General features: G+C 39.3%; 54 protein-coding genes and 1 riboswitch (1 of these 55 only partly in view). Of the genes, 7 read left to right on the top strand and 47 right to left on the bottom strand.

Annotation, left to right across the window (positions count from 1 at the left end; genetic code table 11):
* Positions 1-38 precede the first annotated feature (38 nt).
* From QSJ81_RS17615 to QSJ81_RS17590, 6 genes are all read right to left on the bottom strand, one after another.
* Positions 39-755 carry a hypothetical protein gene (locus tag QSJ81_RS17615; RefSeq protein WP_285718657.1) on the bottom strand — a complete coding sequence of 239 codons (717 nt, stop codon included), beginning with the start codon at positions 753-755 and terminating at the stop codon, positions 39-41.
* A 12-nt stretch (positions 756-767) separates the two neighbouring features.
* On the bottom strand, positions 768-1655 hold the full coding sequence (locus QSJ81_RS17610; RefSeq protein ID WP_285718656.1) for an ABC transporter ATP-binding protein: 888 nt from the start codon (positions 1653-1655) through the stop codon (positions 768-770).
* 120 nt (positions 1656-1775) lie between these two features.
* Positions 1776-2705, bottom strand: coding sequence for a cysteine synthase A (gene cysK, locus QSJ81_RS17605; RefSeq protein ID WP_285718655.1), 930 nt, complete (start codon positions 2703-2705; stop codon positions 1776-1778).
* A 37-nt stretch (positions 2706-2742) separates the two neighbouring features.
* Positions 2743-4257, bottom strand: coding sequence for a nitrogenase component 1 (locus QSJ81_RS17600; protein WP_285718654.1), 1515 nt, complete (start codon positions 4255-4257; stop codon positions 2743-2745).
* Between the two features lie 13 nt (positions 4258-4270).
* Positions 4271-5611 carry a nitrogenase component 1 gene (locus tag QSJ81_RS17595; RefSeq protein WP_285718653.1) on the bottom strand — a complete coding sequence of 447 codons (1341 nt, stop codon included), beginning with the start codon at positions 5609-5611 and terminating at the stop codon, positions 4271-4273.
* Between the two features lie 21 nt (positions 5612-5632).
* On the bottom strand, positions 5633-6712 hold the full coding sequence (locus QSJ81_RS17590; RefSeq protein WP_285718652.1) for a uroporphyrinogen decarboxylase family protein: 1080 nt from the start codon (positions 6710-6712) through the stop codon (positions 5633-5635).
* A gap of 596 nt (positions 6713-7308) precedes the next feature.
* On the opposite strand from QSJ81_RS17590, the gene QSJ81_RS17585 reads away from it, so the two are divergent.
* From QSJ81_RS17585 to QSJ81_RS17570, 4 genes are all read left to right on the top strand, one after another.
* Positions 7309-7512: a hypothetical protein gene (locus QSJ81_RS17585; RefSeq protein ID WP_285718651.1), complete on the top strand. Its 204-nt coding sequence runs from the start codon at positions 7309-7311 to the stop codon at positions 7510-7512.
* Positions 7513-7870: 358 nt separating this feature from the next.
* On the top strand, positions 7871-8278 hold the full coding sequence (locus QSJ81_RS17580) for a DUF4418 family protein (RefSeq protein ID WP_285718650.1): 408 nt from the start codon (positions 7871-7873) through the stop codon (positions 8276-8278).
* Positions 8275-9474 (top strand): FtsX-like permease family protein, encoded by a 1200-nt coding sequence (locus QSJ81_RS17575; RefSeq protein WP_285718649.1) that lies wholly within the window; start codon positions 8275-8277, stop codon positions 9472-9474. The genes QSJ81_RS17580 and QSJ81_RS17575 overlap by 4 nt, the downstream gene beginning before the upstream one ends.
* A 13-nt stretch (positions 9475-9487) precedes the next feature.
* Positions 9488-10153, top strand: a complete 666-nt coding sequence (locus QSJ81_RS17570) for an ABC transporter ATP-binding protein (RefSeq protein WP_285718648.1) — start codon at positions 9488-9490, stop codon at positions 10151-10153.
* A 304-nt stretch (positions 10154-10457) separates the two neighbouring features.
* On the opposite strand, the gene nifB is transcribed toward QSJ81_RS17570, so the two are convergent.
* The 30 genes from nifB to QSJ81_RS17420 form a co-directional block, all read right to left on the bottom strand.
* Positions 10458-11726, bottom strand: a complete 1269-nt coding sequence (nifB, locus tag QSJ81_RS17565) for a nitrogenase cofactor biosynthesis protein NifB (RefSeq protein WP_285718647.1) — start codon at positions 11724-11726, stop codon at positions 10458-10460.
* 129 nt (positions 11727-11855) lie between these two features.
* Positions 11856-12731, bottom strand: a complete 876-nt coding sequence (nifH, locus tag QSJ81_RS17560; RefSeq protein ID WP_285718646.1) for a nitrogenase iron protein — start codon at positions 12729-12731, stop codon at positions 11856-11858.
* Positions 12732-12930: 199 nt separating this feature from the next.
* Positions 12931-13368, bottom strand: coding sequence for a cupin domain-containing protein (locus QSJ81_RS17555; RefSeq protein ID WP_285718645.1), 438 nt, complete (start codon positions 13366-13368; stop codon positions 12931-12933).
* Positions 13368-14183, bottom strand: coding sequence for an alpha/beta hydrolase (locus QSJ81_RS17550; RefSeq protein WP_285718644.1), 816 nt, complete (start codon positions 14181-14183; stop codon positions 13368-13370). The genes QSJ81_RS17555 and QSJ81_RS17550 overlap by 1 nt, the downstream gene beginning before the upstream one ends.
* A gap of 172 nt (positions 14184-14355) precedes the next feature.
* Positions 14356-15486, bottom strand: a complete 1131-nt coding sequence (locus QSJ81_RS17545; RefSeq protein ID WP_285718643.1) for a RuBisCO large subunit C-terminal-like domain-containing protein — start codon at positions 15484-15486, stop codon at positions 14356-14358.
* Positions 15487-15807: 321 nt separating this feature from the next.
* Entirely contained in the window at positions 15808-16392 is a 585-nt protein-coding gene (locus QSJ81_RS17540) for a DMSO/selenate family reductase complex B subunit (protein WP_285718642.1), read from the bottom strand.
* 3 nt (positions 16393-16395) lie between these two features.
* Positions 16396-18654 (bottom strand): DMSO/selenate family reductase complex A subunit, encoded by a 2259-nt coding sequence (locus QSJ81_RS17535; protein WP_285718879.1) that lies wholly within the window; start codon positions 18652-18654, stop codon positions 16396-16398.
* Between the two features lie 127 nt (positions 18655-18781).
* Positions 18782-20248: a nitrogenase component 1 gene (locus tag QSJ81_RS17530; protein WP_285718641.1), complete on the bottom strand. Its 1467-nt coding sequence runs from the start codon at positions 20246-20248 to the stop codon at positions 18782-18784.
* 57 nt (positions 20249-20305) lie between these two features.
* Positions 20306-21622, bottom strand: coding sequence for a nitrogenase component 1 (locus QSJ81_RS17525; protein ID WP_285718640.1), 1317 nt, complete (start codon positions 21620-21622; stop codon positions 20306-20308).
* Between the two features lie 199 nt (positions 21623-21821).
* Positions 21822-22844, bottom strand: coding sequence for an ABC transporter substrate-binding protein (locus QSJ81_RS17520; RefSeq protein WP_038671802.1), 1023 nt, complete (start codon positions 22842-22844; stop codon positions 21822-21824).
* A gap of 18 nt (positions 22845-22862) precedes the next feature.
* Positions 22863-23708 (bottom strand): ABC transporter permease, encoded by an 846-nt coding sequence (locus tag QSJ81_RS17515; RefSeq protein WP_285718639.1) that lies wholly within the window; start codon positions 23706-23708, stop codon positions 22863-22865.
* 5 nt (positions 23709-23713) lie between these two features.
* A complete protein-coding gene (locus QSJ81_RS17510) occupies positions 23714-24496 on the bottom strand; it encodes an ABC transporter permease (RefSeq protein WP_285718638.1) in 783 nt (260 codons plus the stop codon).
* Between the two features lie 296 nt (positions 24497-24792).
* Entirely contained in the window at positions 24793-25668 is an 876-nt protein-coding gene (nifH, locus tag QSJ81_RS17505) for a nitrogenase iron protein (protein WP_285718637.1), read from the bottom strand.
* A 172-nt stretch (positions 25669-25840) separates the two neighbouring features.
* On the bottom strand, positions 25841-26032 hold the full coding sequence (locus QSJ81_RS17500) for a DUF1858 domain-containing protein (RefSeq protein ID WP_038671810.1): 192 nt from the start codon (positions 26030-26032) through the stop codon (positions 25841-25843).
* 288 nt (positions 26033-26320) lie between these two features.
* Entirely contained in the window at positions 26321-27076 is a 756-nt protein-coding gene (locus QSJ81_RS17495; RefSeq protein WP_285718636.1) for an amino acid ABC transporter ATP-binding protein, read from the bottom strand.
* On the bottom strand, positions 27073-27789 hold the full coding sequence (locus QSJ81_RS17490) for an amino acid ABC transporter permease (RefSeq protein WP_285718635.1): 717 nt from the start codon (positions 27787-27789) through the stop codon (positions 27073-27075). Before QSJ81_RS17490 ends, QSJ81_RS17495 begins: the two co-directional genes overlap by 4 nt.
* Complete coding sequence (locus QSJ81_RS17485; RefSeq protein WP_285718634.1) at positions 27786-28994, bottom strand: M20 metallopeptidase family protein; 1209 nt, start codon at positions 28992-28994, stop codon at positions 27786-27788. The genes QSJ81_RS17490 and QSJ81_RS17485 overlap by 4 nt, the downstream gene beginning before the upstream one ends.
* The gene (locus QSJ81_RS17480) at positions 28991-29701 is read right to left on the bottom strand and encodes an amino acid ABC transporter permease (protein WP_285718633.1); all 711 of its coding nucleotides are present in this window, start codon (positions 29699-29701) and stop codon (positions 28991-28993) included. The genes QSJ81_RS17485 and QSJ81_RS17480 overlap by 4 nt, the downstream gene beginning before the upstream one ends.
* An 18-nt stretch (positions 29702-29719) precedes the next feature.
* Complete coding sequence (locus tag QSJ81_RS17475) at positions 29720-30568, bottom strand: transporter substrate-binding domain-containing protein (protein WP_285718632.1); 849 nt, start codon at positions 30566-30568, stop codon at positions 29720-29722.
* 373 nt (positions 30569-30941) lie between these two features.
* On the bottom strand, positions 30942-32234 hold the full coding sequence (locus tag QSJ81_RS17470; RefSeq protein ID WP_285718631.1) for an O-acetylhomoserine aminocarboxypropyltransferase/cysteine synthase family protein: 1293 nt from the start codon (positions 32232-32234) through the stop codon (positions 30942-30944).
* 30 nt (positions 32235-32264) lie between these two features.
* Positions 32265-33617: a nitrogenase component 1 gene (locus QSJ81_RS17465; RefSeq protein WP_285718630.1), complete on the bottom strand. Its 1353-nt coding sequence runs from the start codon at positions 33615-33617 to the stop codon at positions 32265-32267.
* Positions 33610-35148: a nitrogenase component 1 gene (locus tag QSJ81_RS17460; protein ID WP_285718629.1), complete on the bottom strand. Its 1539-nt coding sequence runs from the start codon at positions 35146-35148 to the stop codon at positions 33610-33612. Before QSJ81_RS17460 ends, QSJ81_RS17465 begins: the two co-directional genes overlap by 8 nt.
* A 143-nt stretch (positions 35149-35291) precedes the next feature.
* Positions 35292-36608, bottom strand: coding sequence for a nitrogenase component 1 (locus QSJ81_RS17455; protein WP_285718628.1), 1317 nt, complete (start codon positions 36606-36608; stop codon positions 35292-35294).
* Positions 36592-38073, bottom strand: a complete 1482-nt coding sequence (locus tag QSJ81_RS17450) for a nitrogenase component 1 (protein WP_285718627.1) — start codon at positions 38071-38073, stop codon at positions 36592-36594. The genes QSJ81_RS17455 and QSJ81_RS17450 overlap by 17 nt, the downstream gene beginning before the upstream one ends.
* Positions 38074-38160: 87 nt before the next feature.
* Positions 38161-39003 (bottom strand): MetQ/NlpA family ABC transporter substrate-binding protein, encoded by an 843-nt coding sequence (locus QSJ81_RS17445; RefSeq protein WP_285718626.1) that lies wholly within the window; start codon positions 39001-39003, stop codon positions 38161-38163.
* Between the two features lie 25 nt (positions 39004-39028).
* The gene (locus QSJ81_RS17440) at positions 39029-39697 is read right to left on the bottom strand and encodes a methionine ABC transporter permease (RefSeq protein WP_285718625.1); all 669 of its coding nucleotides are present in this window, start codon (positions 39695-39697) and stop codon (positions 39029-39031) included.
* On the bottom strand, positions 39694-40473 hold the full coding sequence (locus tag QSJ81_RS17435; protein ID WP_038671847.1) for a methionine ABC transporter ATP-binding protein: 780 nt from the start codon (positions 40471-40473) through the stop codon (positions 39694-39696). Before QSJ81_RS17435 ends, QSJ81_RS17440 begins: the two co-directional genes overlap by 4 nt.
* A 166-nt stretch (positions 40474-40639) precedes the next feature.
* On the bottom strand, positions 40640-41119 hold the full coding sequence (tsaA, locus tag QSJ81_RS17430) for a tRNA (N6-threonylcarbamoyladenosine(37)-N6)-methyltransferase TrmO (protein WP_285718624.1): 480 nt from the start codon (positions 41117-41119) through the stop codon (positions 40640-40642).
* Between the two features lie 121 nt (positions 41120-41240).
* Positions 41241-41636 carry a NifB/NifX family molybdenum-iron cluster-binding protein gene (locus tag QSJ81_RS17425; RefSeq protein ID WP_285718623.1) on the bottom strand — a complete coding sequence of 132 codons (396 nt, stop codon included), beginning with the start codon at positions 41634-41636 and terminating at the stop codon, positions 41241-41243.
* A 167-nt stretch (positions 41637-41803) separates the two neighbouring features.
* Positions 41804-43036 carry an MFS transporter gene (locus tag QSJ81_RS17420; RefSeq protein WP_285718622.1) on the bottom strand — a complete coding sequence of 411 codons (1233 nt, stop codon included), beginning with the start codon at positions 43034-43036 and terminating at the stop codon, positions 41804-41806.
* Between the two features lie 257 nt (positions 43037-43293).
* A riboswitch (SAM riboswitch) is annotated at positions 43294-43394 on the top strand.
* A 124-nt stretch (positions 43395-43518) separates the two neighbouring features.
* Here QSJ81_RS17420 and metA point away from each other — a divergent pair.
* Positions 43519-44436, top strand: a complete 918-nt coding sequence (metA, locus tag QSJ81_RS17415; protein ID WP_285718621.1) for a homoserine O-acetyltransferase MetA — start codon at positions 43519-43521, stop codon at positions 44434-44436.
* Positions 44437-44615: 179 nt separating this feature from the next.
* Here metA and QSJ81_RS17410 read toward each other — a convergent pair whose 3' ends face one another.
* Complete coding sequence (locus tag QSJ81_RS17410; protein WP_285718620.1) at positions 44616-44891, bottom strand: hypothetical protein; 276 nt, start codon at positions 44889-44891, stop codon at positions 44616-44618.
* Positions 44892-45018: 127 nt separating this feature from the next.
* Positions 45019-46359, bottom strand: a complete 1341-nt coding sequence (locus QSJ81_RS17405) for a YeiH family protein (RefSeq protein WP_285718619.1) — start codon at positions 46357-46359, stop codon at positions 45019-45021.
* 467 nt (positions 46360-46826) lie between these two features.
* On the opposite strand from QSJ81_RS17405, the gene QSJ81_RS17400 reads away from it, so the two are divergent.
* Together QSJ81_RS17400 and QSJ81_RS17395 are read left to right on the top strand one after the other, a co-directional pair.
* The gene (locus QSJ81_RS17400; RefSeq protein ID WP_285718618.1) at positions 46827-47561 is read left to right on the top strand and encodes a DUF1638 domain-containing protein; all 735 of its coding nucleotides are present in this window, start codon (positions 46827-46829) and stop codon (positions 47559-47561) included.
* Between the two features lie 245 nt (positions 47562-47806).
* Positions 47807-48475, top strand: coding sequence for a cobalamin B12-binding domain-containing protein (locus QSJ81_RS17395; RefSeq protein WP_285718617.1), 669 nt, complete (start codon positions 47807-47809; stop codon positions 48473-48475).
* Between the two features lie 258 nt (positions 48476-48733).
* Here the strand turns inward: QSJ81_RS17395 and QSJ81_RS17390 are convergent, their stop codons facing one another.
* The 9 genes from QSJ81_RS17390 to QSJ81_RS17350 all read right to left on the bottom strand — a co-directional run.
* Positions 48734-49153 carry a DUF2292 domain-containing protein gene (locus QSJ81_RS17390; protein ID WP_285718616.1) on the bottom strand — a complete coding sequence of 140 codons (420 nt, stop codon included), beginning with the start codon at positions 49151-49153 and terminating at the stop codon, positions 48734-48736.
* Positions 49154-49263: 110 nt separating this feature from the next.
* A complete protein-coding gene (locus QSJ81_RS17385; protein WP_285718615.1) occupies positions 49264-50607 on the bottom strand; it encodes a nitrogenase component 1 in 1344 nt (447 codons plus the stop codon).
* Positions 50604-52094, bottom strand: coding sequence for a nitrogenase component 1 (locus QSJ81_RS17380; protein WP_285718614.1), 1491 nt, complete (start codon positions 52092-52094; stop codon positions 50604-50606). Before QSJ81_RS17380 ends, QSJ81_RS17385 begins: the two co-directional genes overlap by 4 nt.
* Positions 52095-53096, bottom strand: coding sequence for an ABC transporter substrate-binding protein (locus tag QSJ81_RS17375; protein ID WP_285718613.1), 1002 nt, complete (start codon positions 53094-53096; stop codon positions 52095-52097). It lies immediately after the preceding gene.
* Between the two features lie 47 nt (positions 53097-53143).
* Positions 53144-53953, bottom strand: coding sequence for an ABC transporter ATP-binding protein (locus tag QSJ81_RS17370; RefSeq protein WP_285718612.1), 810 nt, complete (start codon positions 53951-53953; stop codon positions 53144-53146).
* Positions 53947-54966 (bottom strand): ABC transporter permease, encoded by a 1020-nt coding sequence (locus QSJ81_RS17365; protein ID WP_285718611.1) that lies wholly within the window; start codon positions 54964-54966, stop codon positions 53947-53949. The genes QSJ81_RS17370 and QSJ81_RS17365 overlap by 7 nt, the downstream gene beginning before the upstream one ends.
* 82 nt (positions 54967-55048) lie before the next feature.
* On the bottom strand, positions 55049-55345 hold the full coding sequence (locus QSJ81_RS17360) for a DUF2325 domain-containing protein (protein ID WP_285718610.1): 297 nt from the start codon (positions 55343-55345) through the stop codon (positions 55049-55051).
* A gap of 326 nt (positions 55346-55671) precedes the next feature.
* Positions 55672-56739, bottom strand: a complete 1068-nt coding sequence (locus QSJ81_RS17355) for a uroporphyrinogen decarboxylase family protein (protein ID WP_285718609.1) — start codon at positions 56737-56739, stop codon at positions 55672-55674.
* A 25-nt stretch (positions 56740-56764) separates the two neighbouring features.
* Positions 56765-57671, bottom strand: the 3' portion of a protein-coding gene (locus tag QSJ81_RS17350; RefSeq protein WP_285718608.1) for an ASKHA domain-containing protein. 728 nt of this gene lie beyond the right edge of the window; the window shows 907 of its 1635 coding nt (coding positions 729-1635); its start codon lies beyond the right edge, outside the window; its stop codon occupies positions 56765-56767.

Raw genomic sequence — 57671 nt, 5'->3', positions numbered from 1 at the left:
TCCATTAAACCACTTTAACAATGAGTATATTTTTCCCTTCAAGATAATCCTTGACTTGTTACAAGCTTAATATGTGTCGTCTCCTGATATGGATTTTCACTGACAGCAACACCAAACAAAAAATTGGTTGCCTTAACGATAAATCTTGCAACTTCGGCAATATTTTCCGTTATCTGCGTCGATCCATAGGAACGACACATTGAAACACTACTTTGCTTACCCAAACCGATTGTTATCATTCTCATTAATCCACTCTTATAATCACTAGATCCCCCCCCATGTAATTTCCTCCGATTGACGACTATGATACCATCAGCCTCATAGGCATAACGATCAATAAACACGGGTATTCCTTGGGGAGTCTCACCAATGAGGATCGTTTCCATTGTTAAATAGATAGGAGCACCTATAGCCCTTTCTGTAATTCCTATAGTTTCTAAAGCAAGCCTTTGTTCATCAGCTGAAAGCCGCTGACCACCACTGATTGCCGGTACGATAAAAGGTTCTGCTCCCACTGATCGCAGTCTAGCAATTAACACTTTCAGCATTTCAACTAGGTTACTCATTCCTTGATTTGTGACAGCCACTGCAATCTTGTGCCCGGGAATAATTTTCATCAAAACTTCTAAAGCATCAATTTCGAAAATTAGCTCTGCTCTCACATCTAGCGAATGTTTGTTTTCTCGTAATTGTTTCCCCTTAAACAAAGGAGGCAAAGCAATCATACGAGGAAGATTATTTTTATTGGCACTCATAAGCTATTTCTCCTATAACGCTGCCGACGTCGATATGGCTTCCGCTATATTCTGATCTGAAAGCTCTTTTTCCGCCAGAACAGTTGGTTGGTTTTGCAGAAGCTCCCAAATCTTATGCCGTACCCACCCAAAGTCAGCAGATGAACGAATACCATCCCGGGGACGCGGTAGATTGATGCTGACAATTTCCTTGATCCTTCCAGGATTGGTAGACATGACCGCCACCCGATCTGCTAAAAATACTGCTTCATCAATGCCATGAGTAACAAATACAATTGTTTTTTTTGTTTTTTCCCAAATACGCAATAATTCTTCCTGTAAAACTTCTCGAGTCTGGGCATCGACGGCTGCAAAAGGTTCATCCATCAATAAAACTTCTGGATCATAAGCCAAGGCTCTAGCAATGGCCACGCGTTGTTTCATCCCTCCAGAGAGTTCATGGGGATACCGATCTTCAAAATTGTGTAATCCAACCAATTCAATATACTTCTGACTAATTTCTGCTCTTTGCTTTTGGGGAACTTTCTTTATCTCTAGACCAAATTCAACATTTTTCCGCACTGTCCGCCAGGGAAAAAGTGCATACCCTTGTAATACAATTCCTCTATCTAACGCTGGCCCAGTAATAAGCTTATTGTCAATAAATATTTCTCCCGAACTCGGCTTTGCAAGTCCAGCAATCATATCTAAAAAAGTTGATTTTCCACAACCACTTGGTCCAACAATAGCTAAAAACTCACCTTTATTTACCGTGAGATCTAATTGTTTAATAGCCTGAAATTCAGTGGGTTTATCATCAGATTTTCTTTTGATTTGATATATACGATTGATATTACGGGCTACAATTTTTGCTGTTTTTTCCTCAACCTGGGCCACAGGCACCTCTCCCTCTCTCGACATATACCTCAGCTCCCTAAAGATAATTTTAAAAGGTCAAGTCCCCTCCTTAAGGGAACTTGACCTCTAGTTTCCTAGTCAGACAAGTTATTCGTTCTAATTTTAATAGCTTTGTTTTTTTAATTAGCTTTCTTGAAAAAGCACAGTACTAAGATACCTTTCCCCCGTATCTGGCAATATGGTCACAATTAATTTCCCTTCATTTTCTTTACGTTTAGCAATCTGGAGAGCCGCAAATGTTGCCGCGCCAGAAGAAATTCCCACTAATATACCTTCTTCTTTTGCGAGAAGCCTAGCAGTGTCTAAGGCTTCATCATTCTTGACTTTATAAATTTCATCAACAATGGGAAGGTTTAATACTTTAGGAACAAATCCTGCTCCAATCCCTTGAATTTTATGCGGTCCTGGCTGACCTCCAGAAAGAACAGGGGAATCAAAAGGCTCTACAGCAACTACCTGAATCGTCGGTTTACGTTTTTTAAGTACTTCACCAACACCCGTAATAGTACCACCAGTACCTACACCACCGATGATAATATCGACTTTACCATCCGTGTCTTTCCATATTTCTTCGGCAGTAATTGCCCGATGAATCTCTGGATTGGCTGGATTGTTAAATTGCTGCGGAATAAAAGAATTTGGAGTTTGCGCTGCTAATTCTTCCGCTTTACGTATTGCTCCCTTCATCCCTTCACTACCTGGACTCAAGACTAATTCTGCCCCATATGCTTTCAATAAGTTACGCCGTTCAATACTCATAGTATCAGGCATTGTTAATATCAATCGATAACCTTTCGCTGCAGCGATGAAAGCCAGGGCAATTCCGGTATTACCACTCGTCGGCTCAATAATGACCGTATCTTCTTTAATAAGTCCTTTTTCTTCAGCATCTTTAATCATACTAAAACCAATACGATCTTTTATACTGCCGCCAGGATTAAAAGATTCTAATTTAACGACAACGTCAGCTTTCGCTCCTTGGGAGACTTTGTTAATTCTAAGTAGTGGTGTACCACCGATTAATTCTGTAATATTATTGGAAATTTTTGACATACAATTCACTCCTCTTATTTTTTACTTATGCTTTACACTAACCATTTCCCTCATCAATATAAGAAAAAGCATCCTTCTCATACCAGTTTTTAAAGTAGGGAAGTTTAGTATTTTCACCTAAATTGCGATTAAAAGAAAGATTTTTCAAAACCCTTGCTAAGCGCCGAGCAAATTCAAAGACACCTGTATAACCTAAAAAAATATTACTTTGGTGAAATATTGGCAAAACAGGAATCCCTTGTTTTCCTGCCCAGCCATTGCCACCAACATGGCCCACATATAAGTCAGGTTTCAAGTTAGCAATTAAATTTGCTTGTTCAAAAGGCTGCCCAGTCGCTACATTGAAAGGAACTCTATCTCCCTCTCTGACTTCATCTAGCATTTCATCAGCAAACTGATCATAATGATAAGCGCGCATTCCTACAACTTCGAGTCCAAGGTAGGTGAGAAGTTCAGCATTGGCAACCACGCGAATTTCACCACCGCCAATCATTACCCTTTTGCCTTTAAACAGTTTTCGATAAGGTACCAATGCTTCTTCTAGTAGTTTGGTCTCTTGTGCAATAAACCGCTCTGCCGCTTCTTCAATGCCAAAGAATTTAGCAATATCCAAAATCCAACGATTTGTATATTTTACACCAATTGGAATCGTGCGAAGAATATAGGGAATATTATACTTTGTTTTTAAATGTTCCACGAAATAATCATCATGAGTGGCACAAATACTCACATTTAATGACGCCTCAGTGGCTTTGAGAAAATCCTCAGGATGAGCATAACAAGGCAAGATGTTTAATTTCAGCTCCAGAGCCTTGAGTAATCTCACCAATTCATACTCGTCAATACGGCTCATAGAGGAAACATTGAGCACATTTACTGTCCGACTAATACGATATTTTTCCTGTAATTCTTCAAGTTGATTTTTATTATCTTGCTTAGATTTCACATCTGCATCCAAATCTGGTATCAGATTCCTTAAGATTCCATGATAAACTGCATCATAAGCACTCGCCATAATTTTCGTTTTGAAGCCTTCGCAATGTACAGGTACTATTTTAGCTTGAATTTCACCTTGCATTCCTTCAACAACGCTATCAATGTCATCGCCGATAATGGCTGGTACGCAGCTATTTACAATAATAATAGCGCTTGGCCGAAATTCTTTTTCAGCATACAAAATAGCATCTCGTAAATTATTTTCACCACCGTTGATTACTTCTGATTCACCCATATTGGTATTAACCCATAACAATCCTCGTGCATTACTGTCACGCAATTGTTGAAAGTTCTTATTAATTCCAGCAACGGATAAATTAGCTCCACCGCAACCAAGAGGACCATGTACAATCACCACGGCATCACGAATCGTATTCAATATAGCTAAACTTAAATTTAACTGGCAACCTTGTGTTTGGGAGAATGTCCTCTTGATCCCATTAAGGCATCCCTTTTTTGATTGGTCCACCAAGTTGTTGCATGATCCGCCATATGCATTACAGGCTCTTAAACGATCTTCACGTACTGGAGGTGCTTTATCTTTTATATAATCCATTTCATCCTCTCTCCTATCTGCTTCCTACTAATAACCCAAAAATATCTTCCACTAAACTTAATGCTCCGCGGTAACCCACATAGGCTCTGTCGAGTACAACCCTATTGGATAGTGGATAGGATACACCTAAATGTGGTGCCCCTATAGATGTAGCAAAATCCCTATCTAAACTACTTCCCAAAACAAATGCAGGGCTAAAGCTATCGAAATATCGATCATTATTATTTTTCTGCCACGAAGCATTAAAATGCTTGCTCACATTTGACGTATCGGTATCAAATACAAGTTTAGGACGAATACCAGAAGTAAAGTCTTGAAATCTTGTTTCGACCAGCTGCTTCTCTTCATCCGTAAGGACATCGGTAATTATTACGAGCTCTGGTAACCATCCCAAATCATCAGCCAAAAATCTAGCAATTGCCGGAGCATAATTGACATCAGCCACAACTACACTATATCGTTGAAAATCCAAATCATTATAAACATCAGCCAATCGTTCTATATAGCTATAATAACAAGCCTTTTCCTCTGTTATAACCTTCTCAATGATAGTCTCTTTCGTTCCTAAGGCTTCGCCTACTGTACGCAAGAATCTTTCAGTTCCAGCTGCGCCGATAGGTAAGGGTGCAATCACATAAGGCACTCCATGGATTTCTTCGAATATTTTGGCAGGTTCAATCCCGTATACATCCGATACAACGATATTCAAACTAGCAGCACCAGCATATTTAAGATTATCTAGTGTTTCTCCTTCGCCAAAAAAGGTATTAACCTCATAACCAATTTTTTCAAGAAGCGCTTTCAATATATTCAAATTCCCTTTCCAAAATACATCCTGAATAGGGACAAGGCCAAATAAATTAACAACATTCTTTTTCTTCACTGGATTCTTTTCAACAAAGTCAGTGAATAGTTTACTTAGAACAATATCGTACCCTTTATACGAATTGCCTTTAAATCCACCTGTCTCCGCTCCCAAAACTGGCTTGCCCTCTTGGTGAAACCGATTTGCTACCGCCACTGCATCATCACCAATAATATCTACCATACATCCAGTAACTACAAAATATAAGTCACCATCAACAACTTCAAGTGTGGTAGCAATTTGTTCCGTTAATCGCTCTTCACCACCAAATACAATATCTTTTTCATAGATATTAGAACTTGGCAATGCCAATCCAGCACAATAGCCACTGCCCAAATAACCAGATGCACCATGCAAGGCATTGGCAATATTACCACCGCACCCAGCTGCAGCATGGATAATCGGTATTACTCTTGGCAAGACTTTCAAAGTTGCTATTGCGCCCCCAAGAGTGCACAAATAGCGTGGCCGCTCTATAAATTTGCTCATATAATCTTCCTCCGTGTACTATTAATTGAATTTTTCAGGATCAAATGGATATCTCCCAAACTCTCTGGCGACTTGAAACATAGCATGAATATTTTCAACAGGAGCGCACATAGGAAGACCACAACCTAGAGCTAAAATGTAGCCTTTAGGATTGTCATAGGCCTTACGCAGGCACCCTTTAGCATCACGGATGACATCATCAGGTGTTCCTAGATACATTGTCGCTGTAGGTTTGACATTGCCTAATAGGGCTACCCGGTGACCAACTTCTTGTTTGGCAACTGCCAAATCGATGGTATCATCTAAACTAAGAATTCCCGCCCCAGTATCAGCCATTGACTTCCAGATTTTTCTTGTATTGCCACAAATGTGCAGAGTTGGGGCACTCCCACTTAACTCTTTAATAGATTGAATCAAGCCGCGTAAATAGGGAAATGCAAATTCATCAAACTGTTTAGGTCCTATTAGAGTCGCCGACGCAGTAGGATCAGCAACACTAAATCTAACTCCTAATTTTGCAGCTTCTCTTACATAAGCGAGAGTGCTGTCTACAGCAAATTTTAGCAACCGATGAACAAATTCAGGATTATGATAAAGATCACGAAGAAATTGGTCTGTTCCTCGAATGTTAGCCGCTGTAGTAAAAGGTCCTGCAAGATTGGTAACCACAGGAACATCATCGCCTATCCCCTCAACCATGAGTTCTAAAGCCTTTAAATGTATGGGAAGACGACCTTTGCTCCAAGGATCAGGAATTTCTAGTCTTTCAAAATCGCCATACTCCTTGAGAACAAAATCTGTAATATATGGCGTATTCTCCTCTTTGGGATAAAAAACCGTAGACCCTACCGCTTCTGCAATACCAGGTAAACCAGGGCCAGTTCCCACAGACTCCACACCAAATATTCGGTAGGCTTCAAATTGAGTTTGCGCCGTATGTTCTGCTGAATAATAGCATTGCCAGTGATTAATTCCAGCCAACTTGCCCGCTTGGTTGCTCACTTGAATACTACACGGTACCCGATCAAAAGGTTTTCCGGTTAACACAGCTTTCATTCGTTCTTTGGGCTTCATTTCATCACGGAAAACTCTAGTGCCCACACTCTTTCCCTCACTTTCCGGCAATATTTATCATTTAATAAACAAAAAAGGCAAAGATTGATCCTTCTATTAGGATCCGTCTTTGCCTTCAGTACGTATTACTGATCAGTCAAATTTATTATGGATTTGTCGATAGCCATTTTTACAGTCCTCAAGTATTGAATACCTGCCAGATACTGTATAACTAAATAAAAAAGGCTAAAGTATATCCAAAAGGACACTACTTTAGCCTTCAGTTTTTCTGATCAGCCCCAAAAATATGTTATAAACACTGCACTTTTTCTTTAGTATAATTCATTTTACTAATTTGTCAATACACTTTCTCACCCTAATTTAAAAATAAAATTATAAGTTGTAAATACAAAACTGTTACAAACTGATTGCTTAAATTCACTGATCTTATAAATCTATCATTTTGCTAAAAATATATTTACAATTCCAACTCTAAATGCTATCATCTTTATCAAATACTAAAATAAGTGTGCGCTTACACAACTAAATCAGTACTGGCTGGTTAGAAAAAACTAAAGGCCGAGTCTATCCTACGGGATAAACTCGGCTTTTTCGTTTTAATTCATTTAAGGGAGGTGGCATCATTGGTTAGAAGACTATTGATATTCGGAGTCTTGTTACTTTCACTCTTATCGGCTGGACTGGTTTCAGCAGCTCATGATGAGAAAGAATGTATAAATCAAGAAACAGAAACGATTCAGAATAAGAGTAATTCTGATAAGACTGATATAACACATAAAAAAGATAAGTGTTGCGATAAAGATAACAAAGAAAACGAAGAGAATTAAGAAAAGACTTGGCTTGTGCCAAGTCCTCGGACGCAGGCAGAAGCCTTAGTCGTTCTTACTTGGAATCAAGAAAGTATTATACTTTCTGATTCCGTAAAATAACTATAAAAGGATGATAAACAATGACACTTAATCGATTTCTAGTTCTGTCTTTTTTTATTTTTTCCTTGGGGATTGTCATTTTGTACAATGGACTTAACAGGGTTCCTTTGAGACAAATTGATTCTAATACACCCCATAAATACGGGCACTCTTCACTACTTCAGAGTGAAGCCGTAGCCAATAAGACAACTACCGCCGCGGCGACTGCTTTGTGTCTTAAGAATATAGATATTATACAGAAAAGGAGTTCATCATCATGAATCATTATAAAATATTATCATGGATTGCTCTTTTTATTAGCATTTCACTGTTACTTTTACCTAAATATGTACCAATTTGCACAGGACATACAGGTGATGGCAATCCTATGCAATGCCATTATACATACCAGGCTGAATTTATCATTACATTAGTTGCTATAATACTTTCTGCCAGTCTGTTAGTGCTACGCACTACTGAGGCCCGATTACTTACTAGCTTTGTTGTCTTCTTACTTGGAATTATCGTTATCATCCTACCCCAGCCATGGGTTATCGGCATCTGCGAAAATGGTGCTTGCTTAAAGACCACCTTTTTTACGACAATCGGCGGTAGTATACTTGCTATAATAGGCCTCGTACTCCTTTTATTAACCCATAAAACACAATCGGAGGAGGTTATATGACCTTTCTAATTTGGAAAAATCTCTTGCATCGTAAACTGCAAAGCTTTGCTATCCTATTTTCCATCGCTACCGGGGTTGCCATTATTTTATGCGTTTGGGCTCTTTATAACGGAGTGTCTTTTGGTATGGATATTTCAAAACAACGTATGGGAGCTGATATTGTCATTATACCTGGCGGCGCAACCATAGAACCTAGCCTCGTATTATTTGGTGGAGCGGTGGCCAATACCTACATGCCCCAAAAAAACGTTGACGCCATTCGTTCAATTCCTGGAGTTCACAAAGCAACCCCTCAATTCTTCACCCATAGTTTAACAGCAGACTGCCATGACATTGGAACGAATAACCGTATGATTGGCTATGATCCAACCAGTGACTGGATCGTCGGGCCATGGCTAAAAAAACTACAAAAAACAGATCTCAAAGACAATGAGGTCATTCTCGGAGCGAAAGTACCTACTTGGACGCAAAATAAAATTATGATCCTTGGGACTTGGTATGATATTGTAACTGTCGCAGAAGAAACTGGAACAACTCTAGATTATTCACTCTTTGTCAGTATGGCTGAAGCACGCCGTGTTGTTAATAAAACTCCTGCACTAAAATCAATATGGGAAAAACAAGGACCGCCTGCTGAACTTATTTCCACAGTGTTAGTGCAAGTCGATGAATCAGCTAATATCATGGATATCGTGACAAAGATTCAACAAGTTGATTATGTGCAAACCATTGTGGCAGCAGATGTTAAGAAACGTATCAATGACCAGTTTACAGTTCTCATTGGTTTACTAGGGGGCATTGGCTTACTGGTGGTCTTGCTTTCTTTATTTCAACTCTTTTCACGTTTTTATACTTTAACTGTTGATAGGCAAGCAGAATGGGGACTTTACCTAGCACTTGGGGCTTCTAGTCAAGAGATATCTTCTATTATCGTGGGAGAAGCAGTAATCCTCGCTTTTGCGGGATCGTTAGCTGGTCTTATTTTAGGTGGTGGGTTATATAAGCTAAGTTTAATACTACTCCAGTCCTACCAATCCTTTCCCTTTGTTGAGCCAGCTTGGCACTTCTTCGCTATTGCCTCTCTCTTATTAATAGGAATTTTTTCTGCCCTAGGAGCTCTGGCCGCTTGGCTACCTGCTTACCGGGGTAGTCAAGTCGACCCAAGTACCGTCATGACACATGGTGAATTTAATTAATGTGGAGGGAAAAATGAGCAACTTAATTGAACTACAAAATATTAGTAAAAGTTATGGCGAGGATATCATTTTCTCAAACTTATCTCTCTCTGTAAAAAAAGGTACAGCGTTAGCCATTGTTGGCGATTCGGGTGGTGGAAAAACTACCCTTTTATCAGTAATGGGATTGCTGCAAAATACTACGTCAGGTAGGAGACTCGTTGATAATATTGATGTGGGTTCTTTAACTAAACAAGAACAAGCCAAAATGCGAGGTAAATATTTTGGTTTTGTTTTTCAAAGGGCCCGTTTGATCAACTCCCTCACAACTCTTGAAAATGTAATGATACCTGCCTGGCTAACCCAAAAAGATAGCAATTTAAAAAACAGAGCACTGGAATTATTAACCCACTTTAACATGGAACATCGTTTACATCACAAACCTGAGCAACTTAGTCTAGGGCAATTGCGTCGCATTTCCCTTGCCAGAGCCTTATTATTGAATCCCCCCATCTTATTGGCTGATGAACCAACCAACGACTTAGACCCAGCCTTGGCCAAAAGTGTTGCCGATTGTTTGTTACAAGCACGCAATACTGGAACCAGTGTCGTAATCATTACCCATGACCCTGCTTTGGCAGCCCAGGCTGATGAAGTCTTCAGTCTACAGAACGGACAACTAAACCGAGTTCAACACTAAGAGTACATACTTATAAGAAAAGACTTGGCTTGTGCCAAGTCCTCGGACGCGGGCAGAAGCCTTAGTCGTTCTTACTTGGAATCAAGAAAGTGTTATACTTTCTGATTCCGCAAAAAGCAAAGGTTAAAGAGCGATAATTAACGCTTTTCAACCTTTGCTTTTTTTCTGAATAACAGTTGCTCCATCTTAATCAACGTAGAATAAATTCAATTTCACTATATACTTACCCAGGATACTATTGTAATCGTCGCGCTGATTAATAAACTCTGAAAAAATAAAATTACTACCTCCTCAATATTAGGTCTCATAATAACACCTTATTTGTCAATTGATTCACTGTGTAAGATAAACCATTCTCTACAGTATCACAGTACTCTACACTGTAAATTCCTTTTGCCCCTAATTGTAGTTTTGCATGATACCCAATACGCATTGTTAAAACAGCATCGCAATCTTGTACAGATAGAATTGTACCCTCTCTTTTTGATTCGTCATTATCACACTCTTCCATACCCTGACAATATTGTTCTACTGCTCGTTTTTCTAATACCTGAAAGTCATGACCATCACCTTGATAAATAATAAATTCAGCAGCATGGCCAAAATGCTGATCAACAAGTTTGCCATACTTAGATGTGACAGCAATTTTATATTGTTTTTCCTCTACCTTGGGTGTCCTTATCTTTGGTGTTTGTCGGTTGCATATACGAAATTCTTGTGAACGATCTTCCCCCAAAAGTCCAATAGCATCCGCTCGGCATTGCTTACAATGCCTCATTTGCTGAATATCGAGTTGGCAAGTATTCCTAAGATCATTAATATCTTTCATACTGGTTTGAGGGAATTCTTCAAAAGCACTACCTGGAGCAGGAATCAACGGCATAATATTGGTAATAAAGGCACCAAGTTCTTTTACTTTCTTCACTACCTCAGGTATATGATGGTCGTTGATACCTTTTATCATCACAATATTAACCTTGACTAGTACTCCACGTTGGGCTAGGTATTCGATACCTGCCAATTGATTTCTCGAAAGTAACTCTGCTGCCGCAGATCCCTCATAAATTTTCCCTTTATAAGAAACAAATTTATAAATTTTTGCTCCGATTTCAGCATCTAGTGCATTGACGGTCACTGTCACATGATGAACCCCTAGGGCAATAATTTCACTTGCATATTCTGACAACATCAGCCCGTTCGTTGATAAACAGAATGTGACATCTGCGTTAGTTTCTTTTATTTTTTCAATTGTCGCCTTAGTATATTCCCAATTTGCCAAAGCATCACCTGGGCCAGCAATACCAACTACAGTTAGCTGGTCAATCTCTCTTTTTACCCAAACAAATTTTTCTTTGGCCAAATCTGGTGTTAAAACCTCGCTAGTTACGCCAGGCCTACTTTCGTTGACACAATCAAATTTCCGATTACAATAATTGCACTGTATATTACAATTAGGCGCTACTGGCAAATGGATGCGCGCATATTTATTGTGTGCATCAGCGGAATAACAAGGATGTTTTTTTGTTTTCTCTAAGATCTGATCACTTATCAAATTAGGGGAAGGGTTAGTCATTTTTCATCTCTCCTTCTGTACTAACAGTACTCCTAGGTAAGAACCTAATGTCATCTTATGAAATGAAGGCTACAGAAATAGTTACTTTTCTGCAGCCTTCAACTAATATGATCAGCTTATGGTTCTTTATTATATTCCTTCTGCTTTACTGCGTACCTCGCCTGTTTCCATAGCCAATAACTGATCAGCCCATTTAGCAGCCCAATCTCTTAGCTCGCTAATTTCTAAGGGTGACGGAACTTTTGATTCTGTAGTTTCTATCACTTTTTTCGCAAGACTTTGATATACTTTAGCCTGTTCTGAATTAGGTGCCGCTTCTATCGTTGTTTTGCCTTGTAGCTCAGATTGGGTTACAGTAACTGAACGAGGAACATATTCCACAACACGGGTCTTAGTTCTAGCAACAAAATCATCGATGATATCTTTTGCATAAGAAGCATTGATGGAATTAGCAATTAAACCACCTAGCAACGCACCACCTGAATTAGAGTATTTCTGAATTCCTTTAAATAAATTATTAGCAGCATACATCGCCATAAAGTCTGCCGATGATACTGTAAATACATGTTCAGCAATGCCTTCACGTATAGGAACAGCAAAGCCACCGCATACTACATCTCCCAAAACATCATAAATAATTACATCTAAATCTAATTCTTCATACACTTTTAATTGTTTTAATAATTGTACTGCAGTAATAATCCCCCTGCCAGCGCAGCCAACTCCGGGAGCTGGCCCACCAGCTTCTACACAATACACTCCATTAAATCCTTGAAAAATTACATCTTGGGCATTTACCTTATTTTTTTCTCTTAACGTATCAAGCACTGTCGGAATATAAGTACCATCTCGCAAAGTATTTGTAGAATCAGCTTTAGGATCACAACCAAACTGCATAACTTTATAGCCCATCGTAGATAGTGCTGCACTAATATTAGAGGTAGTGGTTGATTTACCAATTCCCCCTTTTCCATAAATAGCAATTTGTTTAATTCTTTTACTCACAATGATTCCTCCTCATTTTTTAAAACAAAAAAGGTCAGAAAAACAATCCCGAGGGAAAGTTTTTCTGACCTTTGGCTTATTCCAATCAGTCATACCACTATATAATCTTTTATATATTATACTTAAAATTGACTAAAGATGCAAGTACCTTATTGCTTTTCGTTTTTGCTCAGTCCTCTGGCACATATATATCAATAAATTAGTTCTTTATGAATGCAGCAACTTTTGGATCTTTCCTTAATTCCGCAAGGTCATCTTCAGTAGGTAGTTGTACCTTGTCACGCTCCACATTAACCAAACATAAAAATCCCAAGGGGAATTCCCCATTTGCTTGAAACTGATGCCATGTCTTGGGCGGTATCGTAATTACATCATTTTCTCCAATAGAGTAAATGTTCTCTCCTAAAAGAACCTGGCCAGCACCGCGCAGGATCATAACCAAGTGAACATGTTCATGTCGTTCTAATGATGAGTAACCGCCGGGCTGTACCTCAAAGTAACGAAGTTGGCAAGTTAGATCCCCCAGCCCATCAAATAAAACCTGACGACTAATATTTTTAAAATTTGTACCAGTTTCTTTATAGGCCAAAGGGGACACATTTTCCCACTTGTAATCCCCAGAATATTTCACAATCATTATGCTTTTCCCCTTTCTTGTGTTGTCGTCATGGCCCGCGGCAATTGGTTAGCCAGCCAATTACCTATTATCTGCTGCAATTCTTGCTGCTGCCCAGCGGCAACGTGATCAAAATCAGTTATGGCCAGTTCTTTCTGCCCCCTATAGGCAGCATGTATAAGTTGAGTCCCCACCAAAGGTACTACATTATCCGCCGTGCCGTGAATAAATAACATTGGCTGCTTTGTATCTACTAAGTTGTCAGTGGGACTGTACGTATTCGTAACCAAATCCTCTACAAACTGAGGATTTAACGTAAAGGCACGTCCATAAAAATTCTTTATACTCTCGCCCCGTAAAGCCTGCTGCCACAAATCTTGCCCTAAGATAATATCTCGGAAGTTTTCTACTACCTGTGTTACCGGTGCAAAAACAATACGTGCAGTAATCCTTCTATCATCAGCCGGATGGGTTAATACAACCAGTCCGCCAAGGCTGTGTCCGTATAATAAAATCGGGGATTGTTTAAAGTCAGACTGCTCATGAACCCACGTTACTATACTTTCTAGATCCTGCCGCCAACCAACTACACTAGTATCCTTTGCAAAGTCGCCTTCACTATCGCCCGATCCAGCATAATCAAAACGTACAACGCCATAACCAAGCTGTTCTATAAAGTCAGCTAAATTTTTTGTTAACTGATTTGCACCGATTTTATCGCCAGTAAATCCATGGCAAAATACAAAGACTGGGGTTCCTTCCGTAAAACCAGCTGGCGTGTGAACCATGACGGATAAACGCTTATTTCTACTACTCACCCATGTATGCTCTTTCATACCTATCACCTACTTCTACTAAAATAAGGATATTTAAACCACAAAGACACAAAGATTTTTTACAAAGGTTTTAATTATATATTTTTTTGCGTTCCCCTTTGTGCGACGCATAGCGGCATTGTGTCTTTGTGGTTCGCAAAACTCTTATCGTCAATAATCTATTCCTATCCAACTATACTTTTTCTACTAAATCCAAAAAGTATCGGCAGTTTTTCACTAAATCCGGCCCTTGCTTAAAGAGCCCACCACCCATTAGAAAGGCGACATCCTTACCATATACATCTAATAGTTCTGGAATACGTTCTATTGTCATGCCGCCCCCCGGACTAGGAAAAATCGATTTTAAGTGTCCCATAACTTCTTCCGTACCGCGAACAATAGCGCGACATTCGTCAATGCTAAAGGAAAAACGCCCGCCAAAGTTCGGATAAATCACGGCATCCGCCCCGGCCAAACGGCTGATTTGCCCATAAAGAGCATAATGAGAAAAGCCAAAGCCATGTGCAGCACTTGTTATATAACTGCCTTGAAACGCAGGATGGCTAATGATAGGCAAAGCCAAACTATCTTCATCTGACAGCCAGCGCATCGTATCAAGCCCTATCAATGCAGGTGAGGCCAATAACCCGCCGACTCCAGCCTGCTTGGCAAATTGGGATCTGGATAAGATTTCATTAGCAGGAGCAGTTATATTTGGCACGTAGATACTGTTGCGCCCCGTTTCACGATTGGCCCTATGAACAGCTTCGCTACACAAGGTAACACGTTCTTCGAAAGGCGCAAAGGTTTGATTACTAAGGCCGTGATCGTCTTTAATAATATCAATGCCGCCTAATGCACATCGGTAAACGATATCAGCCAGTTGCACGGAGTTGAGCCCCATAGGTTTAATAGCGGCAAACAGCAGTGGACGGTCGAAAACCCCAAGCACCTGACGCAGCCCTTCACGTCCAAAGCGCGGCCCCTTAAATACATTAAGCAGACTATCTGGTAAAATCAATTGATCCACCAGAATACCTGGTTTAATGCTGATATTGCCAAATACTACATTTAGCAATTGTGTTAGTTCATTTGCAGCTAGTTCAATCGCATAATTTATAACTACCCGGTGACCTTGGTTGCTCTTAAGCGGCGCAAAGGATTCAATGCGTCCCACTACTTCATTTTTTATAAAACCTGGCGCCAAAAGTTCATAGGGATATTCAATTGTCTGTTCGACGCAAATATCTTGGGCCTTAGCGTATGCTTCTTTATCATTCCCTGTTACATGATAAATTACCGAAAAACGTTCTCCAGAAGTCATAGGTTAGACACTCCTTACTTCATTGTAATCCTTTTATCAGGTGGGACTTTAATTCTTACTAAATCACCATCGTAGGTGAACGGCCTAGAAAAAGCAAAAAGGCTAAGAATATTCTCATCGAATGTTCTTAGCCTTTAGTTTTCTAATCAGCTATTATCTATATTTTTCTGAAAAGCAATAATTAAAATTTATGCTAACATTTTATGCTTAGCATGTCAATATCTAGCCCTAGATTTATCAAGAAATAAAGCCCATCATCATCAGATCATTGATATTTATATCTCTAAGATTCACGCTTTAACCATCCATGATAATGAAATACTACCTATTTATAATAGCGTGACGATGGGGCGTGATGACTAAAGCTGGCTGGGTAATATCGCCATCAGGCATTCCCTTAGTTCTATTAACTTTCCCATGCTTTTCACGTAAAGTGTCGAGTGGGCCATAGTCTAATACCCGCATTGGACATGCCGAAACACAAACTGGTGGCTTACCTTCTGCCAATAAGTCACGGCAAAAATCACATTTATCTATTTTTTTAGTTTTAGAATTATACTGGAGTGCATTATAAGGGCAGCTTCTAGTGCATTTTAGGCAACCTATGCACAATTCTTGGTCAATATAAACAATACCATCCTCTAGCCGCTTTTGGATTGCTCCAACTGGGCAGCTGATAGCACAAACTGGATTGATACAGTGATTGCAACTGATAGACAGCCAAAAGGCATAAACCTCAGGAATAACTGCAAAACCCTTTTCTTGATAACCCCCACCAACAATTTCCGATACTTTACGAAAAAGTTGTCCTACCTCTAAATCATTCTTATCTTTACAAGCAATTTGGCAGGTCATACAACCAGTACAATGTTTTTGTTCAAAATAGAATGCGAGTTGCTTGCCCATGTATTATACCTCTCCTGCTTCATGCTTTTTAATTTGTACTAAATTAGTGTGCTGGGCATTACCAAAGGCTAATGGCGTTGGATGGTACTTTGTCAAAGAATTTATACAACCGCGCTCATCAACCCCTTGCTCATTTGGTGCCCACCAAGCGCCTTGCGGTATAGATACTACCCCCGGCATGATGCGTGGTGTAACTTTTGCAGTTAGCACAATTGTACCACGATCATTGAAAACTTTTACTTTATCGCCATTATTTAGACCACGTTTCGCTGCATCCTTAGTATTTATCGACACTTGTTGTACTTCCGTTTCTTCCATCCAATCTGAATTATCCAGCGTAGAATGTACACGGCGTTTAGAGTGAGGTCCGATACATTGCAGCGGATACTTTTCCCGCAGAGGATCTTCTGGTCCCTCCCATGCTGTAACGTATTTCGGTACTGCTGGAATTTCTCGCGGCTGGTTCATCTCCCATAAACGGGTTGAAAAAATTTCAATTTTTCCAGATGGTGTCGGAAAGGGATTATTTTTCGGGTCTTCGATCTGTTTCTTAAAAGCAATCGCTGATTCTGGATGTTGCCAATGGTAAACACCTTTTTCCTTAAATTCTTCATAGGTCGGAAAACCAGGATTTTTCTTGGCAGTTTCTTCAACTAAATAACGCATCCACTGTTCCAGAGTCTTACCTTCAGTAAATTTCTCCTTAAGCCCTAAGCGTTCTGCTAAATCAGTGATCCAGTCATACCCATTACGACATTCAAAAACAGTGTCAACGGCTTTGCTTGTATAGAGAGCATAATCGCCGAATACCCATGGTGTAGTAATATCATCACGCTCTAGCATATTATCTGCTGGCAAAAGAATATCGGCAAACTTAGCACTCGATGTAAGAAATTGATCATTAACAACAATCAGTTCAACTAAATTTTCATCTGCTAATAATTTAGCCGTACCATTCGTATCAGCATGCTGATTAATTAAACAATTTCCTGCTAAGTTAAAAATGAGTTTAATGTTTGAAGATAATTGTTTGACACCTTTGACGCTTAGATCGGCCCCCATGCCTTTACCTCGTTGAATAGCATCAGGCCAACTAAATACAGAAATTTGCGCTTTACAAGGATTAGAGGCTGGAATAGAGGCTACAAAGTTAGCTCTGGCTTGCCTACCATTACCTGATGCCCAGCCACCTTTGACACCAACATTTCCGGTTAGAGCCGCCAATACGGTACCACTACGCACTACCTGCTCGCCATAAGCATGACGCTGAGGACCACAACCTTGAATCAACGCACCAGGACGATTCGTTGCATATTCTCGCGCAAGTTGAATAATCGTCTCTACTGGTATACCTGTAATCCGTTCCGCCCAAGTAGGAGTTTTGGGTGTATTGTCTTCACTTTCACCTAGAATATAACTTTTATAGGACTGACCTGCTGGAATTCCTGGTGGCATATGTTCTTCGTCAAAACCTAGACAGTAAGTATCAATAAAATTTTTGTCATGGATATTTTCTGTAATCATTACATAAGCCATTGCATCTAGAAGTGCACTGTCCGTCGTTGGGCGGATCGGTATCCATTGATCCGCAAGGGCGGCGGCGGTATTCGAATAGATGGGGTCAATACTGACAATTTTTGCTCCAGCTGCTTTGGCTAATTTAAGGTAATAGGCTGTATTGGTTCCCCACACTACATCTGCCGGATTCCAGCCAAGCAAAATAATTAGCTTGGAATTAACCCAATCTTCTCTGCTATTGCCCGTCTGAGTTGTACCAAAGGTAAAAGGAGTAGCCATTGACGAACATGCCGAGCTATAGCTCCCATAATAGGACAGGAATCCTCCATCTAAACCCATTAAGCGTTCCATCCAGGTACATTCAGCTACCTTGCCCACATTACCTGTACCATAATTCAAATAAATGGCTTCGGGACCATATTGCTGACGAATGCGTTTCGTATGACTCGCAATACTATCTAGTGCTTCGTCCCAGGAAATACGTTCGAATTTCCCTTCACCTCGTTTACCCACTCGTTTCATGGGATATTTCAATCGATCGGGATGATAAAGTCGTTCTCGATACCCGCGGCATCGCATACATCCCCGCAATTGGGGCATTTTTTCTGTATCTGGATGTTCATTATCCGTAGTTATGCGCACGACTTTCCCATCCCGAACATGGGCTTTATTCAAGCATCTTCCACCGCAATTATGCGTACCTGAGATAGGCACAATCTTTATATCGGACTCCGTCTTTTTCATCACTGTTGAACTAGGCTTCTTATCTAATGGTATTTGAGGCTTGGGCATTTATCATTTTTCCTTTCAAAAGCACTATGGAATATATCAAAATTCTGTCACATTTTTTCATCTAGATAAGATTCGAGCATTAGACCACATCCTCCTGCAAAAATGTAAAGCTATCCTGTTCTAACCACCAATTCGTATAAGGAAGTTTTACATGCAACGCCAGATTCTTCGCTAAATTGCGGTTAGTTAATACATCAATAAGTCTGTGACCGAAATCAACTAATCCTTGGTATCCGTAGGCACTAAATTCATCAGCAATCATAATGGAAGGTATCCCTAATTTTGTTGCCCATACTGTTGTGCCACCATGACGACCGATATACAAATCGGGTTTAAGTCGATTTAATAAATTAATAACCTCAAAATTCTGTTGGTCGGCCACACTGACAGGGATGTCGGTTTCAGCACTCAATAAAAATTGTGAAGCCTCAGGACTAACGCCGTTGTCATGCTGTGGATCAAAATGCCAAGTAGATCCCCAAATCACTTCGACACCGAGTTCTTGCAGCGTCCTAATATAATTATGACCAAAACTTGGTCCCATACCAACAACTGCTTTATACCCCTTTAACTTTCCTCTTACCTCAGCCAAATCAACAGCAACTTTTTCTTTTTCTTCACTGATATAGGCTTCCACTTCAACTTCCTTACCTGTCGCTACTCCGAGCCCTCGCAGCCAACTATCCATACCAGCAATACCATGAGGCTGCAAGGTTTGAATATAAGGAACACCGTATTGCTCTTCAAGGGCATTCCCTAAGTAGCTACCTAAGGTTCCGCAAATACTAATTGTTGCAGCAGACTCCGAGATTTTCGACAACTGTTCGATGGTGCTAAAGGGCACAATAAATACTGGTTCCAATCCAAAACGAGCCAGAGTCGTAGTGATCTCTTTGCGCGCACTACCAGTAAAGTTAATCATATTTACTTTGTTATTTTTTTGCTTTGGTGGTTTGACAATTGCAGTCACGATCGCATGCAAGGCAGCGTCAAAGCCAGAAGCCCACACCTTAGAGCGAAAACCTTCGCAAAAAACAGGAGCAAGAGGCACTGGTATTTCCTCCTGCAGTTCATCCAATACACTCTTCACATCTTCACCAATGATGCCCGATACACAAGAAGTCGTCACAAAAATTGCTTTGGGATTAAATCGTCTGTAAGCTTCTCTCACAGCAACCTTCAGTTTGTCCACAGCACCAAACACCGTATCTTCCTCAACCATATTGGTATTAATAATATTGACATTGGTGTGTTTCCAATCCCTAATCTTTTCTCCCCATTTTCGATTCGTATTCGCAGCAATGGTATCTGCCGCACAACCTACTGGTCCATGGATAACAATTGCCGCATCTAAAATTGCAGAAAGATAAAATTGAGCGCAACCAGAGCTACAAGCACTGGCTTGACTAAAACATCGCTCTTTATTTTTCAAGGAGCCACATGATCCTTGTGCTACTAAATCACGTATGGTGCCTTGATATCCAGTAATCGATCCTAGTCTATTTTCTCTTGTCGGTGCTTCAGAACTCTGTAAATTTATCGCCATGGTTAAAAATCCTCCCTTCATTAATCCAATTGATAAAATACATTTCATGAAATATTTCTATTGAAAATCTTCCAACACGATTGAATAAATATCTTCAACCAACCGTAATGCACCGTCATATCCTACATAAGAGCGGTTTAGTACCAACCGATCACTTACTGGCATGGATACTGACAATTGGTAACCATTAATTTCTTCTGCCAAAACCTTCTCCCATGCGCTACCAATGAGTAATGGCCTGCCACGAAGCTTGATTTTGCGAATATCTTCATGTACTGCCCCGCCGTCATTATCAAATACAATATTCGCTGTGATACCATCTGCAAAGTTTTTAAACTCGGCTTCGATATCAGCTTGGTATACTTCTGTTACTCCATCAGTTATATATTGTGTTTCAGGTAGTAATCCCAAATCGTTGATTAAAAATTTGGAGATTCCCAGAGAATAGAAACTATCGGCAATCGTGATAAAACGCCTTGGTAACAATCTTGTTTCAAGAAGTACGTCTGCTGAACGTTCTATGTAATAATAATAGTCAGCTTCATACTTACTAATGACCTTCTCAATTTTTTCTTCATCGACACCTGCATATTTACCCACATTTCGAAGAAATTTATTGGTCTCCGTAGGTCCAATGGGTAAAACGGGATAATGTAAATAAGGTGTTCCAAATTTTCCTTCTAAATGCTTAACATTTTTTAGACCGACCCAAGGAGAGATTAATAGATTAAACTGGGCCTTAGGAACTTTCGCCAGAGCATCAAGACCATGACCTGGTCCAAAAATAACATTAGGTTTGAGTCCTAGCTCAGCAATCAGAGATCCTAATTCTTTAAGATTACCTACCCAAAAGGGATCATGAAAGGGTACAACTGACCAAATATTCACAAGACCTGGTTCCACTGTTTCACCAGGCTGTAAATACTGATCGATGATGGCATCAAGCACCAATTCATGCCCGAATAAATTGGTCCCTTTAAACCCACCTGTTTCAACAAAGACCACAGCCTTCCCCTGCTCCTGAAAACGATGAGCCACTTCGCCAACATCATCACCTACAATATCTGAAGTGCAACCAGTCAAAATAACAAAAAGATCAGCATCGATCACCTCTAGAGAATTTTTAACGATATTTCGAAGTCGCTCGTCACCACCAAATATGACTTCTTTTTCTCCGATATTAGTGCAAGGCACTGAATGTCCCCCCACATAACCAGAACCTTGGCATCCATTTTGAAAACCTAAAGCTCCCCACAACTTTTGCCCGCAGCCTGGCCCTGCATGAAGTATGGGGACTGCCCGATCAATTGCTAGCACCGATTGTAATGCTCCTAGAGAGCATACATGTCTAACTTGTTCAACATATTGTGACATTAGACCACCTCTTCCTCTCAAACTTCTTATATATATGAACTAGATATCCTTAAAGGCAATCTTCAGAAATGGGATATAGGGTTGAGCAGCGTTACTTAGTAAACAAGCAATCCCTATATCCCATTTTTGACAGTGCGTTATATGTGGTTGACTACACTGACCAATAGATCATTTGATCGATCTGCCAATAATCTGGAATTCACTCAAAGGCATGGGTTATAATGTCGGAAGCCTTTATTTTTCCTTTAGGAATTACATTTGAGTTTTCCAAGTCTTGTATCCATGGTTCAATTTCGGATTCATTTATTTTAGTATCGGAAGCGTAATAATGTACAGCATTAACTGGTACTTTAATCCAGTCTTCCGTCATTTTTCGGGACTCTTCCGGATTATCATTAGCCCATTTTTGAGCTTTGGTAATGGCTCGCGCAAATTTTTTGATTGTATCAGGATGTTTATCTATAAATTCATCGGTGAAGAAATAAAATCCTAAACCACCTGCTACGCCAACACCAGCATCTAAGCTATCTGCAATTTTGACAGCACCCGACTCTTCCATGCCTTTATAATATGGTGGATGTACACCTGCTACCGTTATAAGGCCTTGCTTTAATGCTTGAATTGCTTGAATATCAGGCATGGAAACCCACTCAATTTTATTTCTAGGAAATCCTTGATGATCTGCAATATTATTTCCGAGGAAATCTGCGCATATATTATTCGTGATCGTAGAAAATTTAAGTTGACCAGATAGTTTGTTCAAATCGGCAAAGGAATGAACATCTGGTGTAACTGCAGGATTTACATACCAAAACATATGACGTAGTCTTGGATTTTGATCTGGTGTTGGATCAATACCATTTTTCACCACACCCTTAATTTTTGCTCCTCCAGCAATGGCTACAGTGAGAGTATTCGGGTGAGCACTACCCACATCATTATTGCCATTAAGAACAGATGGGAGTTGTTGAGCAGGCTGCGTATCCCCCGTATAAACAACCTTAAGTCCTTCTTCTGCAAAAAATCCCTTCTGATCTGCAACAATCCAAGGCGTGGAAGCGCAATCAGTCTTCGACCAGGTTTTTATAGGGTATAACCCATCATCCTTTGTACCACTGCTAGCGGGTTTATTACCAAGCTGGGCACCATAGACTACTGATCCCACTACGACAAGGGCAACGATTCCTAATAAAATTTTCTTCACAATCTTCTTGTCAGCCATAATATACACTCTCCTTTTTTAATATTCAGCAGGATTTTCTTTCCAGCTTATGAATTTGCGTTCGAGTATAACAAACAGATAATTCATGAACAATCCTAAGGCAGATATGGTAATTGTAGCCGCAAACAAAATTGGAATTTGATAGTTAGTTTGTGCATTCCATATCAACCAACCTAGACCACTACTTGCACCAATCATTTCAGCGGCGATGAGCATAAAAAACGCTACACTTGAACTGGTTTTAAGACCATGAAAGATGTTCGGCGAAGCAGCTGGCAATATAACTTTGAAAAATAATGTTCTTCCTCCTACCCCCATGGAACGCGCCGACTTAATTAACAACTCATCGACATTTTTAATTCCTGTGATGGTGTTTAGCAAAATTGGCCACAAGCATACCCAAAAAATCATGGATATCTTAGATACCTCACCAATACCAAACAAGAGAATAAAGATCGGGAAAAGAGAAAATGGATTTACTTCCCCAAGTAGCCGTAGCACTGGAGTGAGAATACGTTCAAAAAGTTTAAACCATCCTCCTAGAAAAAAACCTAAAGGAATGGCAATCACAGCTGCACACACAAAACCAAAAACAGCCCTCCCTAAACTGACTCCAATATGTTTTATTAAAATACCACTTACTAGCAGCTCCCAAAGAGTACTTACGATAATTGTCGGTGGTGAAATAAAGGTTTGAGGGACCCAGCCCACTCTAGGCGCTATTTCCCAAATTCCAATAAAAATAATAATTGATAGACTATCATAAACGATTGCAGTTATTTTTTTTAGTAGCGTTCCTACTTTATCTTGCTCACTATGCTTTCCCGACCTTTTCTCTACTACTTTTTGCAATGCTGTTTCCATTTTTATCACCCCCTCTCAGAACTTTGCTTCCAATCCAATAGATTATCTTCCAGCAAGTAAAGCAGATAATTGATTGTCATTCCTAATAAAGCAATGGTCATCGTCGCCGCAAATAACCGGGGCATAATATTATTTACCGCTGAGTTCTGAACCAGCCATCCAAGACCAGCGCTAGCGCCAATCATTTCAGCTGCAATTAGCATTAGAAATGCATGCGATGCGCCCGTTCGTATCCCTGTAAAAATAACCGGGGCTGCTCCTGGTAAAATCACTTTGCTAAAGATGGTAAATTTATCAGCACCAATTGACCGTGCACTTTTAATATAAAGAGGATCGACATTCTGAACACCAACAATGGTAGTAAAAAGTACTGGCCAAATTGTGGACCAAAAGATAATGCTTACCTTGGCAACTTCACCAATTCCAAAAAACAGGATAAAGATTGGGAAGAGGGAAAAAGCGTTAATTTGTCCGAATACTCGCAGTAGTGGCCTTAGTTGTCTTGATAACGCTGGGAAAACACCACCTAAAATAAAACCAGCAGGCACTGCAACGGCAATTGCCAGCACGAATCCAATAAAACTCCTCTGTAAGCTTGCGGCAATATGAATGAACAAACTACCATCCGCTGCAAGTTTTCCAACCGCTAAAAGTACTTGGGACAGTGGCGGAATAAATTGACCGTCGACGATTCCAAGGCGTGGTGCTATTTCCCATAGTAGAAAGAAAATTACAATTCCTGAAACATCGATTATTTTATCCACTAGACTATTTACATGATCTTTCATTTTCTTTTTTCTCCCTTTCTCTATAATATAAAATTGCCGACTGATTCACTGCATACCGTTAGCCATTTCCTATCTATCACACTGTAGATATCCGTTGGAATCGTAGCGTATTTTCACTCACAGTACCTATCTCATTTTTCACCTCGCCTTCCTGTAACAGCTTTTTAGGATTATCATAATCGCTATAAAACTGCTAAATAACTTCAATGTATCCACTCTGTAAAAAAAGGAAGGCTCACAGAAATAGTTACTTTTCTGCAGCCTTCACTTTAACTTGATCAGCCTCTTTTCCTCTATTAAATTCCCGATGCTTTGCCACGCACTTCGCCTGTTTCTATTGCCAACAAGTGATCCGCCCACGAGGCAGCCCACGCTCGCAATTCGCTTATTTGCAATGGTGCAGGAACTTTTGATTCCGTAGTTTCTATCACCTTTTTCGCAAGGCTTTGGTACACTTTCGCTTGCTCCGAATTTGATGACGCTTCTATCGTGGTTTTTCCTTGCAGCTCAGCTTGGGTTACAGTGACGGAACGGGGAACATATTCCACAACGCGCGTCTTGGTTCTAGCAACAAAATCATCAATGATATCTTTCGAGTAGGGAGTATTGATGGAATTCGCAATCAAGCCACCTAACAGCGCACCACCTGAATTAGAATATTTTTGAATGCCTTTAAACAAATTGTTCGCGGCATAAACAGCCATAAAATCGGCGGATGACACTGTAAAAACATGCTCAGCAATACCTTCACGTATGGGAACGGCAAAACCACCGCATACTACGTCTCCTAAAACATCGTAAATGATTACATCTAAATCTAATTCTTCATATACGTTTAACTGTTTTAACAATTGGACCGCAGTAATGATCCCCCTACCAGCACAACCAACTCCTGGAGCCGGTCCACCAGCTTCCACACAATAAACTCCATTGAAACCTTGAAAAATCACATCTTGGGCATTTACCTTGTTTTTTTCTCGCAGTGTATCGAGCACTGTAGGAATATAAGTTCCATCCCGCAAAGTATTGGTGGAATCGGCTTTAGGATCGCAACCAAACTGCATCACTTTATAACCCATTGTTGATAACGCTGCACTAATATTAGAGGTCGTGGTGGATTTACCAATTCCCCCTTTTCCATAAATAGCAATTTGTTTAATTTTTTTACTCATTTTTTTATTCCTCCTACTCTTTATAAGAACAAAAAAGACTAGAGTGATATTTCCATAGAAATATCATTCTAGCCTTTGGTCTTTCATCCAACCAGCTATATTATTTAATTTACTTTGGCACAATGGCTTCATTCCCTTTAAAAGCATATTAAAAACGGGAATTAAGATTCATCTACACAACCTTGTTAAGATCAACAATCAAGGCATCAACATTGATACCATGAGCCGTTGCTCCTTGCTCAATATTTTCAAAACGGGCAGCAGAGCAACCAAAACATCCCATACCATAGTTGCGAAATATCCCCACTGTTTGCGGATGGATTTCAACAACTTCGCTAATACTCATTTCTTTAGTAATTTTCATTTTTATCTCCCCTTATAGTTTAAAATAAAAGGGCAGATTTTTTTCAATGTGAAAAAAATCTGCCTCTGGTTTTTCCAGTCAACAAGTTACCAATATTATTTTAGTTAGTAATTTGATTTATGTTTTAGATTATAAACTTCAAATCGGTTCCTGTCAATCTTATTTTTGCCGTTATAATACCTGTAATGTTTTCTGCCAGCACGTATTTCTTTTATTAGAATTACGCCTGTTCAAATACAATCGCAGAACATCAATTGACAAGAAATTTCAAGCAACTAAATTTATACTTCAGATATTATATTCAGTAAATGCAATGTAACGTGATAAAAATTGTTTCGTACGATCTTCTTTCGGATTACTTAGTATTTCTAGTGGTAGTCCTTGCTCTACGATGACGCCATTATCCATGAAAATGATATGATCGGCAACCTCACGAGCAAAGTTAATTTCGTGTGTAACTACCACTAAGATACAATTGACTTCTTGAGTTACTTTTTTCATTACTTCCAGGACTTCACCTACTAATTCTGGATCAAGTGCTGAAGTTGGTTCATCAAATAGGATCACATCAGGATTAAGGGCGAGTGCACGTGCTATACCAATCCGTTGCTGCTGACCACCTGATAATTCAGAGGGATAAGAATTAGCTTTATTGAGCAGTCCAACCTTTTCTAAAAAATATAAGGCTTTTTCTTTCGCCTCAGTTTTCGGCATTTTTTTTACAACAGTCAAACCTTCCATAATGTTCTCTAAAGCAGTTTTATTTTTAAACAAATTATACATTTGAAAAACCATAGCCGTACGTTGACGCATCTTATGAATATCGCCTTTTGATGCCTTTTCGACATCAATATGGAGATCGTCTAAAATGATTTCTCCACGATCCGCTTTCTCAAGAAAGTTTACCGAACGTAGTAGTGTTGTTTTACCAGAGCCACTTGATCCTATAATAACCGTTACAGAGCCAGTGGGTATCGTGCAATTAATACCTTTTAATACTTCATTGTCACCAAATGCTTTATGGATATTTCTAAATTCAATCATATAGTGGCTCCTTTCTTGAAGAATCCTATTTTTCGTTCTGCCATTAAAGAGAGTTTTTCAAATCCAATACTTATAATCCAATAAATCATAGCCACAACTAAGTAAGTTTCTAAATAGCGATAATTTTCGGCACAAGCAATTTTCGCTCCACCTAAAAGTTCGACTACTGTTATGGTAAAGACAACGGATGTGCTTTTAATCAAGCCCAGAAATTGATTTGCGAGGAGCGGCATAGCAAATACTGCCGCCTGTCTAAATAGGATTCGATAAAACCCTTGAAACCAAGTCATTCCAATTGATAACGCTGCTTCCATTTGCCCTTTATCGACAGAGAGTAATGCGGATCTAAAGATTTCTGATAAATACGCTCCCGTGTGTACAGTAAGCCCAATAATTGCAAATACCATTGGCGGTATATGTTGATAGCCAGTATCGATACCTGTTTTCTCAGTAAATGCCATCAGTAGTAGGGGTAAACCAAAATACACTAGATACAGCATCACCATTGTGGGTATTGCTCTGCCAATCAGCAAATAGACATTAGAAATTTGTTTCAAAATCGGTATATTTCTAAATTGTACGACTGCGCTGGCCAGACCAATTAAGCTTGCCAAAAGCATGCTAATGACTGCCAAAAACAAAGTAATCGGTACAAATTTTAGCATTTCAAGAAAAGTATCAAACATAAAAGAAAACTCTAATATATCGTTCATACAGACGCCCTGCCTTTTTGCAAAAATGCAATAGCCGCAGCCGCCATAACCCTTACTCCATTTTTCAATACTTCATCAGCAGCTTTGAATTTTGGGCTATGGGCTGGTTCTACACTTTCTAGTGGATTATCACTAACACCAATACGAAAAAACACGGATGGTACTTCTTTAGAAAAACGATAAAAGTTTTCTGAACCATTATTAGGAAATTTAGCAATTAAAACATTATCTAGGCCGATTAAATTTGCGGTTGCAGCAACAAACTCTTTTGTCAATTCTGGATCATTATAAACAGCTCCTGATCCTATTCTAAATGATGCGATTCCCTTCACGCCGGTAATACATTCTTGTGCCGTGAGAATATTATTTATATGTTCATGAATTTCTGGATGTAATTTATTATTTTGAGTTCTAATTGTCCCTATTAAAACTACTTCTTTTGGTATGATATTGCCACGTGTACCACCATGAATACTACCAACAGTAATCACTGCTGGTTCAATATGATTTATTTTTCTACTTGGAATGGATTGCAGCTCCATAATTAATTTTGCGGCTGCCAAAATAATATCGTCTGTTTGATGGGGTGCAGAAGCATGACCACCACGACCGGTTAGCGTAATGGTAAATTGACTGGCAGCCAACATCACTTCTTCCGCTTTCACTTGAATTTGTCCGACTTTAACATCCTCAGACACATGAGCTGCTAAAAAGGCTGTTACTTTCGGATTTTCCAAAACACCAAAATCTAGTATTTCCTGAGCACCACCACCGATTTCTTCAGCAGGTTGAAATACTAATTTAACAGTACCCGAGAAATGATCCTTTAACTGGGACAATACATACCCTGTACCCAAAAGATTTACCGTGTGAATATCATGTCCGCATGCATGCATGACACCCTGAGTTTTTGATGCATAATCCAGATCCGTATTCTCATCAATTGGCAAGGCATCCATATCTGCTCTTATACCAATGGCATGATTACCTTCAATATTCCCTTTAATTTCAGCGATGATGGCCGTACTATTTGGCAATCTTACATACTGTATTTCCCATGTGGAAAGCATTTTTTCCACTAATTCTGCTGTTTTGTATTCCTCATTACTCAGTTCAGGATTTTCATGTATTGTATGACGAAGGAAAACTAATTCATTATATATTTCTTCTACGATTGCAGGTATTCTTTCAGTCAAGTTTTTCATAATGAATCTCCTCCCATACCAATTGATACATTACTCATTTTTTTCTCTAAAAATGTTGATAATGCACTGAGTAGGAATACTAAAATAACATAAATGATGGCAACATCAATATACAGTTCTAAACTCCGATGACTGTTGGCTCCCATCAAATCAGCTTTACGCATCATATCAATCACTCCCACATTAAATACCAAAGATGTTCCTTTTAATGTTGAAATAACCGTATTACAAATTGCAGGAATGGCCATACTAAAAGCTTGTGGCAGTATAATCCTTGTATAAGCTTGAATGGTTCCCATACCAATGGCATAAGCCGCCTCTAACTGTCCTTTATCAACAGCTAGAATCCCGCTGCGAATGATTTCTCCAATATAGGCTCCAACATGTAGTGAAAAAACAATAAATACATAAAACAATGCTGGAATCTCACGAATTCCTTGATAACCAAGTTTTTGCAAAAGTTCTGGTAGTCCAAAGTAAACTAAGAATAATTGTACTAAAAAGGGCGTTCCTCGGATAAAAGAAATATAAACTGCAGCGATTTTATCCAAGACTACTATTTTATTAATACGAATCAATGCAACAACACTTCCTAAAATAATGCCTATCATTGTTGCAACAAAGGTAATCAATATTGTCGTATGTACATAGGACAATATAATCGGAAAAGACTTAATGAGATAACCTACGTCAAAATAACCTCCCAAGGTAAAACCCCTTTCGATTTATTTAGGAACAACGGTATAGTCTGCACCTAAAAATTGATCCGATATTTTCTTCAGTGTGCCATCAGCTTTCATTTCTTTCACCGTAGCATCAATTCTATCTGCTAATTTTTGTGAATCAGCATCTTTTCTTAAAATGAAATAAGTAGGGACACTGGAAATAACACTGCCAACACTTTTAAGATCAAGACCTAAGGTTTTCTTTGCTTCTCGTACTGCTACTTCATAGTCGGCACCCGCATCCGCACGGTTGGTAGCAACTAAGTTAAAAGATTCAGCGGAACCTTTATCAGTATAGATTAAATTAATTTTAGGCTCAGCCGTTTCATTAAACTTCTTAATTACTCTAGCAACTTCACTCGTAGGCGTTAGAATCATTGTTTTACCTTTCAAATCATCAAGAGTATTAATATCATTTCGATCACCTTTGACTGTAATTTTCGTGCTAGTATAATTGTTCACTTCTTGTGTAAAGGTATATTTAGCAGCACGTTCATCATTACGTCCCATTTGGTTGGCAATAATATCAACTTGGTTTGATGTCAGACTGACAAAAGCACTTTCAATACTCATGGTTTTAAATTCAAACTTTATATCTTTATTTCTTTTTTGGACTTCTTTTAAAATTTCAATATCATAGCCAGTTAATTCACCTTTATCATCCATATAAGTAAATGGTTTAAAAGTTCCTCTAGTTGCTACATAATAAGTCTTAACGTTCTCATTTGATGTTACTGTTTGCTTATCGTTACTATTTGAGCCACAACCTGCAATAATTGCTACCCCTGTAAGTAATAGAAACGCTAAAAACAACTGAAGTAGACCTCTTTTTTTTATTAATGTTTTCATAATGTTCATTCTCCTTTTAAATATGATTTTTCATTTATTTGTTGTTTTACCCTCTCTTCGAGGATTTTGGAATATAAAAAAGGCCGGAAACATCCCATTGGATGTTTTCCAGCCTTCAATTATATGATCAGCTTTTACAACAAATTTCTTCAAACATCTTAAATTTTATTGCAATAAGAATAACATTTTTCTTTATATACTGTCAATATATTATTATGAAATTAAGAGGCTTCGAATTTTTTTTTATTATTCGAAGCCTCTATTTTTTACGGAATCAGAAAGTATAGCACTTTCTTGATTCCAAGTAAGAACGACTAAGGCTTCTGCCTGCGTCCGAGGACTTGGCACAAGCCAAGTCTTTTCTTATATTTTTTTACTTTTGGCTTGCTTCCAATGCTTCTTCAAGATAATAAAGTAAATCATCAATATCTTCTAACCCAATTGATAAACGTACAAGGTCTTCAGTAATACCACAAGACAATTGCTGCGCAGGTGATAATTGTTGATGAGTCGTACTTGCTGGATGGATCACAAGGGACTTGGCATCGCCAACATTTGCCAAATGAGAAAACAAGCCTAAATTATTGATAAATTTCGTCCCAGCTTTTAGCCCACCATGAATGCCAAAGGTAAGAATTGCTCCCGCCCCTTTGGGGAAATATTTCTGCCCTAATTCATAATACTTACTACTCTTGAGTCCAGGATAATTTACCCAGCTGACAAATTTATGTTGCTCTAAAAATTCTGCGACTTTTTGTGTATTTCTAACATGTCGATCTAACCGCACCGAAAGTGTTTCTAATCCCTGCAAAAATAAGAATGAATTAAATGGTGTGATAACCGCTCCTATATCACGTAATAATGTGACACGTGCTCTAAAAATATAAGCAGCATTTCCAAATTTTTCGGTAAAAGATAAGCCATGGTAACTAGGATCAGCTTCCACCAATCCAGGAAATTTACCATTATCCCAATTAAAATTACCTGAATCAACAATGATGCCGCCAATAGAAGTTCCGTGACCACCAATAAATTTGGTAGCAGAGTGGACAACAATATCCGCCCCCCACTCAATGGGCCTATTTAAATAGGGTGTCGCGAAAGTACTATCAACAATTAAAGGAATGTCATTTTCATGGGCCACTTTAGCTACATTCTCTATATCTAAAATATCAATCCTTGGATTGCCAATAACTTCTGCATAAAGAGCTTTTGTTTTAGAAGTAATCGCCTTACGAAAATTCTCAGGATCGTCTGGGTTTACAAAATGAACCTCTATGCCAAGTTTAGGTAAAGTGTGATGGAATAAATTATAAGTGCCACCATAAATTGCTGATGATGAGACAATTTCATCTCCAGACTGGGCAATATTCAGTATTGAATAAGTAATGGCCGCCTGGCCCGATGCAACTGCCAAAGCACCTACGCCACCTTCTAATGCAGCGACCCGTTCTTCAAAAGCTGTCTGTGTAGGATTCATCATTCTGGTATATGCATTGCCAAATTCTTCAAGAGCAAAGATTCTGGCAGCTCGTTCTGTATCCCCTAATACAAAGGATGTACTCTGATAAATAGGTACTGCTCTAGCCCCAGTTTCCCTATCTGGTATTTGTCCTGCATGCAAAGCCACTGTGTCAAATCCATGTTTTCTTTCTTTTTCACTCATTTTAATTTCTCCTTTCTATTTGTTTTTTTACTAAGCACTAGCACTTACTGTAGTTGTATATATTTTTTCGAGTAAAGTAAGGGCACCCCGATATCCCACATAGGACCTAGAAAGAACCAATTCATAGGATGCTGGAAATCCGACTTCCACAATTGCTCCCTTTAACTCTTTGGCAAGATCTCGCTCCCAAGTAGTGCCAAATATGATAGGAGCCTTGTGACCGAAGTTTGTTTGCCTAATTTTTTGATGGATAATGTAACTATCTTCTTCAAATTCAACATCTGTGGCTACATCCTCAGCGATCTTTCGATACTCTTCTCGAATGTTTTCCCGATATTCTTCTGGTGGATTCTCCGTGATAATTTGTTTTCCTGGAATAATACCCAACTGATTCACTAAAAATTTAGTTAACGCAAGATTGTAGGCACTATCACCAACAACGGCAAATTTTGCCGGCAATCCCCACCAATATTCCGCATAGAAATCGGAGAAGCTTTCTAGATAATGATAATAAGTCTCCTCCTCTTGCCGAATAAAATCTTCAACTGGAGCATGATCCAGCCCTGCAAAAGCTGCTACTTTACGCAAAAAGCTACTGGTTTCTTGCGCTCCAATAGGAATTACAGGTACATGCAGGTACGGTTGCCCATATTTACTTTCTAAATGCTCAGCTGTTTGAAGACCTAACCAAGGAGAAAGAACTAAATTAAATTGAGCCTTAGGGATTTTTTCCCATTCAGATACGCCTTTCGATTCATAGCCAAACAATATGTTTACCGTAAGACCAATCCCTTCTAATATACGCTTGATTTCCGTGAGATCACCACGCCAAAAGGTATTATGGTATGGTAATAGGGACCAAAGGTTGACAGTCCCCTGCTGCCGTGGCCCATCATACTCTCCTACATATTGATCAATAATAGCGCGCGTCACCAGTTCGTGACCGGTAAAATTATTACCTTTAAAACCACCTGTTTCAGCATAAACAATAGGGACACCTTGCTCTTGAAATTCTTTAACCACAGTTCCTACATCATCCCCTACCAAATCTGAAATGCAGCCTGTCAAAACAACAAATAAATCTGTATCTAGAATCTTAATAGAAGCCTTGATTAATTCTCGCAATCGCCCTTCACCTCCGAATACCACATCTAATTCTCTAGAGTTCGTACTCGGCACCACTGCACCACCACCATATCCTCCTCCCTGAAAGCCATTATAAAAAGCAACATTCATAAACTGTTTGTCTGCACAACCAGGACCGCAATGGACAATAGGAATAACACGGGGGATAGCCGAGGCGCTATGCATAGCCGCAATGGAGCAAACATAACGTATTTGCTGAATAGAATTGGTATTTTTTGCAACTTCAATTTCAGGCATGTTTTTTCCCCTCCGTATACAATGGACTTCCTTCCTTTGCCAAAATAAATGGATCTTCCTGATCCAGCCACCATTGTTTATAAGGCAGCTTAGTGTGTGATGCTAAATCTTGATGAAATTTCTTATGTGCCAAAATATCAAGTATCGATTCGCCTAGATTAATGATTCCCTGATATCCCAAGGAATGATGCTCATCGCCAAGGGGCGCAGCCGGAATTCCCATACGAGAAGCTAGGGGCGCAAGACCATTGTGGCGAATTAGAATAAAATCGGGATTCACTCTTTTGAGTAAACTATAAAATTGGTGTTGCTGACGATTGCTCACAGTAAAATGTGAAACATCCCCATAGTTATCAACTACATGAGCAAGGGAGTCTTGCCTAGGATCTTGACTGTCATAAATTGGATCGTGATGGAATACAAGTGAGCCATTCACTTCGACTCCTAATTCTCGAAGTACAGCAATCAATCCATGGGCATAAGCAGAACCCGTTGCAACATAGCCCTTTTTTCCCTTAAGAAGGGTACGCAATTCTGCTAGACGGGGGGCAATCCTTGCATGCTCTTTGGCAATATAAGCTTCTGCCTTTTCCTCCCTGTGGGTAACTCGTGCCAATTCTCGAAACCAAGCATCTGTCCCTGCAAAACCATAAGGCAGAGGTGCCTTAATTTCTGGAACACCAAATTCTTGTTCTAAGCCTGCCGCCATATAGGAAGAAAGGGTATAGCAAAACCCAACAGTAGCTGCCGCTTCAGAAAGTTGTTCTAGATCTTCTACGGTTGCCAGATCAACTACATAGTTAACTCTAAGTCCTAGTTCAGCAAGCATCGGAGTGAAAATATCAGAACCCCATAAGTTAATCACATTGACCAGATCTTCTTGCTTTTTAGGATTTTTACGTACGACTTGCCTTATGATACCGTGCTGGGTTGCATCGAAGCCAGTACTCCAGTGTTTGGACTTAAAGCCTTCGCAATGGAGAGGAATGACAGGTATCTTAAGCTCAGTTTCCATCTGACTTGCTGTACCATCCACATCATCACCAATAATTCCAGTAGCGCAAGAGGTGGCAATAAAAATAGCTTTCGGATGATAACGTTCCCATGCATCTCGAATGGACTGTTCTAATTTGGCAACGCCCCCATAGACCATATCTTCTTCTTGTAGATTCGTGCAAATCACATGCTGGTTTTCTACTGGTAAATTGCGCCCCGCCAAACCATTGCGATAGATGGAATTATAGATGACTTGGCCTGCACCGCAGCCAATCGGTGAATGCTGAATCAGTACTGCGTTGCGAATATGACCAGCTTGGCATTCTACCATTTGCTCACTGCAAACAGATCCTTGCGTGAATGGCCCCTCAATCTCGCAAAGTTTACGCGACTTTTCTCCACAAGTCGTTTCACAACTACCACGTGCATAAGCTGATTCCTTAGAAAGATCCGACGCCTTTCCATCCCAGGAAATAATGGTGCCAAGACGTTGTTCACGACTTTCAACCACTGGAGTATTAAAATTAATCTTCATACTAGTCACTCCTTATAAGTCTTTATATACTTTCTGATTCCGTATAAAAAGAGACCAAGCCTTAATCCTCTAATGAGAGGTGTAAGACTGGTCTCTAGTTTATCTACTAGCCAACCGCTTTTAATTACATTGGATTTATTTTATTATCGGTAGGTATCGAGTACTTTACCGTAAATATCCTCTATAACCCTAAGGCCACCATTATAACCAGCATATCCGCAATTCAAAATAAGCCTATAAGCAACAGGAACACTGACAATTAAAAGATCAGCCCCAATTTCCGTAGCTAGATCTCGTTCCCAGGCACTCCCTAGGATCAGCCCTCTGCTTTTATGCTCATCTTTTCTAATTTCTTCTTGAATGGCACCAGCATCAATAGAAAAACTAACCTTAGCGGAACGGAATTCGGAAATTTTCTCGAACTGTTCGTGAATAGCCCCTTGAAATACTTCCGGTGTATCATCAATAATAAACTGTTTCGTTGGCAGAATACCAAGTTCGTTCAGTAAATATTTGGAGAAACCAATGGCGTAAGAAGCATCTAAAATAGTATAAAAACGACGTGGAAGACCATATCTAAATTCCAACATAAAATCAGCCATTCTTTCAATATGCATATAAAACTTTTCTTCTTCTTTTTTAATGAAGGCTTCTGCATAATCTACGTCAAGAGCACCGAAGGCCACCACTTGCCTAAGAAACTTTGTTGTTTCTAGACCACCAATTGGTAAATACGAAAAATGAGTATAAGGAGTATCATATTTATTTTTTAAATGCTCAGCAATCTCAAGGCCCGCCCAGGCACTAACAACAATGTTGAACTCGGCTTGAGGGATTGTTTTCCACTCTTCAATTCCTTGAGACTCTGCCCCAAATAGAATATTGACGGTAAGGCCGATTCCTTCCAATATCCGTTTAATTTCTTCTAAATTTCCATTCCAAAAAGCATCTTGATAAGGGATGGTAGCAAATACATTGACTAACCTCTTAATTTTATGGCTTCCTACTTTAAATTTATCTACATATTGATCAATAATTCCTTTGACTACCGTTTCATGACTTACATAATTATTACTTTTAAAACCACCTGTTTCAACATAGACAATAGGCTTATCTTGTTCTTGATAGCGGCTCGTCACTTGTGCGACATCATCGCCAATAATATCAGAGGTACACCCAGTCAGTACGACATAAAGATCTGCGTCGATTACTTGAAAGGCTCCCTCAATAACAGTTCCTAATTTTGATTCTCCACCAAACACAATCTCTGATTCACTTGCGTTGGTACAAGGTACCGTGTTGCCACCTGCATAACCTTCACCTTGTCCTAGAAGCCTATTGATTTTGTCACCGCAACCTGGTCCTGAATGCAAAATAGGAACGGCTCTCTTTATGGCAATTATCGACTGTTGTGCGCCTAAAGCGCAAGAATAGCGAGGCTGTTCAATAAGTTTTGACATTTAGGTCACTCCTTAGAAAAGAAAATGGATCTTGATCTAGCCACCATTTGGTATAAGGCATTGTACTGTGTTTTGCCAAATTAATTACAAATTCTTTGTTATCAAGAGTCTCCAGAATCCTTTCCCCGTAATTTAGAATGCCCTGATAACCAAAGCTTAACTGCTCATCCCCAACTAATAGAGTAGGAATTCCTAGTTTTGCACCCCAAAGAGTCATACCACCGTGTCTTGCAATCATAATATCTGGCTTTATTTTGTTTAATACATTAACTAATTCATAGGCTTGTTTATTACAAACATTATAATTAGGAATATCACCATAGGTGTTTACCGCATGAGCTAAGGCATCAGAAGTGGTCGTACCATTATCATAAATTGGATCATGATGAAAAATTGCAGCACCTTGCACTTCTAGCCCTAATTCCCGCAGTAGAGCAATTAAAGCGTGACCATGTGCAGCTCCCGCTGTTAAATAGGCTTTTTTCCCTTGAATTTGCTCCCGATATTCTTGTAATTTGGGTAATATCCGTTCATGTTCTTTGACAATCAAAGCCTCAATCTGCTCTTGCCGATCCAAAACTCGCCCTAGCTCCCTCATCCATTGATCGGTTCCTGCTATACCATAGGCTGGTGGAGATTTGATTTCTGGCACGCCATAAACCTGTTCTAGAGCAGCACCGATATAAGTGCCAAGAGTTGGACAAATTTGAATGGTTGCTACCGCTTCCGAAATATATTTCAACTGTGCTGTAGTCGAAAATGGAATGATATAATCGGCTTCATATCCTAACGGATTCAATATTTCATCAAAAATGTGGCTACCCCAAAAATTAACGATATTCACCTTATTCGACTTTTTTTCTGGGGGTTTTACGAGTTTTCTAATGATGGAATGATAGGCCGCATCAAAACCGGTCGTCCAAATTTTCGATTTAAACCCTTCACAGAAACACGAGATAATAGGAATGCCAAGTTCTTCCGTTAAATCATTGGCAACGCCCTCCACATCATCACCGATAATTCCTGAAGCACAAGATGTTGTAATAAAAATTGCATTAGGATGTATTCTTTCATAAGCGGTACGAATGGTATTTGCAAGTTTTTGTGTCGCCCCAAAAATAGTATCCTGTTCCTCAATATTCGTATTAAAATAGCGCCCAATCACTGGAGGCAAGTTTCTTTCCATTTGACCTACTCGGTATACAAAATTAAACGTAAAAAAATCTCCTGCACACCCCACTGGAGCATGATTGACAACAATGGCATCTTGTATCATAGACAGCTGACAAAAAGCATTGCCAGAACTGCACCCCATACATTGGCTAAAACTTCTTTCACTCTCTTTTAGCGTACCAGCTCGAGCGCATCCAACTAACTCTCCAGCAGTGCCTGCAAACCCTGTAATCGACCCCAGACGTGATTCTCGAGTTTGGACCTCTGAAGCATTAAGATTAATTTTACTCATCCTTACCTCCCTCGCTTAACACATTAATTTTATGATTTTTTAAAAGGCTGGTCAGAATTAAAACCTGCCCAGCCTTTACTTTTATAATTAAAATGCAGGAACTACAGCCACTCCATACTTATCCTGGATGAATTTCTTCACATCAGGAGAAGTTAGTATTTCTCCTATTTTCTTAATTTCTGGCCTACTTTCCTCACCTTTTCTTACAAATAAATCATTTGCATAAGGTGAATTCGCATCTTCTCTAAAGAGTGCCGTTTTAGGATCTATTTTTGCTTCAAGAATGAAATTAGTATTGATAATTGCACCATCAACATCAGGTAGTGAACGGGTTAGTTGTGCGGAGTCAACTTCAACAAATTTCAGTTTTTTCGGATTTTCTACAATGTCTCTAGGAGTCGCCGCAAAATTAGCAATCCCTTCTTTTAATTTAATCAAACCCTGGGATTGTAATAAGACTAGAGATCGATACTCATTGGAGGGATTGTTAGGAATAGCGATGGTAGCACCTTCTTTCAGCTCATCTTTGCTTTTTATTTTTTGTGAATATAAGCCAATGGGTTCTACATGCACTTTCGCAGCTACAACAAAATTATACCCCTTTTCTTTTGCTACAGATTCATAGTAAGGAACGTGTTGAAAATAATTAGCATCAATTGCTTTTGTTTGCAATGCAGGATTTAATTGCGCCTCATCATCCAGCACAACCACTTCAAGATTGATCCCTTCCTGCTTCAATTTAGGTTTTATAAAATTTAAAATTTCCGCATGTGGCACTACTGCTGCTCCCACTTTTACAGTTACTTCTGATTTACTAGTACTTGCTGGGGCGCTTTCCTTTTTAGATGAGCATCCAGTAAATAAACCGGCAACCATGATAATACTGATAACTCCAATGATAATTTTAAAGAGAATACTTTTTTTCAACATACAAATCACCCTTTTTCCTATATTTTTAATCAAATTTATACCTTTTCCCATTAATATAGTTAGCTAAAAAATCACCACCAAACTGCACACCTTGCACTAGAATAATCAAGGTTATGACAGTAGCAATCATAATATCATCTCGATATCTCATATATCCAAACCGTATGGCAAGGCTCCCCAAACCTCCTGCCCCAATTGCCCCAGCAACTGCCGTCATACCTATAATTCCTACCACTGCAATGGTCAACCCGCGGATGAGAGAAGGCAGAGCTTCAGGAATAAGTACTTTTGTAATGATCGTTAAAGGGTTAGCGCCAATGGCCGTCGCCGCTTCGATTTTACCAAAACTAACCTCCTTAAGGCAGTTCTCAATAATTCTAGCAATGAATGGTGCGGCTCCAATGGCTAAGGGTACAACTGCTGCCGTAGCCCCCAGGGTCGTTCCCACAATAAACCTAGCTAAAGGAAGTAAAACAACAATAAGAATAATGGTTGGAAATGAACGTACTATATTGATAATTGTCCCCAAAGCTTTATTGATTTTGGGGGCTTCCAACACATTGCCTTTTTCTGTAGCTACTAATATAATTCCAAGTGGCAATCCAATCGCGAAGGCAATGAGAGTAGAAAGGGTTACCATGTAAACTGTTTCACCAAGACCAGTGAGTAGTAGCTCTAATACATCGTCGTTCAAATCCCACCACCTTCCTTATATACACGCTTTGCTTCAAACCCCTGCAAAATGCTAATAAATCGTTTCGCCGTATCACTCTCAGGATTTAAGAAGAATTTTTCAACTGGGCCATTTTCAACAATTCTTCCCTGCTCGATAACAGCCATATTGTTGCAAATATGTTTCAATACATCAAGTTCGTGGGTAATTAGGACAATTGTTAAACCCAATTTCTTATTGATATCTTTTAGAAGTTCCAATATGGAATAGGTTGTTTGGGGATCAAGAGCAGACGTCGCTTCATCACTAAGTAGCACATCTGGCTTATTGGAAAGAGCCCTAGCAATACCAACTCTTTGCTTTTGTCCTCCACTTAATTGCAAGGGGTATGCTTTGGCTTTATCTGCCAAACCAACTAACTCAAGAATTTCTTCCACCCGATGCCTGATTTGCTTCTTAGGATATCCGGAAACCTTCAAAGGAAAGGCAACATTTTCAAAAACATTTTTTGCATCAAGTAAATTAAATTGCTGAAAAATCATACCTATTTTTCTTCTAGCCAACTTTAAATGCTGTTTGTTCATAGCTGTAATGTCTTGCCCTGCTATGATAACCTTACCTGAATCAGGTTCTTCAAGGCGATTTAAACATCTAATTAAAGTTGATTTACCAGCTCCACTAAAACCGATAATGCCAAAAATATCGCCTTTTTCAACTTGCAAATTTATATTACGCAAGGCATTTATCCTAGCATGAGGCGTAATATAATCTTTATTTAAATCCTCAATTGTAATCATTCAGTCCACCTTCCTTAACCTTTCTATTCGGCAAATAGCCAATTATAAAAATAAAGAGGCTATATTCCATTATAAAATGGACTATAGCCTCTAGTTCTTCGACCAGTCGGCAAGGTTCTACTCTAGAATCTATTCGTTTTTTCTAGACATAATGGCCATTGATAACTCATTTTATGAATCTACCATCATCTTTTGTATGTGAAAGTTTATGTATACTTTTTTCGAACCACCCAGTCTTTTCAGTTTCTCTGACATCAAATTTTGGTACATAAGGTTTTATATCTAATAAAGGAGTCCCATCGATAGTATCTACATCCTTAATATACAGTGTATTGCCTTCGACCTTAATCAGACGTACAACTGATATGCCAATTGAGTTAGGTCGACTTGGTGATCGGGTAGCAAAAATTCCGTGCAGCTCATTATCCAGAAAAGGTTTTACTAGCAAAGAAGACTCCCTAATCAAATGAAAGTGGTACAGCAACATAAGATGAGAAAACCCCTCAATATCTTTTAAGCCTGCAACGTATTCTGGATCTAATTCAATACTACCAACAATCTCCTGGGCTGCAACAGCTTGAATTGGTGTCCCCTTTGCCTCTTTAAAGGGCGAGTGAATGATACCTATCGGCTTATAATCAATCATCTGTTTCCTTCCTTTGTCTTTACTAAGAAGCAATAATTTGACACCTAATACTACTAAAAATTAATTCTTCTATCAGCTTATAAACTCAAGTTACATTTAAGGAAATTTGACCTACTCTTACTCATTTACATCTATTCGAACACCCTAAGCCACCAGATGCCTGGCATCCTTTTATTGTCCCTAGTAGTGCATTATTCTTGATAAACTTTCCTCTTTTTGCATAAGCGCTAAGGGCTTTATCAATGGTACCAGATACACTTAAGGCAATTATCCCCTCACGTCGCAATTCTTTCTCCGCTCCCGGGCCAATTTTGTTAACTAGTACAACTTCAACATCAGCAAGTAATTGAACTGTAGTAGCATGATCGCCTTCAGATTCTTCAAGCGTTTTTTTTCTACGTTCAATAAATTGGTAAGCTCCCCCTTCATTGCTTTCATAAATCCAGAATTCTTCCGCTCTACCAAAATGCTCATTAATGGCTATTCCATCAGTACTCGCAACAGCAACTTTAGACATACTATACACTTCCTTTTCTCTTATTATTAACTTTAGTAATACATACTTAAAATAAAAAGGCAAAGATTGATTCCTTCACAAGGAACCTTTCTTTGCCTTCAGTCATTACTACTGATCAGCTTTACGTTCTAATTTGTTTATATAATATACTTGTTTATAGCACTTTGTCAAGATGCGATTCGATCAGCTTGAGCGAGTTCGGGAAATAGTTTTATCCATAGAATAACAACCAATACTGTGCCAATACCACCAATCAGCAGTGCAGGCACTGTACCGAAAAAAGCTGCCGTTACACCAGACTCAAATTCTCCTAATTGATTAGAAGTTCCAATAAACATTGAGTTGACTGCACTCACTCTTCCCCGCATTTCATCTGGCGTCTGCAATTGCACTAAGGAGGAACGAATGACAACGCTGATGACATCTGCAGCACCAAGGACAACTAATGAAGCGAGAGATAAAGCAAAGGACGTTGATAAGGCAAATACAATGGTAGCCAGTCCAAAAACAAATACAGCGCTAAACATCGTTCGACCGACTTTACGTTTAAGAGGATAATGGGCTAAAAGACCTGACATCAATAAGGCACCTACGGCTGGTGCTGAGCGTAAAATCCCCACTCCCTCTGGCCCAATAAAAAGCACATCTTTAGCATAAATCGGCAATAGAGCAGTTGCTCCTCCTAACAGTACAGCAAAAAGATCCAGGGATATGGCACCAAGTATTGTGGGTTTTCGACGAATAAAAGTGATCCCAGCAAATAATTCTCGTAGATTAACAGCATGGACTTTCCGTATTTCACGTTGAATTTTAATTCTAGAAATAAGAAGACTGGCACCTAGAAAAAGTACACTAATTGTACAATAAACATAGCCAGGACCTGCAGCATAAAGTAATCCCCCAATTGCCGGCCCTATGATATTGGCTGTCTGATTTGCCGAACTAACAGTCGCCAAAGCTTGCGGAAAAATCTTAGCCGATACCAATCCAGGCATAAAAGCTTGCATCGTCGGTCCCTCAAAAGCCCTGGCTGCGCCGATCAGAAATACAATGGTAATGATACTTTCTTTGCTAAGCCAACCAGTATAACTTCCGATTGCCAACAAACCTACCCCCACGCCTTCCGTTATTTGACAAATACAAATAACTTTCTGACGATTAAAACGGTCCGCCACATGCCCAACAACAAGAGTTAGTAAAAACATTGGCAAAAACTGAGCAAGACCAACCAACCCTAAATAGAAGGGACTATCAGTCAACTCGTAGACTTGCCACCCCACGGCAACAGCTAGCATTTGATACGCCAGAGTTGTCAGAACCCTAGAAAACCAAAAATGTACATATGACTTGCAGTGAATGAGGGAAGAAACTTGCGCATTCTTATTATGTGTTTTCAACATATAACATGAGTCTCCTTGTTTGTTATACAACCAATGTCTCACCAATTAAATAAAAGAGATCAAACCACTTTCATTTCAGAAAGAGCTTGACCTTTTTTCATAGTCATTCATCCTTGAAATTGACAATCTTTAACTTTTATTATATTCAGCTTGGTCACTTTGTCAATATAGTATGACATTTTGTAAAACCTTTTATTAAATTTTACTTTGACTTACTTATTTACCTATGTTAATATTATTCATAAATTAATATTAAACTCTTATCTAGAGAGGTCGAGGGACTGGCCCTATGACACCCGGCAGCCGGCAGCAATGCAACGGTGCTAATTCCAGCAGGAGCAATCCTGAAAGATGAGAGGAATGTGCGGTTTAAAGAGCCCCTTTCCTCGGAAAGGGGCTCTTTTTGTTACCCTACTTGATTAGAAGAGCATAACAGCCTTCTAGCGAGTTTTTATAATATCAAAAAAATGGAGGAATGCACTATGCCTATAAAAATTCCTAACAATTTACCTGCTACCAACATCCTGGAAAGTGAAAACATTTTCGTAATTCATGAGAACCGAGCCTATACCCAAGATATACGTCCTCTTAAAATATTAATTTTAAATCTCATGCCTATCAAGATTACTACTGAGACTCAATTACTCCGCCTGCTAGGTAATTCTCCTCTGCAAGTGGAAGTTGACTTCATGTATACTGCTACTTATTGTCCTACCAATACATCACAAGAACATCTGATTAAATTTTATGAAACATTCGAGGATATAAAATCTCGCAACTATGATGGCATGATTATTACGGGTGCACCTGTCGAACAAATTCCCTTTGAACAGGTAGCCTACTGGGATGAACTTTGCGAAATTATGGAATGGAGTAAAACCCATGTATATTCTACTCTCCATATTTGCTGGGCATCCCAAGCCGGACTATACTACCACTATGGTATTCCAAAATATGATCTTCCACAAAAAATATTTGGAGTTTTCCCCCACAAAAAGAATGATACGGAACAAGTCAAACTATTCCGTGGTTTTGATGATATCTTTCATGTTCCCCATTCCAGACATACTGAATTTAAACGGGAAGATATCCTAAAAAATCCTAAGCTGCGCATCTTGTCAGAGTCTGATATTTCCGGAGTGTATGCTGCCGCTGATCTAACAGGTAGACAATTCTTCATCGCAGGCCATTCAGAATACGATCCTCTTTCTCTCAAGGCTGAATATGATCGGGATTTTGCTCAAGGGTTATCAGTTCAAATCCCACAAAATTATTACCCTAATGATGACCCCACACAAACACCAGTAGTCCTCTGGCGAAGTGCTGCCAACCTGCTCTTTTCTAACTGGCTCAACTACTATGTTTATCAGGAAACGCCTTTCGATCTATCTTTATTATAAGGTTCTTTACTTACTCTCCCTTGCGGTAATCTAAAAACATGTAGCAGAAAAAAAGACTTAAGAAAAAAGGCCAGACTTACCCCCTAGGGTAAATCTAGCCTTTAGTTTTCCTAACCAGCCTAGATATAATTGGCTCATTCACTAACATCCAATCTTAACTCTATTTTTAAAATACAACGCTACATAATTCCCCATTTACGCCCATACTCTAGAAATATTTGAAATTCTTGATCAAGAAATCCATTTCCCAGTAAATATTCTTTTGCCTCTTGCCCTTCCATCACCGACGAATCAGCAAAAATAGAACCCTGTTGAAAATGAAAAGAAAACTCTTTTGCCGCCAACAATTCCATCATTAAAGCAACCCGTTCCGCTCTGTGCTGCAATTGTAAGCCAAAATTTCTTACTGCCTGGGCATCAACTACATCGTTCTTTAGAAAGTGACCACTAAACAAGGGTTCCTCCACGGGTTTTAAAATAATTCGGGTCAGATGATTTACCATTGATTTATGTGATTTACCCGTGATTTTTCCCTCCTCTGGCAATTCCTTGCTAATTATTCTTAGTTCCATGAAACTTAATTTATTTAATGTTCAACCAATAGTCTACAAACACTACATTTGATAGCCAATAACCAAGGGGCACATTGATTAGCACACCAATGGTAAATGCCACTAACGGTTTCCAACCAAACGAAGTTAACTCACGGAAACGGGTGGTAAATCCAATACTCAGAAAGGTCCAAGTAAATGTCCAGCCACGTAATGTTTTAATGGAGCCTATAGCATCTTTTGAAAAATCCGACGCGGATTTCGGTTCCATCATTGCAATAAGCATTGTGACAAAGATTGAGGCTGCAAAAAAACCGATGATAAATTTAGGGAAACGACGCCATATTTCTCCTTTATCGATACGCTCCGCTGTAGCAGAACTTTTGTTTTCCCAAATTGTTACGGATAAAAAAGCAACCACCAACGCCCATACACCGACAAACATGTCTCGACCAACAACTTTCATTAGCGTAAAGGTTTTAACAGATCTTTCATCTCCCATTGCCTCAGCAGCCGCAAAGCCAGCTGCATCAGCAAACTCCGAAGTACCAATCCAGGCCCCGGCAGGTCCAGCCCCCATACCTAGTTGCTTTGCCCACAGAGGAAGTACAAATATCATTACTACGGCCCAAACAATGACCATAGATATCGCCACAGAAACATGCTCTTTTTTCGCACGGCAAGCACCACCAATGGCAATGGCAGCCGATACTCCGCAAATTGATCCACCCGCCCCTAAGCAGGCAGCAAAACGTTCATCCAGACCAAATAAACGGGTTGCAGCAAAGTAAATCACTCCGAAAGTGATAACAGAAACAATTGTTGCTTGCAATATTGCTAAAGGACCCGCTTGCATAATGATGGTAAAGGGTAAGGTGGCTCCCATAAGAACAATACCAGTTTTTACGTAGTATTCCGTTTTTAATCCAGCCTGGAACCATTGTGGCAGTGTCACAGTATTACCGATAATAAGGCCGAATAGCAAGGCAAGTAGCGGAGTCTCTAGCTGCCAATCTTTAATAAACGTATTGGAACCTAGGATAGAAATGAGCACACTCGCAATAAATAATACTGTGAAACCTGCGATAAATTTTTTAACATTATAACCCATTGTGCGAGCACCAATCGAAAAAGCTACAAGAAAAAACCCAAATAATAAAAAGATTCCAGTAATATTTTTACTCAGCCCAGCAGTAACTTTACTTACATCATTAGACCACCCAGGAATACTAACTGCCATTGATTTGAATACTCCTATCACCCCACCAAAAAACGCAGCCGTAATGGCCAAAACAAGTCCTAAAGCAATAATAATTGCCCAGGTATCTTCTCTTTGATACCAAGGAAGCGTAGATTGTGTTGTACCTGCCATTGAGTCATCCCCCTTCTTAATTTTTAAGTGATTGCAAATAAAAAAGGCCTCAGATGCCCCTCTCATAATGGGGACATCTTCGGCCTTTGGTTTTCCAATCAGCTCTTACTATTTATTTCCTTAAGAATATCACCAGCAATCTCATCTGTCAATAAGGAATAATTAAAAGAATTGAGACTGATAGAAATAGTATCTTATAATCTTTAACTGCCATTATATGCAGTTTTATCATTTTAGCAATAGAACCTGTAGTTTTTAAATATATTACTCCTTTTAATGCAAAAAAGCATTGACAACACAACCTAAATATAATATTTTAATTATATATTAGAATTATTATAAAGTAAAACTCAGGCACTAAATAAATATAATGATCTTTGGTTGACCGAAGAAAACGGAGACTAAGTCATCACCGCGAGGTGATACTTAGCCTTTTTTTTTTCATAAAACATGGAGGTGAAGGTCTCATGACCCTCAAAATCATCGCTTGTGAAGTAATGAAAGAAGAACTACTCGCAATAAAACCTGATAACCCCGTAGAATATGAGTTTATTTCCATGAAACTTCACCTCTATCCACAAAAATTACACAAGGAATTGCAGGATATTCTAGACCGTTCCTTAGAGCATTCAAAGATTATTTTTGCCTTTGGTCTTTGTGGCGGATCAACCAAGAATCTAAAAGCATCTGGTACTCCTTTAATCATTCCTAGAGTTCACGATTGTCTGCCCATCCTTCTTGGTTCAAAGGCAACATATGAAGATTTTGTTAAGCAAGAAAAAGGAACCTTTTATTTGTCCTGTGGATGGATGATCACAGAAAGAAATATCCTTTCCGAGCACCAACGAGTTTGTGAAAAGTATGGAGAGAAAAAAGCCTTACGAATTCTTGACCGAATGTATGACAGCTATAAAAAAATATTGTTTATTCATACTGGTTGCAATGAGGAAGAGGCTACGATGCAACAATCCAAGCAAATCGCCGAATTGCTTAAACTCCGTTATGATACTGTACAAGGCAATGATGCCTATATTCAAAAAATCGTAAACGGTCCGTGGGACGAAGAACATTTTGCCCACATTGCGCCCTTTGAACGAATCGAAGAAGATTTATTTGGAATTTGTGATAAGACTAGAGAAACCCTACATGATAAGAAAAGACTTGGCTTGTGCCAAGTCTTCGGACGCAGGCAGAAGCCTTAGTCGTTCTTACTTGGAATCAAGAAAGTGTTATACTTTCTGATTCCGTAAGAAAAAGCTTGGCTTGTGACAAGTCCTCAGATACAGTCAGAAATCTTAGTTGCCCTTACTTAGAATCGGAAAGTACTTTCTGATTCCATTAAAATGACAGGATTATTTCCAAGGAGCAAAATATTGATTTTGTTCCTTGGAAATAATCAATGCCTTTCTAGCAATTGATTACGTTAAATAAATAAGGGGGTCTTTAAATGTCAATAAATAATAAAGAAATTTTTCAAAAGCTATCTGATGCTGTTGTTGAAATGGATGATGATGAGGTCATAACACTTTCAAATGAAATTGTTGCACAAGGAATCGACGCCTATGACGCAATTGATCAGGGCCTTTCCCACGGTATGGAAAAAGCCGGAAAATTATTTGAGGAAGAGGAGTACTTTATTCCTGAGTTACTCCTCTGCTCAGATGCAATGTATGCAGGTCTTGATGTATTAAAACCACATATCAAAGCAAATACACATGGAGTAAAACATAAGGTCGTAATCGGTGTTGTCGAAGGTGATACTCACGATATTGGAAAGAATTTAGTAAAAATAATGCTTGAGACTTCAGGATTTGAGGTTTTCGACCTAGGCAGAGATATTCCACCTCAGCAATTCATTGATAAGGCCAAAGAAGTCAATGCAGATATTATCGCATTAGCAACACTGATGACCACGACTATGGATGGAATGGATGAAGTTGTGCATCTTTTGAAGAAGGAAAAGATAAAAGACCGATATAAGGTAGTCATTGGTGGCGGACCCATTTCCCAAAGCTTTGCAGATAAAATAGGAGCTGACGGCTATGCTGTAAATGCTGCTGATGCTGTAAAGCTTGCGCGAAGACTCGTGAGTGATCCTAGCGAAGTCGCTGTATAGTCTAAACTAATAATGGATCTATCCTAATAACAGTACTGTTTATCCGAATTTTGACAATCAACGAATCAGTAATGTAGCAGAGTATAATAAAATTGGACTGATTAACCCACGGGAAACCAAACGAATAAAAGAAATCATCGCTATTCGAGCAGCCTTGCAAAAGCTAAGAGCAATGAAGTCCTGACGAAGTACTCGAAGACGTATAAGAAAAAACAACAAGCAATATAAAATGCTTGTTGTTTTTTCTATAAAAAAGAATTATATTCCATCTCCATACAATCCCTCTAGTTCATTAACCCGTCTTTTTTCTGTTTTTTCAATTTGCTCAACTTGACCGTTATCAAGACGAATGACCAACTGTCCATACCTGATACTCTGTAATTCAGTCAATATTTTAGTTTGCAAGGGATGCTTTTTTAAGGGCTTATCTACTTTTGAAGATTTTGCATCTCGGCTTTTTGCCGAAATTATAAATTTTTCTATTTTTTCTATTTTGACAACAATTCCATCTTGTATGGCTAAAATGAGTTGTCCGTACTGTACCGTATATAAAAAGCATTCTATAATTTCAAATACCTGAGAGGATAACGGTTTTATTGAGCTCATCTTCCCCATGTTAGACCCTCCTCGCCTCAACTCTGTCACTGCATTTCGATCGTTTACAAGAAATTCCGCCATAAGAATCCTCCTTATATGATGAAAAGGCAAAGATTGCTCTTTTCAAAGCTAACTTTGCCTTCAGTTCATTCCTGATCAGCTATGCTAATTCTAAATTAATATATTAATGATTATCGATTAATAATCATAGTGCTAATCAAGTCTTCAATAAGGCGTAAACCTCCATGATAACCTGTATAACCTCGATCAATCACTGCCCGATTAGCTACAGGAAAACTTACACTCAAATGTGCTGCGCCTAGATCTGTAGCTAAAGGACGATCTAACGAACTACCAACGACAAACGCCGGAGTTAATGGATTGTTATATTTGCCGCCTTTCCCTTGCTGATTTGCCCAGTGCTCTTTTACTTGCCCTGCTATTTCTGTACTATTATCAGCGAAAATGATCTTAGGAGTTACCCTGGATGTGAGACTGGTCAATCTTGCCATGATGAATGACTGTTTCTCTTCATCTAGCACATCGGTAATCGCAACAACCTCAGGTAGCCAACCTAAATCCTCAGAGAGAAAACGTGCAATAGATACTGCATAATTAGAATCGCCAATCACAGCCGCATATCGCTGCAAATCCATGTCATTAAAGCAATCTGTCATGGGTTCAAGTAGCTGATAGTAGCGTAGATTTTCCTGAACAATCACCTTTTCTACAAATTCCTGGTCAAGATGTAATGCGCTGCCAACAGTACGTAAAAATTCATCACTAGCCGCAGGACCAATAGGAAGGTCAGTCATTAGATAAGGGATACCATGTATTTCACGACTAATTTCAGCTGTTTTTTCCCCTATTACACTCGAAACTACAATATTAAGTTCAGCCGAACCAGCCTGTTGAATACCTGCAAGACTATCGTCGATGGTAAAGAAGGTATTGACTTCAAGATCTAATTTTCTCAATAAGTTTCTTATTCCTTCTAGATTACCCCGCCAAAATACATCAAAGTAAGGTGCAATCCCCCATACATTAACACTGCCTTTCTTAGTCTTACCTTTTGAAATATATGTTCCTAATAAACTTTCTAATACTAATTCATATCCCAAATAGGAGTTCCCTTTAAAGCCTCCTGTCTCAGCATGGATAATATCGATACCTTTGTCTCTCAGCGGCCTAACAACGGAAGCAACATCATCACCGATGATATCAGTAACACAACTGGTCAATACAACATACAAATCCCCATCCATGACCTTTAACGTATTATTGATTTGTTCCTCTAACCGTTCCGTACCACCAAAAACAACTTCTTTTTCTTGGACATTAGAACCTGGTATACTAAGTCCACCACAATAGCCTCCTACCTGTAGACCGCATCCCCCTGCTTGTGTCCATGCATGATTGCCCGCGCACCCTGATGGGGCATGTAAAATGGGCACCCCCTTAGGCAAAGCAGTCACTGTAGCCATCGCTCCGCCCAATGCACAGGTAAAACGAGGTCGTTCAATAAAATTACTCATTCGCCTTGGGCCTCCCCCTTCTTGATGTAAGTAAATGGATCTTGATCATACCATCCTTGGGAATAGGGCAAGTTGACCCACTTACTAATATTTTGGTTAAAATTAGGGTTCGTTAATTGGCGATGTAAGCGGCGAGCCAATTGATAAGCTCCTTGATAGCCGACAAATTGGAGACCAACATTATAAATAACAGTGGTTGCCACACCAAGTTTAGCTGCCGTAGCATTGCCATTCATATGCCCAAGAAAGATGTCAGGTTTAACTCGGCGCAATAAATTTGCTTCCTCAAAAGGTTGGCAGTTCGCAATATTAAGCGGGAAATCTTTAGCCGTAATTTTGGCAAGTTTCTCATATTCTGTATCAGCAAATTCATCATGATGATACGACCGAACTGCCACAACCTCAAAGCCAAGCTCTGCGAGTAAGATTGCAGTTGAAAGTGCCCGAAATTCTCCAGCACTAACAAATACTTTTTTACCACTAAATAGTGGCTTGAATTCTTCTAATGCTTTTTTCAGTTCTACTTCTTCCTCTTTAATGAACTCCTCTACCTCGTTTGTCAAACCAAAAAACTCAGCAACACCACGTAACCACTCACCTGTGTTACTTATCCCAATTGGCATATGCTTAATGATATAGGGAATATTGTATTTCTCCTTTAAATAAGTGAGCATATAGTCATCGTGAGTAGGGCAAGTGCTAATTGAAAGATCAGCATGAGTCATAGAATACATTTTTTCTGGTTTTGCAAATACGGGAAAAATATTAACATTTAATCCGAGGGCTATAAGCAATCTCTCCAACTCTACTTCATCAATGCGTCCCATGGAAGAGACATTCATTAAATTAACTGTCGGTTTTTTTGGTTTTTCCGTAGAAATATTTTCTGATGTTTCCTGGAGCATAACCCGGCCAAGAGCATGATATACTGCATCGTAAGCCGTCGCCCATATCTTAGTTTTAAAACCTTCGCAATGAACAGGAAGAAGTTTAGCCGAAACTTCCGACTGGAGCCGCTGGGCTACACTATCAATATCATCACCGATAATTCCTGGAACGCAACCAGCCACAACAAAGATAATTGTTGGGCTATAACGACGATCTACCTCACGGATCGCTTCTTCTAACTTTTCTTCACCACCGCAAATAACATCCCGTTCATCAAGAGCTGTCGACAACCACACCCCATCTTTTACAGCACCCCAGCGATGAACATTACCAGCTCTCACTGCTGCATTGCCGCCATGAGCGGAAGAACCACAACCCACGGCACCATGCATTAAAACAACACTATTAGGAATACTGTTCATCATACCTAACGCAGGTAACAACAAGCATATACTATTCTGCGAAAAACTTCGTTCCCCATCGGGAATGCAGCATTTCATCTTACGGTTTGCCATATCAGCTAGAGTTCCGCCAGAAGCAATACAAGCATGTAAGCGATGCTCTCTACGTGGTGGTTCTTTTTGTTCAAAATTACTCATTTATTGCACCCCAGGCAAACATACAAATATTTTTTTCTTCAATTGTTCCACATCTGTACTCGCATCAAGGACCCCAATGGCTTTCATTTCTCTAACAGCATTGTCTACTGCTTTTTCGCCACCATCAAGGGATGGTATATAGTTATAACTTTTTAAAAGTCTTGCCACTAACCCTGCGTCTCCTGGAATATATTTTTTATCAATAATGAGCTTTGCAGCTTCATCTTGATGTTCTTGTACCCACTTAGCACCCTTCATCATACCCCTAGTAATTGCTGCTGCAGTCGCCGGATCTGTGCGGTATAGTTTGCCGCTGATTGTTGCCATGCAGCAATATTCATCATGATAAGGCATATCATGAGCGGTATCCAATAGCTTAATGCCACTTCCTTTGGCAATTACCATTTCAGCCATAGGGTCAGTTAACGCAATTGCATCAGCTTCTCCCCGGTTCAATACTCCCTCTAACTCAGAGGCGGGGTAGGCTTTCCATTGAACATCTTTTTTGAAATCCAAACCAGCATGAGCTAATGCGCGAGATGCTAGGATCATTGGCCCATCACCCATACCATTATTGGCAATGACTTTCCCTTTTAAATCAGTAATATTTTTTATATTGGAATTTTCCTTTACTAAAATTTGGATACAACCTGTATGAATACCTGATGTAAATACGGCATCTACGCCTTGTTCAAAAGGTTTTACCCACTTCATAACCATACCACTTGAAGCATCAATTTTTCCAGTTGCCAGGGATTCCTTCAAGGTATCAAAATCAACTTTAACCAACTCGACATCCAATCCTTCTTCCTTAAACAATCCTTTTTCAAAAGCACTGAATATAAATGCTTCACAAGCACCACCCGAGTAGCCGATTTTAACTTTTTTCGGTCCAGTTGATGCTGTCGTTGCTGCTGGGCTTTGACTACAACCAGTTATCAAGAGTGCTAATAATAATAAAATACAAATCAAGCTAGTAGCAATTAGTTTACTTTTCTTCATTTATAATATCGCTCCTCACTATCTAATTTTGAAAATATCATCTGTCATCACAGATAATATTCGGGCTTATTTTTGCCAGCAAAATGAAGTAACTCTAAAATTTGAGATCTTATTTCTACAAAATCTGGATAATTACGACTACGAGGCCTTGGAATATGAACATCAACGATTTTAGCGATTTTACCTGGCCGCGGTGTCATAACAACAATACGATCACTGAGATAAATCGCTTCATCAATATCATGTGTGACAAATACAATGGTCGTGCCTCGACTTGCCCAAATGCGCAACAATTCATCTTGCATATTCATACGGGTAAATGCGTCGAGTGCTCCTAATGGTTCATCCATCAGTAATACTTTAGGATGATTCACAAGGGCTCTAGCTAATGCTGCTCGTTGCGCCATACCACCAGATAATTGATATGGATATGAATTCTCAAACCCAGCTAAACCTACCAACCCGATATATTCCTCCACCTCCCTTTGACTTTGCCGCCCAATTCCCCGAGCATCAAGTCCCACCCCTACATTTTGCTGGATTGTCAACCAAGGAAATAAGGTAGGATCTTGAAAAACTAATCCACGAAAATAATGGGGACCTTCAACAACTTCACCATCAAGAGTAATACTGCCAGTTGTTGGTTTTTCTAGACCAGCAATTAATCTAAGCAGGGTTGACTTACCGCAACCACTAGGACCTAATAACGATACAAACTCCCCTGGTCGAATGTCTAGATTAACCCCTTCCAGTGCGATTACTTGGGCTCCAGTAGGATCAATAAATAATTTTTGTACTTGGCTAATATCTAAAGCTCCACCGCCTTCAGCAATTTTTTTTGCTGCGCTTGTTACCATTTAATCAACCCCTTCTGCCACACTAAGACTTTATCACGAACTTTAAACAGCACCGTAATAATACTCGAAAAGAGTATGGACATGACGATCAATGCCGCATATACTTTACTAAATTCAGCCCAGCCCTGTGCCCACGTAATAAACCACCCTAGACCCGCTTTTACACCTAACATTTCTCCCACAATTAAAGTAACAAATGCTACGCCCATACTCATAAATAACCCTACAAAAATGGATGGCATTGCAGCTGGCAGAGCAACCCTTGTGATTAAGTAAAATTCACTAGCTCCTAGACTGCGTGCTACTTCATAATACGCTTTATTTACATTTGCAATACCAGACCATGTCATCACCGTGATGGGAAACCAGCAAGCTAATACCAACAAAAAGATACTGGCTGTAAAACTACTTGGAAAAGCAACCATGGCAATGGGAATCCAAGCTGTGGCTGGTATGGGTCCAATCATTTTTAGAACAGGGTTCACCCAATAATGAAAACGGGGATACCATCCCATCAACACTCCCGTCGGCAATCCCAGCAAAGCACCAAGGCCATAACCGATGAACAATAATCGGAGAGAATATAGGGCGCTGATTCCAAGTGTCTCCCATTCATTAATCAATGCCGCCATCACCATACCAGGTGACGGAAAATATGGTAGCGGTAACAAAGCTAGTTTCAACGTCACTACATCCCAAACAATTAAAAATCCAGTAAAAGCTGCTAACAGTGGAGCTTTCGTTAAAAATTTTGACTGTAACTTAGGAAAATAGTTCCCTAGAAATCCAACAACAATAAATAGAATGCTAAAAAGTGCTATAATCCAAGTAAAGTAAGGTTTCTGAAAAAATGGCTGCTTATTAGGAAGCAGTGTATGTTCTGCTAAGAGCAAAATAGTAAGGATCAAAGGCAACAACATTGGAATCCACTTAAAGGCATAAGAACTTTTACTGACAGCAGTCTGCTTAGATGACACATTTATTGTTGACGGGGTGATCATAGAATTTGGCATAAGAATACCTCCTTTGAAAAGTTTGTTCTCTAACATTCAACTCTGATCAATCCTAGTATTTAATATAAGAAATTCCCCTTGCTTACCCTAACTCGCTTACGTTAAAACCAGCTAGTTTATCCTGTAATGAACTCCAAGATCGATTCGCAAAAATGAGCGGTACGCCTTGGGACTTAGCCATATTTTTAATATTTTTAGCTGTTGCATGATTGATATAGTCAATAAAAATCACAATTAAAGCTGTCGATAATGAGCATTTAAATTTTTTTCGATCGCTAACATTTCTGCCAGTTACATGCTCAATTCTATGAATTCCCATCATCTGCAGATTTTTCTCAATGTTGCCCAAATGATCTGCGCCAACTAGCATAACTGACATATTCTCACCTCCTTTATAATAAAAATGAGACTGGTTTTTTCCTATGAGAAAAAAACCAGCCTCTGGTTATCCAGTCAGCTTTTTTTTAAAAAATAAAGGCTAAAAGAATCCCTTACCCAGGACTCTTTTAGCCTTCATTTGTCATGATCAGCTAATACATGATTTAATTAATAGTAATATAACACCTCTCATTACCCTTGTCAATCATTTTTATTGTATCTAACTAAATATAACTTCTGATAAATTCAAAAATCTTAAGATTAAAAAAACTACATAATACCTCTTCAATCTTTAAATGTGACTGATCAGTTCGTTTTTTATCTCTATTATTCTTTTGAACCTGTCTGTAATTCAACATCCCCTATATAATCGTGCGCACCCCTAATAAAAGCTTGAACGTTTTCTAACGGTACACTAGGTGGAATATCACAACCAGGCATTAATACGAATTTTCCTTCTTGCCCTGCTTCCACTATACATTCTCTGGCTGCTACCACTACCTCTTCCATTGATCGATCCCTTAATATCATGGGATTTACATTTCCAGCCAATGCTACTTTATTAGCCAAAACCTCCTTTGCATATCGAAGGCTAACTTTATAATCAACAGACAATAAATCAACACCTAGATGAGGAACCACAGATAATCGATCTGTAATATTTCCACAGATATGAAGCGTAATGACAGCGCCTAATTGTTGCAAACGTTCATTCACTTTCGTCAAATAAGGTGCAACAAATTCTTCAAAATGACGTAATGATATTAAATCCCCAGAAGCTGTTGGCTCAGCAATTGATAAGATGGATGCACCTTTTGCCACTGTAGGTGCCAAGTATTGAAAACACACTTCACTGGCAAAATCCAACAAAGCATGGATGCTTGCTTTATCTTTGTATAAACCAATCATCAGTTTTTCAACACCCAAAAACTGCCCAGCCAGCGTAAAGGGCCCCCAACTTGATGTCCCAACTAAATATTTTTTACCTGCGGTTCTATCTGTAGTTTCTATCATCTGCCGAACTGAGGCTATCCACCTATTTTTATCTAAAGAACCAATCTCGATACTATCAAGATCAGCGATGCGATGTAACAATGGTTCTATTACGTCAATATTCCCTTGAGGACGAAATTTAATGCTCCCCCCCAATGCTTCAACGAGTAAATTATGATAACCTGATCCTGGCCAAACAATGTCAGAACCTACTTTTTGATTTATTTCCACAATCGTTTTCGCCGCTTCCTCAGGTACGTCTAACCCATCTCTAAGAGTTAACCCCTTCTGACGAAAGGCCCATGTCCCACCTGATAATAAAGCTGTTGAAAGAGGATAGCCTTTCAACTTTTCCGTTGTTTTACCACTTACTGTTTGTAAAACAACATTCCGCCTATTCATAGTAGCTCCTCCTTTTTCTGTTTAACTAGCTTACCATTGTAAAATCTAAACATTTAACAAATAATCGATCAAAGTTATCAATCGTTGCCAGCTCCAATACGGCGATATCCTCAACAATTTTCCTACTCTCTAATCGAGAGGTTTGATTGAGAAGTAACTCTTGACTACCACTCTTGGAAGTATTGCCCAAAAATTCTATTTTTCCTCTGAACACCTCAGGCAATAAGCCAATTTCAATTAAACTTTCCGGATTCAAGTGGTAACCGAAAGACCCAGCTATCAGCACCCTATCTACCTCTGCAGCTACTAACCCTTGGTAGTCAAGAAGGGCTTCAATCCCCCCACGTATAGCACCTTTCGCCAATTGTACTTGCCTTACATCTGGCTGGGAAAGGAATACTCCTTCCGCTACGAAAAAGACCATCTTTCCATTAACATCAGTCAGTAAAGTACTTAACTGCCCAGTGATATTCTTATTAAATTTTCCATTTTTACCAATAATTTTTCTTCTCACCATAGCAGCAACGATATCCAATAGACCGCTACCACATATCCCAACAGGTGCCTGATCTGCAATACTTTTTACGATACTTTCCCCCTCTGAGGTCAGGTCAAACCCCTCTACCGCCCCCGGGGCAGCCCGCATGCCACAGGAAATATTCATCCCTTCAAAGGCCGGCCCAGCAGCAGTTGAAGTAGCAACAAGTTTTCCATTGGCAGCCAATACAATCTCTCCGTTCGTTCCAATATCAATAAACAAGCTAGTACCTTCACTTTTAGCCAAACGAGAGACAAGAATACCTGAAGTAATATCACCACCCACATAGGCGGAAATAATCGGTGGTAAATAAGCCTGTGCAATGCCTGCAAGGCTAAATCCTAAATCACTCGCTGATAGAGCGTTTCCACCTCGGATAACCGGAGTATATGGA

The organism is Pelosinus sp. IPA-1, from assembly GCF_030269905.1.
Taxonomy (GTDB): domain Bacteria; phylum Bacillota; class Negativicutes; order DSM-13327; family DSM-13327; genus Pelosinus.
Note: the sequence above shows the minus strand (reverse complement) of the source record. Positions and strands in the feature narration are given on the sequence as shown.

Excerpts from the sequence above, each read along its gene's own strand:
- QSJ81_RS17615 (WP_285718657.1), bottom strand. The coding sequence starts at position 755 with ATGAGTGCCAATAAAAATAATCTTCCTCGTATGATTGCTTTGCCTCCT.
- QSJ81_RS17610 (WP_285718656.1), bottom strand. The coding sequence starts at position 1,655 with ATGTCGAGAGAGGGAGAGGTGCCTGTGGCCCAGGTTGAGGAAAAAACA.
- cysK (WP_285718655.1), bottom strand. The coding sequence starts at position 2,705 with ATGTCAAAAATTTCCAATAATATTACAGAATTAATCGGTGGTACACCA.
- QSJ81_RS17600 (WP_285718654.1), bottom strand. The coding sequence starts at position 4,257 with ATGGATTATATAAAAGATAAAGCACCTCCAGTACGTGAAGATCGTTTA.
- QSJ81_RS17595 (WP_285718653.1), bottom strand. The coding sequence starts at position 5,611 with ATGAGCAAATTTATAGAGCGGCCACGCTATTTGTGCACTCTTGGGGGC.
- QSJ81_RS17580 (WP_285718650.1), top strand. The coding sequence starts at position 7,871 with ATGAATCATTATAAAATATTATCATGGATTGCTCTTTTTATTAGCATT.
- QSJ81_RS17575 (WP_285718649.1), top strand. The coding sequence starts at position 8,275 with ATGACCTTTCTAATTTGGAAAAATCTCTTGCATCGTAAACTGCAAAGC.
- QSJ81_RS17570 (WP_285718648.1), top strand. The coding sequence starts at position 9,488 with ATGAGCAACTTAATTGAACTACAAAATATTAGTAAAAGTTATGGCGAG.
- nifB (WP_285718647.1), bottom strand. The coding sequence starts at position 11,726 with ATGACTAACCCTTCCCCTAATTTGATAAGTGATCAGATCTTAGAGAAA.
- QSJ81_RS17555 (WP_285718645.1), bottom strand. The coding sequence starts at position 13,368 with ATGATTGTGAAATATTCTGGGGATTACAAGTGGGAAAATGTGTCCCCT.
- QSJ81_RS17550 (WP_285718644.1), bottom strand. The coding sequence starts at position 14,183 with ATGAAAGAGCATACATGGGTGAGTAGTAGAAATAAGCGTTTATCCGTC.
- QSJ81_RS17545 (WP_285718643.1), bottom strand. The coding sequence starts at position 15,486 with ATGACTTCTGGAGAACGTTTTTCGGTAATTTATCATGTAACAGGGAAT.
- QSJ81_RS17540 (WP_285718642.1), bottom strand. The coding sequence starts at position 16,392 with ATGGGCAAGCAACTCGCATTCTATTTTGAACAAAAACATTGTACTGGT.
- QSJ81_RS17535 (WP_285718879.1), bottom strand. The coding sequence starts at position 18,654 with ATGAAAAAGACGGAGTCCGATATAAAGATTGTGCCTATCTCAGGTACG.
- QSJ81_RS17530 (WP_285718641.1), bottom strand. The coding sequence starts at position 20,248 with ATGGCGATAAATTTACAGAGTTCTGAAGCACCGACAAGAGAAAATAGA.
- QSJ81_RS17525 (WP_285718640.1), bottom strand. The coding sequence starts at position 21,622 with ATGTCACAATATGTTGAACAAGTTAGACATGTATGCTCTCTAGGAGCA.
- QSJ81_RS17520 (WP_038671802.1), bottom strand. The coding sequence starts at position 22,844 with ATGGCTGACAAGAAGATTGTGAAGAAAATTTTATTAGGAATCGTTGCC.
- QSJ81_RS17515 (WP_285718639.1), bottom strand. The coding sequence starts at position 23,708 with ATGGAAACAGCATTGCAAAAAGTAGTAGAGAAAAGGTCGGGAAAGCAT.
- QSJ81_RS17510 (WP_285718638.1), bottom strand. The coding sequence starts at position 24,496 with ATGAAAGATCATGTAAATAGTCTAGTGGATAAAATAATCGATGTTTCA.
- nifH (WP_285718637.1), bottom strand. The coding sequence starts at position 25,668 with ATGAGTAAAAAAATTAAACAAATTGCTATTTATGGAAAAGGGGGAATT.
- QSJ81_RS17500 (WP_038671810.1), bottom strand. The coding sequence starts at position 26,032 with ATGAAAATTACTAAAGAAATGAGTATTAGCGAAGTTGTTGAAATCCAT.
- QSJ81_RS17495 (WP_285718636.1), bottom strand. The coding sequence starts at position 27,076 with ATGATTGAATTTAGAAATATCCATAAAGCATTTGGTGACAATGAAGTA.
- QSJ81_RS17490 (WP_285718635.1), bottom strand. The coding sequence starts at position 27,789 with ATGAACGATATATTAGAGTTTTCTTTTATGTTTGATACTTTTCTTGAA.
- QSJ81_RS17485 (WP_285718634.1), bottom strand. The coding sequence starts at position 28,994 with ATGAAAAACTTGACTGAAAGAATACCTGCAATCGTAGAAGAAATATAT.
- QSJ81_RS17475 (WP_285718632.1), bottom strand. The coding sequence starts at position 30,568 with ATGAAAACATTAATAAAAAAAAGAGGTCTACTTCAGTTGTTTTTAGCG.
- QSJ81_RS17470 (WP_285718631.1), bottom strand. The coding sequence starts at position 32,234 with ATGAGTGAAAAAGAAAGAAAACATGGATTTGACACAGTGGCTTTGCAT.
- QSJ81_RS17465 (WP_285718630.1), bottom strand. The coding sequence starts at position 33,617 with ATGCCTGAAATTGAAGTTGCAAAAAATACCAATTCTATTCAGCAAATA.
- QSJ81_RS17460 (WP_285718629.1), bottom strand. The coding sequence starts at position 35,148 with ATGAAGATTAATTTTAATACTCCAGTGGTTGAAAGTCGTGAACAACGT.
- QSJ81_RS17455 (WP_285718628.1), bottom strand. The coding sequence starts at position 36,608 with ATGTCAAAACTTATTGAACAGCCTCGCTATTCTTGCGCTTTAGGCGCA.
- QSJ81_RS17450 (WP_285718627.1), bottom strand. The coding sequence starts at position 38,073 with ATGAGTAAAATTAATCTTAATGCTTCAGAGGTCCAAACTCGAGAATCA.
- QSJ81_RS17445 (WP_285718626.1), bottom strand. The coding sequence starts at position 39,003 with ATGTTGAAAAAAAGTATTCTCTTTAAAATTATCATTGGAGTTATCAGT.
- QSJ81_RS17435 (WP_038671847.1), bottom strand. The coding sequence starts at position 40,473 with ATGATTACAATTGAGGATTTAAATAAAGATTATATTACGCCTCATGCT.
- tsaA (WP_285718624.1), bottom strand. The coding sequence starts at position 41,119 with ATGATTGATTATAAGCCGATAGGTATCATTCACTCGCCCTTTAAAGAG.
- QSJ81_RS17425 (WP_285718623.1), bottom strand. The coding sequence starts at position 41,636 with ATGTCTAAAGTTGCTGTTGCGAGTACTGATGGAATAGCCATTAATGAG.
- QSJ81_RS17420 (WP_285718622.1), bottom strand. The coding sequence starts at position 43,036 with ATGTTGAAAACACATAATAAGAATGCGCAAGTTTCTTCCCTCATTCAC.
- metA (WP_285718621.1), top strand. The coding sequence starts at position 43,519 with ATGCCTATAAAAATTCCTAACAATTTACCTGCTACCAACATCCTGGAA.
- QSJ81_RS17405 (WP_285718619.1), bottom strand. The coding sequence starts at position 46,359 with ATGGCAGGTACAACACAATCTACGCTTCCTTGGTATCAAAGAGAAGAT.
- QSJ81_RS17400 (WP_285718618.1), top strand. The coding sequence starts at position 46,827 with ATGACCCTCAAAATCATCGCTTGTGAAGTAATGAAAGAAGAACTACTC.
- QSJ81_RS17395 (WP_285718617.1), top strand. The coding sequence starts at position 47,807 with ATGTCAATAAATAATAAAGAAATTTTTCAAAAGCTATCTGATGCTGTT.
- QSJ81_RS17390 (WP_285718616.1), bottom strand. The coding sequence starts at position 49,153 with ATGGCGGAATTTCTTGTAAACGATCGAAATGCAGTGACAGAGTTGAGG.
- QSJ81_RS17385 (WP_285718615.1), bottom strand. The coding sequence starts at position 50,607 with ATGAGTAATTTTATTGAACGACCTCGTTTTACCTGTGCATTGGGCGGA.
- QSJ81_RS17380 (WP_285718614.1), bottom strand. The coding sequence starts at position 52,094 with ATGAGTAATTTTGAACAAAAAGAACCACCACGTAGAGAGCATCGCTTA.
- QSJ81_RS17375 (WP_285718613.1), bottom strand. The coding sequence starts at position 53,096 with ATGAAGAAAAGTAAACTAATTGCTACTAGCTTGATTTGTATTTTATTA.
- QSJ81_RS17370 (WP_285718612.1), bottom strand. The coding sequence starts at position 53,953 with ATGGTAACAAGCGCAGCAAAAAAAATTGCTGAAGGCGGTGGAGCTTTA.
- QSJ81_RS17365 (WP_285718611.1), bottom strand. The coding sequence starts at position 54,966 with ATGCCAAATTCTATGATCACCCCGTCAACAATAAATGTGTCATCTAAG.
- QSJ81_RS17360 (WP_285718610.1), bottom strand. The coding sequence starts at position 55,345 with ATGTCAGTTATGCTAGTTGGCGCAGATCATTTGGGCAACATTGAGAAA.
- QSJ81_RS17355 (WP_285718609.1), bottom strand. The coding sequence starts at position 56,739 with ATGAATAGGCGGAATGTTGTTTTACAAACAGTAAGTGGTAAAACAACG.